The following is a 57671-nucleotide window of genomic DNA, read 5'->3' as shown; positions in this document are numbered from 1 at the left end:
GTACTCGCCGAGGGAACCGTTCGGGACGACGCCGTCGCAACCGTTGGCGATCAGCCAGGCGACGTGCTCCGCGTAGGCGTCGTGGTCGACGGAGAGGTCTTCGCGGAAGGGGAGGGTGGTGGCGACCATGATGCCGCGCCAGGGACGGTCGGTGTTCCAGGTGGTGGTCACGTCAACGACCTTTCTATAGTGTGTGACATTTTACAGAAGGGGAAAGAAGAGGAAAGAAGAAGGGAGGGCCGCGCGGGCGCCCCGTCGGCCCGGTGCACTTCGAAGGGGGCTCCCCGCCCGTCCGGAGGGCCGGGGCCTGCGGCGTCCGGTGCACGAGCGCGGTGCGGCGGATCGCCCGCGGGCCGTACGCGCTCGGGCGGCTCGGCGCAGGCGCCGGATGTCAGACGTCGGACACCGCAGGCCGGAAGGCTCCTTCACCACACGCCTAGGAGGCTTCGGGAGAGGCGTCCTCCCGATCGGTCGCCCCGTCGAGTGCGGCAAGCGTGGAGAGTCGGACCGGCGCGGCGAGCGGGCGGCGTTCCAGGGGCGGTTCGGCGCCGTCGCGCGCCGCGAGGCAGGCGACCGCCGTGCCGCACATCCGCCCCTGGCACCAGCCCATGCCGGCCCGGGTGAGGAGCTTGACGGTCCGCGCGTCCCCCGCGCCGAGTTCGGTGACCGCTTCCCGGACGCGTCCTGCGGAGACTTCCTCGCAACGGCACACGTCCGTGCCGTCGGTGAGCCAGCCGGTCCAACCGGGGCCGGGGGCGTGTGCCGCGGCCATCAGGTCGGCAAAGGTGCGCATCCGGTCCCGACGGCGGCGGAGTTCCGCGATCCGCCCCCCGACCGGGCGGCGGCCGAGGAGCCGCACGGCAATGGCCCGTCCCGCCAACTCGCCTTCTGTGCGCGCGAGTTCCGCACCTCCCACCCCTCCCGCCTCACCGGCCGCCCACAGTCCGGACACCGAGGACTCCTGAAGGGCGTCCAGTACGAGGCCCCGCGTTCCGTCGGGCAGCGGCCGGGTGGCGCAACCGACGGTCGTGGCCAGCTCGATCTGGGGCACGAGACCGTGGCCGACGGCCAGGGCGTCGCACGCGATCCGGCGCCCGGTTCCGGGCACGGGACGCCAGTCGGCGTCCAGGCGGGTGACGGTGACGCCCTCCACCCGATCGGTGCCGTGCACTTCGGTGACGGCACTGCGCAGCCGGACTCCCACCCGGTGGCGGAGCAGCGCGGCGCCGTGCAGCAGGGCCTCGGCCGCCTTGCCCGGGTTGCTCAGCAGCACCCGGGGGCTGCGGGCGTAGCGCAGATAGCCGGCGGCCTCGACCACGGCCGGCACCCGCGCCCCCGCCGCGGCGAGCGAGGAGGCGACGGCGAGCAGCAGCGGACCGCTGCCCGCCACGACGACCCGGTGACCCGGGAGGACGAGTCCGGACTTGAGCATGGCCTGCGCCCCTCCGGCACCCACGACTCCCGGCAGGGTCCAACCCGGGAAGGGAAGTTGGCGCTCGTACGCGCCGGTGGCGAGGAGCAGTGCACGTGCCCGGATCCGAACGGGCCGCTCGCCGTTCCCGTCGGCCCCGGTGACCGCGTGCACCGTCCAACTGCCGTCCTGTTCACGGACCGTGGACCACACGTGATGGCCGGCCAGATGGGCGGCGTCGCTTCCGTGGAGACGCCGACGGAGGTCGGAGTAGGCGGACCAGTCGTGGTGCAGCGCCTCCGGGCGCACCGCTCCCAGTGCGGGTGCGGGGTGGCGGTAGAACTGTCCGCCGGTCTGGGTGGACGTGTCCAGGAGGGCGACGGAGAGGCCGAGTTCGGAGGCGGTGACGGCCCCGGCGAGTCCGGCGGGTCCGGCACCCACGACCGCGAGATCGTACTCCTGGCGCTGCGCACCGGGTTCAGACGGCAAGACGGTCACGGCCGTTCCCCTCCTGTGTGGTGATCGTGTCGCCGGGGCTGGCCGGGACCAGGCAGGCGCGCCGGTTGGGTTCGCCGTTGACGGTGGCGAGGCAGTCGTAGCACTGCCCGATGCCGCAGAACGCGCCGCGCGGCCGGCCGCCGTCCCGGGTGGTGCGCCAGGCGAGGATGCCGGCGCCCCAGAGGGCGGCGGCGACGGTCTGCCCCGGCAGGGCGGTAACGCGGCGACCGTCGAAGGTGATGTCGAACGGCGGATCGGGCTGCGCGCCGACGAGCTCGGCGGGGGTGCGGGCCACGGGCCCTCCTCTCGGGACGGTGACGATGGCGTGCGGAGCGGGTTCAGACCGCCCGCTCGGTGAACCGCTCCGGCCGGAACGGATGGATGTCGAGGGGTGGTTGGGCGCCGGTCAAGCACGCCGCGACGATCCGTCCGGTCACCGGGGCGAGTCCGACGCCCGCCCCCTCGTGACCGCAGGCGTGCAGCAGGCCGGGGGCGCGCGGATCGGGTCCGATCGCGGGCAGGTGGTCCGGCAGGTACGGGCGGAAGCCGAGGTAGGTGCGGATGACCCGCACGGCGCCGAGGGCCGGGAACAGGGCGGTGGCCCCGAGGGCGAGGCGGCGCAGGACCTCGGTGGAGAGCGTGCGGTCGAAGCCGACCCGCTCCCGGCTCGCGCCGATCAGGACCGGACCCGCCGGAGTGCCCTCGACGACCGCCGAGGTCTGGAGAGCGGCGGAGCCACTGGCGACGTCCGACACGTAGTCCGCGGCGTACACCTTGTGCCGCACGACGCGCGGCAGCGGCTCGGTCACGAGGACGAAACCCCTGCGGGGCATGACGGGGAGCCGTACGCCCGCGAGTTCGGCGATCGCACCGCCCCAGGTACCGGCGGCGTTGACCACGTACGGAGCGTGGATCTCACCGGCCGGGGTCCGCACGCCGCGCACCCGTCCGGACGAGTCGGTGAGCAGGCCGGTGACCTCCTCGCCCAACCTCAGCCGGATCCGATCGCGTTCTGCGCGCAGCAGACGGGCGGCGGCGTGGGCGGGCATCACCTGGGCGTCCTGCGGGTAGTGGATGCCGCCTGCCAGACCGGGGGCGAGGTGGGGCTCCAGATCGTGGAGCCGGTCCGCCGGGACTTCCCGGGTGGTGACGCCCGCCTTCTCCTGGCGCGCCGCGAAGTCCCGCAGCGCCCGCATTCCGGGCTCGTCCGAGGCGACCACGAGGCCGCCCTTGCCCTCGTACTCGATCTGCGGCGGGAGCCGTTCGGCGAGTTCGCGCCACAAGGCGGTGGCGACCTGGGCGAGTTCGAGCTCGGGCCCCGGCTCCTTGTCGGAGACCAGGAGGTTTCCCTCACCCGCTCCCGTCGTGCCGCCGGCGACGGAACCCCGGTCGACGACGGTGACGGAGAGTCCGGTTCGGGCGGCGTAATGGGCGCAGGCCGCGCCGACCACGCCGGCGCCGACGACGATGACATCGGTGGTGTTTCTCGTGGGCACGTCAGTAATATTTCACATTGCACTCACGTTGCCAAGACCTCTCACACCCCTCCTTCGAGGAGCATCACAGCGCAACCTCGGAGGTCCCACCACCCTCCGGACACGGATGAGTAACGGAGCCCCCCACGCCTTGTCAGTGCAATTTCACATTACTATGTTACCGGTCACATTCCAGCCGACGCCGGCTGTCCGACTGCTGCACCCCGGAGTGACCACCCATGAACAAGCGCACCCACACCCTGGCCATCGCCCTGGTGACGGCCCTCGCCCTCGGCGCGACGGGCTGTTCCGACGGGCAGAAGACCGCCGGGAACCCCGAGCAGAAGAACCCGGCCACCTCCACCAACGGCACGGTCGTCGGCGGCACCCCCCAGAAGGGCGGCACCCTGACCGTCCTGTCCAACCAGGACTTCAGCCACCTCGATCCGGCCCGCAACTGGGTGATGGGCGACATGGACTTCGGCACCCGACTGCTCTACCGCACCCTGCTCACCTACAAGGCGGAGCCGGGCGCACAGGGCGGGGAGCTGATGCCCGACCTCGCCGAGGACCTCGGCACCTCCTCCAACGGGGCCAAGACCTGGACCTTCCGCCTCAAGCCGGGCCTGAAGTACGAGGACGGATCTCCCGTCACCGCCCAGGACGTCAAGTACAACGTGGAGCGGTCCTTCTCCCCCGACCTGCCCGGCGGCCCCGACTACGCGGCCCGCTACCTCGTCGGCGCCGAGGGGTACCAGGGGCCGGCGAAGGGCAAGCACCTCGACTCCGTGAAGACGCCCGACGACCGCACGATCGTCTTCGAACTCCGCAAGCCGTTCGCCGAGTTCCCCTACGCGACCGTGCTCCCCACCTTCGCGCCCGTCCCCAAGTCCCAGGACAAGGGCCCCCAGTACGACAACCGGCCCTTCTCCTCCGGTCCGTACAAGATCGAATCGTACGCCCGCGACAAGAAGCTCGTCCTCGTCCGCAACACCCACTGGGACCCGAAGAGCGACGCCGTGCGCAAGGCGTACCCCGACCGGATCGTCGTCGTCATGGGCCTCAAGGCCAATCAGATCGACGACCGGCTCATCTCGTCCAGCGGCACCGACGCCTCCTCCGTCGCCTGGACCAAGCTCCGCCCCGAATCGACCCCCAAGGTCCTCACCAAGCCCGAGGTGAAGGCGCGGCTCCTCGCCGAGTCCACCAGCTGCACCGAAATGGTGCAGATGCACACCGGGCGCGCCCCCTTCGACGACGTCCGGGTCCGCAAGGCCGTGCAGTACGCCCTGGACCGCGAAGCCGTCCTCACCGCCTCCGGCGGCCCCGCGCTCAACGACCCGGCGACCGCGCTCATGCCGGGCTCCCTCTTCGGCGGCAAGCAGCCCGACACCCTCGGGATCCCGCTCACCGGTGACGTGGAGAAGGCCAAGCAGCTCCTGGAGGAAGCGGGCAGGGCCGACGGCTTCTCGACCAGCATCACCGTCTCCAACGGCGACAAGTCGGTCGGCGAGGCCATCCAGCAGTCCCTGGGACGGGCCGGGATCAAGGTCACCATCGAGACCGTCGACCCCTCCGCCTTCTACGACACCATCGGCGACACCAAGAACCGCACGGACCTCGTCTACAGCGGCTGGTGCCCCGACTTCCCCTCCGGCTCGACCTTCCTCCCCTTCGTCTTCGACGGCCGCTACATCAAGGAGAAGGGCAACTCCGGCAACCACTCGCTCTTCCGCGACGAGGAGACCATGCAGCGGATGGACGCCATCGCCGCGATGACCGACGGCTCCCAGGCGAACAAGGCCTGGCAGGAACTGGACGGGGAGATCCTCGCGAAGGCCCCGACCATGCCCGTCGTGATCGAGCGCCAGCCCCTGCTGCTCGGCACCAACGTCGCCGGCGCCTTCGGCCACACCTCCTTCGGCGGTCAGGTCGACTACGCCACGATCGGCCTCAAGGACCCGACCAAGAGCCAGGGCTGAGGCCGACGGACCGAAGGAAGCCCACACCCCATGACCACCACCTCGACCTCCCCTCCCGCCCGGGCGGGGAGCGGTCCCTGGCAGCTCGTCCGGACCGAGCTGCGCCGCCGCACATCCGTGAAGCTCTCGCTCGCCGTGGTCGCCCTCTTCGTGTTGATGACCGTCGCCGCCCCGCTGATCAGCGCGCTGGGCGGCTGGGGACCCGAGGAGTTCGACAAGAGTGCCGTCGACCCCTATCTGGGCGGCCAACCCATCGGAGCGCTCGGCGGCGTCTCGGCGGAGCACTGGCTCGGCGTCGAACCCGTCACCGGCCGCGACCTGTTCGCCCGAGTCGTGCACGGCGCCCAGGTCTCCCTCCTCATCGCCTTCGCGGCGACGGCGATCGTGGTCGCCGTCGGCACGGCGGCCGGCATCGCCGCCGGCTACTTCGGCGGTCGCACCGACACCGTGCTCTCCCGGCTGATGGACCTCACCATGTCCTTCCCCTCCCTCATCTTCATGATCGCGATGATGTCGGTGGCCCGGGACGTCAACCGCATCGTGCTCATGACCGCCGTCATCGGCCTCTTCGGCTGGCCCGGCATCGCCCGGGTCGTCCGCGGTCAGACCCTGTCCCTCAAGCACCGCGAGTACGTCGACGCCGCCCGGGTCGGCGGTTCGGGTCCCTGGCGGATCCTCGCCCGTGACGTCCTCCCGGGGGTCGCCGGGCCGGTCATCGCCTACACGACGCTGATCATCCCGGGGATGATCGCGACCGAAGCCGCCCTGAGCTACCTGGGCGTCGGCGTCCGCCCGCCCACCCCGTCCTGGGGCCAGATGATCGCCGAGAGCGTCTCCTACTACGACACGGACCCCATGTACTTCGCCGTCCCGAGCCTCTGCCTCTTCCTCACCGTGCTCGCGTTCACCCTCCTCGGGGACGCGCTGCGGGACGTCCTCGACCCGCGGGGGAGCAGCAGGTGATCCTCTACCTCGGACGTCGGCTCCTCGGCGTGCTCGGCGTCCTCCTCGCCGTCGCCGCCGTCACCTTCACCATCTTCTACGTCCTTCCCTCCGACCCCGCCGCCGCGGCCTGCGGCAAGGCCTGCAGCACCGAACGCCTGGAGGCGATCCGCGCCCACATGGGCCTGGACGCGCCGCTGTGGCGGCAGTTCACCGACTTCGTCACCGGCATCTTCACCGGCCGCACGATGGGCAGCGGCCAGTACGCCCTGCACTGCGACTTCCCGTGCCTGGGTTACTCGTACGAGAACAGCGAGGGCGTGTGGGACCTGCTCGTCGACCGGCTCCCGGTCTCCGCCTCCCTCGCCGTCGGGGCCGCCGCGATCTGGCTGCTGCTCGGGCTCTCCGCGGGCGTCACGGCCGCACTGCACAAGGACACGCTCACCGACCGGGCCCTGATGGTCGGCGCGGTGGCCGCCGCCTCGCTGCCCGTCTACTTCACCTCGGTGCTGCTGATCTACGGGTTGATCCGGGTCACCGGGCTCCTGCCCTACCCGCAGTACGTGCCCTTCGGCGACGATCCCGTCTCCTGGGCCACCAACCTGCTGCTCCCCTGGTTGGCGCTCGCCGTCCTCTACGCGGCCATGTACGCGCGCCAGAGCCGCAGTTCGATGATCGAGTCCATGGCGGAGCCGTACATCCGGACCGCGCGGGCCAAGGGGCTGCCGCGCCGCACGGTGGTCGTCAAGCACGGACTCCGTGCGGGCATGACGCCGATCCTGACCATCTTCGGCATGGACCTCGGCGGTCTGCTCGCCGGCGCCGTCATCACGGAGTCCATCTTCGGGCTCCCGGGCATCGGACGCCTCTTCTACGGCGCCCTGTCCACCGGCGACCAGCCCGTCATCCTCGGGGTCACCCTGCTCGCCGCCACCTTCATCGTCGTCGCCAACCTGGTCGTCGACCTGTTGTACGCCGTCGTCGACCCGCGAGTGAGGTACTGATGGCCGCACCCTCCCCCCTCTTGTCGGTACGGGACCTGACGGTCACCTTCCCCACCAAGCACGGCCCCGTCCGGGCGGTCGACTCGCTCTCCTTCGACGTGCACCAGGGGCGCACCCTCGGGATCGTCGGCGAGTCCGGCTCCGGGAAGTCGGTGACCTCCCTCGCCGTGATGGGCCTGCACACCGGCGCCGAGGTCACCGGTTCCGTCACCCTGGACGGGCGCGAACTGCTCGACCTGCCCGAGCCGGAGCTCAACAGGCTGCGCGGCCGGCGGATGGCCATGATCTTCCAGGACCCGCTGTCGAGCCTCCATCCGTACTACACCGTCGGGGAGCAGATCGCCGAGCACCACCGGGTCCACTTCGGTTCCCGTCGCGCGGCCGCCCGCGCACGGGCCGTGGAGGCGCTCGGCGAGGTCGGCATCCCGGAGCCGCGGCGCCGCGCCGGTGAGTATCCGCACCAGTTCTCCGGCGGGATGCGCCAACGCGTGATGATCGCGATGGCGCTCGCCTGCGAGCCGGACCTGCTGATCGCCGACGAGCCGACGACCGCGCTGGACGTCACCGTCCAGGCCCAGATCCTGGAGCTTCTCGCCCGCCTCCAGGAGGAGCGGGGGCTCGCGGTCGTGATGATCACCCACGATCTGGGGGTGGTGGCCCGGGTGGCCCACGACGTCCTGGTGATGTACGGCGGCCGGGCCGCCGAACACGCCCCCGTGGACTCGCTCTTCGCGACGCCCGCGCACCCCTACACCCGGGGGCTGCTCGACTCGCTGCCCCGGCTCGACGACCACGACGACGCACCGCTGCGGGCGATTCCCGGCAGCCCGCCGTCGCTCCTCGACCCCGCACCGGGCTGTGCGTTCGCCCCCCGCTGCACCCGGGCCGCAGCCGGTGCCCCGGAGGAACGGACCCGGTGCACGGACGAGCGCCCGCTGCTCGGCGGCCCGGACGGGCATCCGGTCGCCTGCCACTTCCCCGCGTACGAAGGCGTTCCCTCATGACCACGACCACCACGCCGCCGCTGCTGAGCGTGCGCGACCTCACCATGACCTTCCCGGGGCGCCGGTCCCGCTCGTCTCCCGTGCGGGCCGTCGACGGCGTGTCCTTCGACGTGGCCGCGGGCGAGACCCTGGGCCTGGTGGGCGAGTCCGGCTGTGGCAAGTCCACGACCGGACGGATGATCGTTCGACTCCTGGAACCCACGGCCGGCTCCGTCTCGTACGACGGGCGTGACATCAGCCACCTGTCCCAGCGGGAGCTGAAGCCGCTCCGCCGCGATCTGCAGATGGTCTTCCAGGACCCCCACTCCTCCCTCAACCCCCGCCAGACCGTGGCCAGGATCATCTCCGACCCCCTGCTCGTCCAAGGGGCATCGGTCGCCGAGGCCCGGCGGCGGGCCTCGGAGCTGATGGAGCTGGTCGGACTGATCCCGGAGCACATCGACCGCTACCCGCACGAGTTCTCGGGCGGTCAGGCCCAACGCATCGGCATCGCCCGCTCGCTGGCCACCGGTCCCCGCCTGGTCGTCGCGGACGAGCCCGTCTCCGCACTCGACGTCTCCGTCCAGGCCCAGATCGTGAACCTGATGGAGGGGTTGCAGCGGGAGCTCGGGCTCGCCTACCTCTTCATCGCGCACGACCTCTCGGTGGTGAAGCGGGTCTGCGACCGGGTCGCCGTGATGTACCTCGGCCGGATCGTGGAGATCGGCGTCAAGGAGCGGGTGTACACGGCACCGGCGCACCCCTACACGCGGGCGCTGCTCTCCGCCGTGCCGTTGCCCGACCCGGCGGCCGAGCGGGCCCGGGAGAGGATCACGCTGCTGGGCGACCCCCCGAGCCCTGCCGCCCCGCCCCCCGGGTGCACCTTCCACCCGCGGTGCCCCAAGGCCCGGGAGATCTGCCGCACCGAGGCCCCGCTGCTGCGGGTCGTCGCCGCCGGGGAGGCCCGCGAGGCGGCCTGCCACTTCCCCGAGGGCTCCTGACCACACGTCGATGCCCCGGTCCCCGGAACTCACCGCGCGGGACCGGGGCATCGGCCCGTGCTCAGCCGGAGCGGACCGCCGCGTACAGGGCCGTGGCGACGGCGAGGTCCTCCCAGGCCATGCCGACGCTCTTGAAGAAGCGCGGCCTGACGGTCGACGGGGTGCGGCGGCCGTGCACCAGATCGGCGAGGGTCCCCGTGACGTGGTCCGCTCCGATCGCGCCCTCGGCCATCGGGACGAGCAGGTCACCGGCCTCGCGGAGGGCGGCGGACCGGGCCTCCACGTACACCTCGGCGCGGGTGACCAAGGCGGTGTCGGTCTCGCGGGCCGATGCCTCGTGCGAGCCGACCGCGACGACGGCGGCACCGGAAGCGATCAGGGTGCCGTCGAAGAGGGGGGTGCGGGCCGTGGTGCAGCACACGACCAGGTCGGCCGCGGCGACCTCGTCGGGCGTACCGGTGCGGGAGGGCACGTCGAGGCTCCGCGCATAGCCGGCGAGGGCGCGCGCGGCGACCGGATTGCGGCCGACGACGACGGTTTCGGCGACCTCGCGCACGGCCCGGACGGCCTCCAGGTGGCCGTACGCCTGGGGTCCGGTACCGAAGAGCACCAGGCGCAGCGGCCGTCCGTCCGGTGTCAGGTGGCGCACGGCGAGCGCGGAGACCGCCGGGGTGCGCAGTTCGGTCAGGGCGGCGCCGTCGAGGAGGGCGAGGGGCTGGAGGGTGGTGCCGTCGAGGAGCAGGTACGAGCCGGTGATGCGGGGCAGGCCGACGGCCGGGTTGCCGGGGGCCACCCCGGCGATCTTCACTCCGGCGTGGGCGCCGAAGGCCGCCGGCATGAGGAGGAGTTCACCGGCCGGGACGGGTACGGCGCTGCGGGACGGGGCGGCCTCGGGGTCGAACCCGGCGCGCAGGGCGTCGGCGAGGACGTCGACGGCCGCCGCCGGGGACAGCAGGCGGCTCATGGTCGGGGCGTCGATCCGGAGCAGATCGGTCGGGCCGGTCACAGGAGGAATCCCGTTCCGAGGTCGTCGTGCGGATCCAGGACGAAGCTGTGGGTGCCGGTGCGGTGGGTGGCGCCGGTGACCTCGGTGACGCCTCCGGCCAACAGCCGACCGGTGAACCCGGTGTCGGCGACCGACTCGTGGGTGAGGGTGTCTCCGGGGCCGAGGCGCCCGTCCTCGCCGAGCAGGGCGAGCCGGGCGGAGGTGCCGGAACCGCAGGGCGAGCGGTCGATCTGTCCGTCGGCGAAGACGGTGACGTTGCGCTGGCGCGGGCCGGCGGCGGTGTCGGGGAGCTCCTCGTACAGGATGACGCCGTAGACGTCGTGTTCCGGGAAGGCCGCACGGACCTCCCGTCCGACCCGGACGAGGGCCGGCAGGGAGGTCCGGGTGGTGTCGAGGCCCAGGGCGCGGGCGGGGAGGGAGGCGTAGCAGGCGCCGGAGTCGGCGAGGTCGACCTCGGTGGTGCCGAGGGACGTGGTCGTGGGGACCTTGCGGGCGAGGACGCGGGTCGGAACGTTGCGGAAGGTGACCCCGGTGGTGCGCCCGGAGGCCCGGTGGACGGTGGCGGTGACCCGCCCCGAGGGGACGTCGATGCGCACGGGGACGTCACCGTCGTCGGGCGCCGCCACGCGTCCGGTGTCGACGGCCCAGGCGCCGAGCGCCATCGTGCCGTGGCCGCAGGCGGTGGAGTAGCCGTCCTTGTGCCAGAACAGGACGCCGAAGTGGGCGCCGTCGTCGTCGGGCGGCACGACGAAGCCGCCGTACATGCCGGAGTGGCCGCGCGGCTCCTGCACCAGGAGGCGGCGCAGTTGATCGAGGGGGCCGAGACGGGGCGCGAGGGCGCGGCGCTCCGCCACGGTGTCGCCGGGGACCGCGGGCAGGCCCTCGTCGACGATCCTGAAGGGCTCGCCTGCGGTGTGGTAGTCGGTGGTGCGGACGGGGTGCGGGGTGGTGCTCACGACGTACGGCCTCCGGGCGGAGAGTGACGGGCATGCGGGTGCCGGGCCGGTCCCTCCCCCGTGGAGGGACCGGCCCGGCGGAACGGGACGGTCAGCTGCGGAGGGGGCCCTCGCAGCGGTAGCTCGACGTGCCCGCGACCTTGGTGGACCAGATGTCGATGGGTCCGAAGCTGCAGTTCATGTCGGCGAGGTTGTTCGAGGCGGCGCCGGCCCGGTCGAGGATGAAGTAGTCGACGGTCTCGGACATGTCCTTGAAGTTCTGGTCCTCACTGGCCCAGTCGGACAGGTTGGCGGTGATCCGGCCGGTGCAGATGAAGCGGCGCTTGCCGGCGTCGCCGTTCTCCACGCAGTCGGGGGTGTTGTAGGTGGCGGTGGCGAAGGAGGACTTCACGGACGCGAGCGCCGCGTCCCGGAGCTGTCCGTTGGGGGTGTAGGTGGTGTCGGGCACGTACAGCTGGTCGACCTTGGCGATCTGTGCGTCGAGGAAGCGGTCGTAGGCGCGCTGGACGTCGGTGTCGGAGCCGAGCCGGTCGCGCCACGCGTCGTACCCGGCCACGTCGTCGGCCCGCAGGTGGGTGTACATCTCGCGGAGCAGGGAGGGCCTCTCGGTCCACAGGAACTCGAAGAAGGTGCCGGCGTAGCTGTAGAAGCGGAACCCGTCGCCGTCGTAGGTGGCGTTGAGGATCTGGCGGACGTTCATGCGGGGGCCGCCGCCGGCGGTGTCGTTGATGATGCTCTTGACGAGGGACTTCCGGACGGCGATGCCGTCGTCGCGGGTGGCCCCGTCGAAGAACTCGGCGGTGCCCTCGTCCATGGCGGTGGTGCGGTCGCCCTGGTACCAGGGGCCCTCGCCGAAGAAGCCGGGGACGGCGAAGCGGCCGTTCAGGTAGTGGGTGTACTCGTGGCGGAAGAGCTCTTCGAGGGTGAGGGAGGAGTCCTGCGGGACGCGCCGCTGGTAGGTGTAGAAGGTGGCGCCGCGCTCGATGTAGATGCCGCCGTTGTTGGTTCCCATGCCGGTGAGGACGGGGTGGTAGTTCTCGTAGTCCGCGCGGGAGGCGTAGAGCACGATGTTCAGGGTGGTGTTGTCGTCCCCGGCGAGCGGCTGGTCGGTGCCGAGGACGCGGTGGTACTGCGCCTTGACCTGCTTGCTCGCGTAGTAGAGCTGGTCGACGGTGGCCCGGTCGAGTGCGGTGCGGACCTTGATGGCCCCGTTGTCGTAGGTGTAGGTGTACGGGAAGAGCTGCTTCTCGATGTCCTCCTTGCACACGCCGTACGGCTCGCAGGCCTCGTAGTAGTTGAGCCACGAGACGACCTTCGCCCACTGCTCGCTGCCCTGCCCGAAGGAGGCGACGGTGGTGTCGAGCATGCCGCCGAGGTCCGCGACGACGCCGTCCCGGAGGCCGTCGACCTGGCCGAAGCGGCCGTATTCGCCGATGGCGTCGCGGGCGACCCAGCTGTTGGCGGCGCCCTTCAGGTGGCCGTACCCGGCGAAGGCCTTGAAGGTCGCGCGGTACGCCGGGTCGGCGGCGACCGCCGTGTGGAAGGCGGCGTCCTGGTTGCCGGGGTAGATGCCGAGGTAGTTGACCGAGAGCCCGGCGAGCGCGGCGCCCGCCCAGGCCGGGTCGAGGTGGGTGGTGGTGTGGGACGGGTCCATGGTGGCCAGGACCTTCTTGATCAAGCCGAGTTGGTGCTGGCGCAGTCCGGGGGCGCTCGCCGCGTAGAGCGCTTCGCGCAGGGTGTTCGCGTTGCTCTTCGTGACGTCGAAGGTGCGGGCGGCGGCACCGAAGTCGGCGACGGCCCGGCGGACCGCGTCCACCGTGGGGGCGTCGGTGGTGTCGATCTCGTCGCGTGAGAAGTCGTGGTACGCAACGGCGTGCAGATAGGTGAACATCTCCTCCAGGTGGGAGGAGTTCCGCCCGTCGTGCGAGGCGGCCAGGCTCGATATGCGGCGGGCGACGGCCTGTACGTGGGCGTCGGACATGACCGGCGCGAGCCGGGCGTCCCAGGTCCAGATCAGGCCGGACAGACAGCCGTCGGCGGTGACGGCCGGATCTGCGAGGAAGTCGGCGAACCGCTCGGGGGCGAGGCCGGTGATGCCGTCGAGCGTGCAGGGGACACCGGTGGTGGTGACGGTGACCGCGAGGGTGCGGGCGGTGGTGCGGGCCGGGGCCCGGCCGGGGACGCGGCCCGTGGCGAGCCCGCCCGGCGCGGGAGCGGATCCGAAGGTGGCGCGCGGGGCGGAGGCGCGGTGTTCGACCTCGTCGAAGGGGTGGGCGCCCGGCTTCGCCTGCGGGGCCGGCGCACCGGGCACTGCGGCGGGGGTCGTGACCGGCGCGGTCCGGGCGTCCGCACCCGCTGGGGAAGCACCCGCCTGCCCGGCGGAGGACACGAGGGTGACGGCGATGGCGGAGGAGAGCAGGGACGAGCGCACACGTCTGGTGAGGGACAACGGAACTCCTGCTGATGGGGGGTGGGTGTGGGGATGGGTGGGCGAACTGGTCGGGTTCGCACGGCGTATGACGGGCGTTCATCAAGCCGTGCGCGGTGTAACATAGTAATGTGAAATTGCACTGACAAGCCCCCGGGCGCCCTCAGTTCCCGTGACCCATCGGCAGGCACCGCAGCGCCTCCCCTTGCCCGCACGACGCGGGGCCCGGGCGGTTGGCCCGGGCCCCGCGTTCCCTCACGCCTGCGGTGTGCCCCGTGGGGAAGGGGCAACGCCCTCGCCCCGGGATCGGCCTCCCGCTGCGGCCATCAGGGCTTCCCTGTCGACGAGCTTGACGCGGGGTCGCCCTTGGAGATCGCCCTCGGCGCGCTCGGCGGCGTCGATCGCCCGCCAACCCTCGAGGTCGACCCCGCGCGTGGGAGCGTCGTCCGTCGCGCCCCCGCCGACGGGGGCCGCGAGCAGTCCGGCTTCGAAGTCGTCGAGGAGCGCGGACACGGTCTCCTGGGCACAGGACTTGTTGGTGCCGATGAATCCCGAGGCACCGCGCTTGATCCAGCCCGCCACGTACACGCCCGGCTTCACCCGCCCCCGCTGGTGGGGCACGGTGCCGGTGGCCCCGTCGAACGGGAGTCCCGGCACGGGGCGTGCCCGGTAGCCGATCGCCCGCAGGACGAGCGAGGCCTCGATCGTCTCGGTCGCCCCCGGGCTCTCCGCGGTCCGGGGGGTGCCGCCGTCGGGGTCGGACGTCTCCCGCGCCGATCCGCCGTACGGGGGCGTGCTCCGCTCCACGACCACTCCCGTCACCCGGTCGCCGCCGACGATCCGAACCGGACGCGTCCGGAAGCGCAGGACGATGCGGCGCCGCCCCGGCACCGGGGTTCGGGCGGCGAGTCGGGCGAGCACCTCGGTCTTGGGGGTGGCGTCCGCCGGAACGTCCGCCGGCCACTCCTCGACCAGGACGTCCACATCGTCGAGGGAGGCGAGCGCGAGCAGTTCCGGGAGGGTGAACGCGGCCTCGGCCGGTCCGCGGCGCCCGAGGAGGACGACCTCGCGGATGCGGCTCGTGCGCAGCGCGGCCAACGCCGGGTCGGAGACGTCGGTACGGGCCAGGGATTCGGGGTCGGCGGTCAGCACCCGCGCCACGTCCAGCGCCACGTTGCCGTTGCCGATGACGACCGCCCGCTCACCGTCCAGCGCGTAGCGGGCGCCGCTGTGGTCGGGGTGACCGTTGTACCAGGCCACGAAGTCGGTGGCGGAGGCGCTGCCGGGCAGCCCTTCACCCTCGATGCCGAGCGGGCGGTCCGTGGCGGCGCCCACGGCGTAGAGCACGGCGTGGTGGGTGCGGACCAGGTCGGCGTGGTGGAGGTCCCGCCCGACCTCCGTGTCGAGTCGGTACGAGAAGCCGGGCTGGCCCTCGACGGCCCGGAAGAGCCGGGCGACCTGCTTGGTGTCCTGGTGGTCGGGCGCGACCCCCGCCCGCGCCAAGCCGTGGGGCGTGGGCAGCCGGTCGTAAACGGTGACGGTCACCCCGGGGTGCCGGAGCAGTTCATCGGCGGCGAACAGTCCGGCCGGCCCCGCACCGACGACGGCCACCCGCAACTCGGATCCCGAGAGGCGGCGTGGGGCGGGGACGAGGGCCATCGGGGTGCGGTCCCCGTGCGGGTGGGCTTCGTAGTAGGCGCGGTTGAGGTCGAGGAAGGGAAGCTCCGCTTCGGTGAGTCGGGTGTGCGGTTTGAGCGCGTCCACCGGACAGGCCGTCGTGCAGGCGCCGCAGTCGACGCAGGTGCGCGGATCGACGTACAGCATCTCGGTCTGCCCGAAGCCCGGTTCGCCGGGGGCGGGATGGATGCAGTTGACCGGACAGGCCAGCACGCAGGAGGCGTCGGCGCAGCACGAGCGGGTGACGACGTAGGTCATGGTTCTCCGTTCACGAGACCGGCGGGACGGCGCTCGTCAGGCGGCGTACGGGGCGGGTTCGCCGCGGTGACGGGACGGGCGGCCGTCGATGCGCAGCACCTTCCACACCTGCCGGGAGGTCTTGTTCATCAGGCCGATGTCCTCGGCGAGCATCCGCACGTCGGAGAAGAGGTCGCGCAGCATCTTCCGGCCGTCGGGGGACTTCCAGAAGATGTCCTTGATGACCCAGTGGGGCACCCCGATCGTCTCGGCGGTCTTCCGGTCGGGGACCATGATGACGTCCCCGAGCACCCGCATGATGACCGGGAAGGCCACGGACAACGCCCCCCTGCGCACCCTGCCGTAGCCCGGAACCTTGACGCGCAGGAACTCGTGGGCGAAGGAGATGTGACGGGCCTCTTCGGCGACGTGGATCTGCATCATCCGGCGCATCAACGGGTGGACGTCCTCGCCACCGCGCAGGATCGCCTTCTGGAGGTGGTCGACGGGCTCCTCGCCGGCGAGGACGCCGGTGAAGAACGATTCGGGAACCAGCGAGCCCGCGAGCGGGAGGAAACGGCTGAGGACGCGGAAGGAACGGCGGCCCCCGGGCACGTCGGCGCCCGCGCGGTTCACGAACTCCTGGAACATCTGGGTGTGGTGGCACTCCTCGGTGACCTCGTGGGTGAGGTAGCGGAACTCGGGGTTCTGGTTGCCGAGGGCGAAGAGGTAGTCCATCACCCCGCGGATGAGGACGTTCTCGAACTGCATGCCGACCTTGACGATGTTGGCGTACCGCCACAGCCCGATCCTGGTGCGCACCTCCAACGCCTGTTCCCGGTACCAGGGGTGACCGCCGAGCGGGTCGGCGGCGGGGAGCACCCAGCGGGGGTCGGCAGGATCGATCGCGAAGTCGGGGTGGTCCCAGTCGATGTCGGCGAAAGCGTCGAAGTGGATGCGCACCGATGCCTCGGACAGGGTCCGGAGCCTCTCGTGGTAGTCCTGCACGCTGGTCATCTTCGTCCTCGGTTTCTCGCGGTCGGCCGTCCGGGCGGACGGCCGAAGCGGCTTCAGACAGCCGTGGTCCGGTCCTGTGGGGGCGCGGACCGCCCGTGGGGGGCCGCGCGGTCGAAGCGGAGAGCGGGGTCCGCAACCGGGGAGCGCCGCAGGGCGCGACGGTCGCGGTAGTAGTTGTTCCGGATGCGCCACGGGTCACGGGTGCCCTGGCGCGGCATGACGGCGTCGCCCCGCGCGATGTAACCGGACGTCAGGGACTCGCCCATGACGGAGGTCTGGGAGCGGTCGCCCTCGGTCGCGACGGGGGTGACGGCGGTGAGGCCGTGCCGGTCCATGTGGTCGATGAGCCGGCTGATGTAGGCGGCGGCGAGATCGGCCTTGAGCGTCCAGGAGGCGTTGGTGTAGCCGATGATCATCGCCAGGTTGGGAACGCCGTCCAGCATGACGCCCTTGTAGAGGAGGCGGTCGCGGGTGACGACGGGGGTTCCGTCGACGGTGAGTTCCATGCCGCCGGCGAGCTGCATGCGCAGGCCCGTCGCGGTGACCACGATGTCGGCCGGGATCTCTTCGCCGGACCCGACCGTGACGCCGGTCTCGGTGAACGTCTCGATGTGGTCGGTGACCACGGAGGCCTTCCCGTTCCTGAGGGTCGTGAAGAGGTCGCCGCCGGGCACGACGCACAGTCGCTGGTCCCAGGGCTTGTACGACGGGGTGAAGTGGCGCATGTCGACATCGCCGCCGAGCCGCGCCCGGACCGCGCCGAGCAGCACCCTGCGCATCAGGCGGGGGGCCTTGCGGCACAGGGCGTACAGGCCGCGCTGCATCGCGATGTTGCGGGCGCGTCCGAGGCGGTGGACGACCCCGGCCGGAACGCGCAGCTTGCGCAGGAGCACCGAGAGGGGGTCGTTCGCGGGGAGCGCCATGACGTACGTGGGAGACCGCTGGAGCATGGTCACGTGCGCGGCTTCGGGGGCCATCGCGGGAACGAGGGTGATGGCGGTGGCACCGCTGCCGATGACCACCACGCGCTTGCCGGTGTGGTCGAGGTCCCGGGGCCAGTGCTGCGGGTGGACCAGGGTTCCCCGGAAGCGCTCCTCGCCGGGGAAGTGCGGTCGGTGGCCGCCGTCGTAGTCGTAGTAGCCGGTGGCCCCGACGAGGAACCGGGCCGTGAGGACGTGGGTCTCGCCGGTGGCTTCGTCGAGGGTCTCCACGGTCCAGCGGCCCTCGTCACCGGACCAGTCGGCCCGCACGGCCCGGCGGCCGAAGCGGATGTGGTCGGTGACGCCGTGCTCCTGCGCGGTCTCCCGGATGTAGCGGCGGATGTCCGTGCCGTCGGCGAGGACCTGGGTGCCGTGCCAGGCGCGGAAGCCGTAGCCGAAGGTGTACATGTCCGAGTCGGAGCGGATGCCGGGGTAGCGGAACAGGTCCCAGGTGCCGCCGATTCCGGAACGCCGCTCGATGATCTCGTACGTGGTCCCGGGGTTTCCGGCGCGCAGGTGACAGGCGGCGCTGATCCCGGACAGCCCCGCTCCGATGATCAGCACGTCGACGTGCCGGTTCTCCATGTCCATCCCCTCTACGGCCGGTCGTGGCGGTGCGCATTGTCCCCCAGGGGCCAATCCCGGGATCGGAATTTACCTGTATCACCGCGTCCAAGATACCGACGGTAACGTGACCTGCACCACCCCCGTGACCCCACCTCCTCCGCTGCGCGGGTACGATCCACGCCGTGGCCGAGGAGAGAGACGCACCAGAAGACCGGCGCCCTGACGGCCGCGACACCCGCTGGACCGGCCACCGCGCCGAACGTCGCGACCAGGTGCTCACTGCGGCCCTCTCCGTCATCGGCCGCGAGGGCACCACCGTCAGCGTGGCCGCGATCGGCGCCGAAGCCGGGATGCCGCGCTCCGTCGTCTACCGGATCTTCCGCAGCCGCGAGGACCTCGACGAACAGATCCGCACGCGCATCACCGCCGACCTGATGGCCTCGCTGTCCCCCGCCCTCGACCCGAAGGGCACGGTCAGGGAAGCGATCGAGCACGCCGCTGCCACCTACGTCGGTTGGGTGGCGCAGCACCCGCACCTCCACCAGTTCCTCGCCACCGGCTCACACGCGGCAGCGGGGACCCGCACCGCCGTCGCCCTCCACCTGGCAGGGGTCCTGGACGCCTACGGCCGACAGCTGCTCGGCGACGGACGCACCCCTGCGGGCTTCACCCGCAACCTGGCCTTCGGCATGGTCGGCCTGGTCGACGGGGTGGTGAACCAGTGGGCGGCGCACCCCGAGTCGAGGAGCTCCCTCGACGAACTGACCCGTTTCCTGAGCGACGCCCTGTGGGGCGTGCTCTCGAGCACCACCCCACGCATCGGAATCTCACTCGCCCCGGACCAACCGGCCGGGGCGGCCGTCGCGGAGCCGTTCCCGGCCCGGTGAGTGCGGGCGCCGCGTTCGCGCAGGCTTCCCCCGTTCGGCGACCGGTGGGCGCAGCACGCCCGGGGCACACGCCGTGCTCACCGGCCCCTTGGCGCAACGCCGATGGGCCCTTACCATGCCGAGGTTGGTGATCACCGCTGCTCCACCCGAGCACGGCGGCAGTACGGGGGAAGGCACAGTGAACCGATACAACCTGCCCGTGGGGCCCGCGGCCGCCCGCGGCCCCCGCTACCTCTTCCGCGACCCCTCCGGGCCCGCCCTGGTCGCCACGAGCCTGATCGCCACCTTGGGCCTCGTGGACGCCGCCATCGTCCTGACCGGTCCCGACGCACCCTGGCACGAGGATGGGGGGGGCCGTCCTCGGCGGCCTCCAGATCGCGGGCTGGATCTCGTTCCTGTTCTGGTTCCACCGCTGTCGCTGCAACGCCGAAGTGCTCGCACCCGGCACCCACAAGTACGCCCCGGGCTTCGCCCTCGGCGCGTGGATCATTCCGCTGGCCATGTGGTGGGTGCCGCGTCGCATCGCCCTTGACATCCGGCGCGCCGGCGGCGAGCCCCGCGACACCTGGTTGATCAACGCCTGGTGGTTCGTCTGGCTCTGCGACGGACCCGTTTCGGCCGCGGTCCACGTCCTGGTGCTCCACCACGCCGAGTACGACAACCCGGTGGACCGCGGCATCGGGGCCCTGTGCTCGATCCTGGCGATCGCGGTCATCCGCCGCATCACCTCCGGTCAGCCCGCAGGTCCCCTCCCCTATCTGAACATGACCTGAGCCGGCCCCCTACGGAGCCCCGCCCCCGACGCGCACCCCCGTGAAGGGCCACGCGGAAGGGCCGTCAGGGCCCGGCCACGCGCCCGTAGGACGCCGTGTCCCTGCACTGCGGGCATGGTGCAGTGAGCTGCCCGGGGCACGGTCCGGGGCACCCGGAACACCGCGTACGCTCGACCCGGACGACCGCGGAACGCACACGGGTAGGGAACGGAACATGGCTGAGGCGCCCGGACACGGCGAGGGGGCCGCTGAGGACGCGACGCGGACGGCGACCGTACGCCTGTTCATCGCGCTCGCCCCGCCCGACGACGCGAAGGACGAACTCGCGCAGGAACTGGGCCCCGCGTACGAGGCGCATCCCCGCATGCGGTGGAACCGGATCGAGGACTGGCACATCACCCTGGCGTTTCTCGGCGAACTTCCGGTCGAGACCGTTCCGCTCCTCCAGCCGCCACTGGCACGGATCGCGGCGGCCCGGGGCCCGGTGGAGTTGGAACTGCGGGGTGGCGGGCACTTCGACGCCCGGGTGCTGTGGAGCGGGATCGCCGGTGACCTCGACGGACTGCACGAGCTCGCCGGCACGGTCCGGGCCACCGTCAAGGACTGCGGCATTCCCTTCGAGGACAGGCCGTTGCGCCCCCATCTGACGCTCGCCAGGGCCCGCCGTGACGATCCGGACTCCGTGGTCACGGCGGCTGCCGGGCTCGCCGGCTTCACCGGCCGCCGGTGGTCGGCCGAGCGCCTCCACCTCGTCGGCAGCAATTACGGCCGCGGTCCGGGACCGATCCGTTACCGCGACATCGAGTCCTGGCCCTTCGCGCGGCATTAGCCGTGCGACGCCCCTCACGAGTACGCCCCCAGGGGGCGGGGCGAACAATTGCGTGGCCGTTCAGGGCCGTCTTCCACGATCATGACCACATGGATGATCGACCCACGCGCTGGAGCCGAGCGACCCTGTACCCCGACATGTGGGCCGACCCGGGCGAAGACCCGCGCGAGAACGGGGACGACCGCCCGGAGGGCGAGCTCGCGACCCTGCTGGACTTCCTCTCGGGATACCGCATGACCCTGCGGATGAAGTGCGAGGGCCTGACCCCGGAGCAGCTGGCACGACGGTCCGTCCCCCCGTCGACGATGTCGCTGCTCGGTCTGATCCGGCACCTCGCCGAGGTGGAACGGGACTGGATCACCTGGATCACCGGCGAACCGCTGCCGAAGGTGTACGGCGAGCACGACGCGGACTTCCACGGAGCGGTGGCCGACCGGGCCGTGGTCGACGCCTCGTACGCCGACCTGGAGCGCGAGCAGGCCGCTGCCGACGCGGCCCTCGCCCGCCATCCGGACCTGAGCGGGCGGCTCCCCGAGGACGGGATCGCGGTGCGGGAACTGATGGTGCACAGGATCGAGGAGTACGCCCGTCACTGCGGACACGCCGATCTGCTGCGCGAATGCGTCGACGGAAGGGTCGGTCAGTAGCGGGACCTGCCGTACCGCCGCCGACCGGGGGCCGTCCCGACCCGCCGGCTGAGAAGCACGCCTCGGCACCTCCTCGACTTCCACCCACCAGGGGCGTTCGCACCAGGAGGCGTTGGCATCGCATGTGGCCGACAGTCCGTGGCCTCGCACGCGCTCCGCACGAGCAACGGATCGGAAGCGCTCACCGGCCGCCCGTCGCCGCTCAGCACCACCGGCGAGGGCACGAACCGCACGGCCTTCCGGCTCGTCGGTCCGTGCCCGGAGCCGTCGGGGTCCGGGGCCGCTGGGCTCGCTCCGGCTATGCGTCGCGCCCGTGCAGCAGCAGGCCACCGACCAACAGCGCGGCCGCGGCCCACCCCGCGAGCACGCCCAGGCCGCTCCACGGACCGATGGGCAACTCTTCGAGATGGACGGTGGCTTGGACCGCGAGTCCGGCTGCCATGGGCGAGACCTGCTGGAGGTGGCGCTGCCACTCCGGATCGTTGACCACCTGGATCACGACCGGGAAGAGGTAGAGCAACCCGAGCACGATCCCGATGGCGGTCGCCGCTTCCCGCACCGCCGTCGCCACGCCGAGGCCGATCAGAGCGATCAGAACGAGGTAGACGACCGAGCCCACGGCCGCTCGCAGGGTCGGGCCGTCCCCCAAGGACAGCGGCGCATAGCCGTGCGCCTCGGTGAATCCGTTGGCGGGCAGGAGGTGACGGCCGAGGAGCAGGGAACACAGAACGGCAGCCGCCCCGGAGACCAGGACCACCGCGGTGAGGACCGTTGCCTTGGCGCTGAGGACGGCGAGGCGGTTCGGCACCGCCATGAGCGTGGTGCGGATCGTCCCGGTGCCGTACTCACCGCTGATGGCCAGCACCGCGAAGACGGCGATGGCCGCCTGCCCGACGGTGACGCCGGTCAGGGCGAGCTTCACGGCGTCCTGACCGCACCCCGCGTCCGGGCACTTCACTGCCTTGGCGGCGCCGCCGCCGACGGCCGCGGTCAGCACGACGGCGCAGAGGAGCAACCCGCCCGTTTCCCCTGCGGTGCGCAGCTTCGTCCATTCGGCGCGCAGGGCGCCGCCGAAGTGCCCCCACCACGCACCGTGCGCCGTTTCCGTGCCCGGTGTACCGCCCCGGAGGATCATGCGTCCCTCCCGCGCAGCCGCACCACGGCCAGGCCGAAGGCGAGCACGGCGTATCCGCACGGCACGGCGAGGCCGACCCACGGTGCCAACGGGTAGTAGCCGGTCGACGGCTCGTACACGCTGAGCACCTGCGCGTACCGCGGCAGGGTCTGCTGGACGGCGAAGCCCGCAGCCGGGGTCACCCGCAGCAGCCACTCCGAGGCGCCCGGGGGCAACACGCCGGAGGTGGCGAGCAGGAAGGGCAGCACGATCGACGCGACGACCAGGGCGACCGCGGTGCCGCTGCGTCGCACCAGGGCGCCGACACCGAGGGCGAGCACGGCGGCGGTCGCGCAGAGCAGGCCGGTGCCGAGCACGACGCGCACTTCGGTCGCCGCCGTGACCGGAAAGACGTGGAAGCCCCTGCCCCGTGCGCTGCTCTCCCCGACGGGAACGGTGATCGCGGCGGCCACCAGGCCGATGGCGAACGCAACGCTCCCGACCACCATCGCCTTGGCACCGAGTACCCTGCCCCGCAGGGGAGTTGCCGCCATGGTCGTGCGCAGCAGACCGCTCCGGTACTCACCGGTGATGAACACCGTGCCCACGGCGATCACCACGATCAGCCCGGCGAAGGTGCCGACGAGGAAGTTCTCGACGGAAAAGCCGACGCCCATGACGGGCCCGCCGACGACCGGTGCGATGTCACCGGCTCCGGTCACGGTGAAACCGCCGCCGTCGGTCTGGACGAAGCCGGCCCCCATGGAGTTCGTGTAACTGCCGGACGTGCCCGCGTCCCCACCCACCTGGGTGCCGCGCCACGCCCCTTGGGACCAGTCGCCGGTGAGGGCGGGGCGGCCGAAGGCCCCGACGGCCACGGCGGGGCTGAAACCCGCACCCGCGGGCGTGTCCAGCTTCGCCTCCGGTGACGTAGCGAAGAGCCCGGCCTGCACGGTGCGCGCGAGTCCGGACAACTTCGCATCGCCGATCTCGGTCCAGTGGGAGCCATCGGCCGAGGTGAAACCGGTGAGAAGGTCACCGGAGCGGACCAGGCGCAGCCAGCGCGGGGAAACCTCCCCGGAAGGTCCCGCCGTGTCGTGGACGTAGTCGTGCTGCATCCGCACGCCGTGGCCGCCGGTGGCCATGACGGCCGCGTACGGAGCCCCCTGGGCGAGGCTTTCCTTGACGATGATCCCGGCCTTCGCCCAGGGTTGGACGCCCCGGACCGTCATGCCGGCCCCCGTGTCGGTCACACCGGTCAGCGACCGCAGGGGAACGGTGAGGGCACCGTCACCAGTGAGCGTCTTGTGGACGAAGTAGAAGCTGTCGTTGACCGCCTCGCCACCGGGCCCCTGCGGATACGGGGCGGAGTCGCCGCCAGGGGCGGGGGCGGCCGTGCCGAGCAGACCGACCGCGACGGTCGCCAGGAGCGCCCCCGCCATGGCGAGGACCCAGCCGCGCACCGTGCGGAACTTCGTCCATTCGGCGCGCAGCGTCCTGAAGGACCTGCCCCGCCCGGTGCTCCTCGTGGCCGGGGGGCGGACAGGGGGAACCGGGGTCATCGCGTCCCCTCCCCCGCCGGAACTCCCCGATACTCCACCGCGTCCCGGGTCAGCTCCATGTACGCCTCCTCAAGCGTCGCCCGGTACGCGGACACCTGGGAGAACGGCACCTCGTTCCGGGCGAGCAGGGCCACGACCTCTTCGTCGGACAGGCCCGTGACGTCAAGGGTGTCGGAGCCGGTGGCGAGAACGGTGGCGCCCGCGCCGTGCAGGACCTGGGCGGCACGCGGGGGCTCGGGGGTCCGCAGGACGACCCGGCCCCCGGACGCCTCGGCGAGCAGTTCGGACACACTGGCATCCGCGACGACCCGCCCCCGGCCGATCACCACGAGGTGGTCCGCGGTGTCTTCGAGTTCGCTCATCAGATGGCTGGAGACCAGGACGGCTCGACCCTTCCGGGCCAAGGACGACAGGAAGCCGCGCATCCACACGATGCCATCGGGGTCGAGGCCGTTGAACGGCTCGTCCAACATCACGACCGGTGGGTCACCGAGTAGCGCCGCCGCGATCCCCAAGCGTTGACGCATGCCCAGGGAAAAGCCGCCGGCCTTGCGCCGGGCCGCGGGACCCAGGCCGGCCTGTTCCAGGACCTCGTCCACCCGCCGGGTCGGCAGGCCCTGCGAGCGGGCCAACCACAGCAGGTGGTTGCGGGCGGTGCGGCTCGGTTGCAACGCGGACGCGTCGAGCAGCGCCCCCAGGTGCCGAAGGGGGTGACGCAAAGTACGGTACGGCACCCCGTCGACCAGGGCCTTTCCCTCCTCGGCCGCATCGAGGCCCAGGATCACGCGCATGGTGGTGGACTTGCCCGCTCCGTTCGGTCCGACGAAGCCGGTCACCCGTCCGGACCGTACGGTGAACGTCATCCCGTCCAGGGCCAGACGCGGACCGAAGCGTTTGCGCACACCGATGACCTCGATCGTCGCTTTCGCACTCTCATCGCTCATGGGCCCACCCTGTGGGGGAGCGGGTTACAGGAACCGAACGACCACTGTCATCTCGCTGTTAGGGGTCCCCGCTTAGTCTGGCCCGGTACACGTCCTGGGGCGGCACCGAGAGGGGAGCACACGGATGACATGGGACCCACCCCGACGGCTTGCGGGCCTGACGTCCCGGCTCGGCCCCCACCGCGGCACTGCCCGCACCCGGTTCACCGCCTTGTACGTGATGCTGTTCCTGCTGTCGGGGACGACGCTCCTCGCCATCGCGGCCGTGGTGTCGTCCGGCGGATCGCGCTCCAGCCAGATCGCCCCCGACGGCAGCACCGATCAGCCCGCCACGGCCGGGCAGGTCCAGGAACGCATCGGCGAGTTGGAACGGCAACTGGCCCGGGCGCACGACACCCAGTCCCAGCGGGTCCTGATCGGTTCCGCCATCGCCCTCGGCGTCATGGCGGTGGTCTCGGTCGGCCTCGGCTGGTTCGTCGCCGGCCGGGTGCTGCGCCCGCTGAACCTGATGACCGTGGCTACCCGTCGGATCACCGCCGACAACCTGCACGAACGCCTGGCCATCAGGGGCCCCGACGACGAGGTGAAGGATCTCGCCGACACCATCGACGACCTGCTCGGCCGTCTGGAAGACTCCTTCGACGCCCAACGCCTGTTCGTCGCCAACGCCTCCCACGAGCTGCGCACCCCGCTCACCACGATGCGGGCCTCCCTGGACGTGGCCCTCGCCAAGCCGGGCCCGCTGTCCGAGACGACGGCCACGCTGGCCGCCCGGATGCGCACCGAACTCGACCGGGTCGACCGGCTGCTGGAGGGTTTGCTCGTCCTGGCTCGCAGCCGGCACGGTGACTTCACCGACTCGGCGCACCTTCCCCTCGGCCGAGTCGCACGGGACTCCCTGGCCGGACGGGCAGAGGACGTCACGGCCAAGGGCCTGGCCGTGCGCGACGATCGGATCGACGACTCCGCGTGCGTACGGGGCAGTCGGACGCTGCTGCGTCGCATGGTCGAGAACCTGGTCGACAACGCGATCACGCACAATGCCCCCGGCGGCTGGATCAGCGTCGCGGTACGGGGCGAAGGGGACGGCGCGGGCACGGTGTCCCTCGTCATCGAATCCAGCGGACCGGTCCTCGACCAGCAGCGGGTGGCGGACCTCGCACGACCCTTTCGGCGCCACGGCGCCGACCGGACCGGCAGCGACCAGGGCAGTGGTCTCGGCCTCTCCATCGTCGCGGCCATCGCCCGGGCCCACCACGGCGCCCTGGACCTGCACGCACGCCCCGACGGCGGGCTGCGCGTCACCCTCGTCCTCCCCCGTGCGGCCGGCAGGATGGCGGCGGAGGCCCCCGGCGCCGAGACGGAACCGGCACGGTGAGGGTCTTGGTGGTCGAGGACGCCCGCCCCCTCGCCGAAGTCATCGCCGAAGGGCTGCGCGACCAGGGCATGGCCGTGGACGTGGCACATGACGGGGTCGAAGCCGCGACCAAGCTCGACGTCCATGTGTACGACGTCATGGTGCTCGACCGCGACCTGCCGGGCATCCACGGCGACGTCCTCTGCCAGATGACCACCGAGCGGGAGGGGCGCGTGATGGTCCTGATGCTGACCGCCGCCGGCTCACCAGGCGACCGCGTCAGCGGCCTGGCCCTGGGAGCCGACGACTACCTCACCAAACCCTTCCACTTCCCCGAACTCGTCCTGCGCATCCGCGCCCTGGCCCGCCGTCGCCCTGCCGCCCGGTCCCGCACGCTGGGCGCAGCGGGCATCGCACTCGATCCGATGCGCCGCACCGTCAGTCGCGACGGCCATCCGCTTGACCTGTCCGTCAAGGAATTCGCGGTGCTCGAAGCCCTCCTGAATGCCAGTCCGGCCTTCCTCAGCACGGAGGACCTGCTCGAACAGGTCTGGGACGAGCACGCGGACCCGTTCACCAACACCGTCACGGTGACCATCAGTCGCCTGCGCCGCAAGCTCGGCAATCCGCCGGTCATCTCCACCACTCCCGGCGTGGGGTACCGGATCGTCGGACCGGCCGTCCCGCCCGCGTGAGCAGCCGGCAGACGCCGGCCACCCACCGGCTGGCGACTCATGCGCTCAGAACGGATCGACCGCGACATGGACAAGCTCGTGACCTGGGCCAAGAAACACATCGGTCTCACGATCAAGGCCGTCAGCCGCCCAAAGGACACCTCCGGATTCGTCATCCTGGCCCGCCGCTGGGTCGTGGAACGGACCTGGCCCCGGATGATGCGGGTCCGCCGACACCCACGCGACCACGAACGACTCGTCCAGCAGGCCGAAACCCCGATCACCTGGACCGCCATCACCCTCATGACCCGCCGGATCACCACAGCACGCAAGCTCCCTGAACGGTTTCCGCCCCTACCCCGACGAGGCCCCCACGCTCTCAGGCCCTGCCTGCACAACCGCGGCGGTGGGGGTTCCGTCCTGTTCCGGGAGCAGCTCGGGCATCGCCTCCACCAGCACCACGACGCCGGTCACCTCACCGGCCCCGGAGCGGCCGACCCACACCGGGTAGGTACCGTCCCCGGTCGTCGCGAAGGTCATGAGCTCGCCGCCGGAAGCCCCGTCCCAGGTGCGCTGCATGAACAGGGAGTCGTCGTCGATGTCCTCGTACCCGTCCAGGTCCGGCTCCCCCTGGATCAGCCCCCGCTCGAAGAGCGCGACGAGCGGCTCCCAGGCCCCGGCGTCGGCGAAGCAGCCGGTGGCACTATCAGTGCCGAAGCCGGCTATCTGCTGCTCGATGAACAGCCGGGGATCGTCGTCCGGTCCGAGGGCCATCTCCCAGGTCGCCGCGGGGGTCTCGCTGATGAGCAGGCGGATGGCCGTGGTTTCCGTGGTCGTGACCTCAGCGTTCCGCCACTCGCACTGATGGCTGAAGCGGACCCGCGCCTCGTCGAGTGCGTACTCCCCGGGCGGGACGGGGACCGTGATGTGCGGCCCGTCGCCGCGGTCGACGTCAGGGTCGGAGACGGCCAGCAGCCCGCTGGGCACACGCAGGGTGCCGACCCGGCGTGGCTCCACGACGGTCATCTCGGGGTGGTACCCGTCGGTCACACGCGCCCCGGGCCGGAACAACTCGTTGATCGGCCCGGGCTGCGCGGGGCACGGCGGACGCCAGCAGGTGGCGGGGACGTCTCCGTCACCCGGCTCTGCCGCCTCGACCACCTCAGCCGCCTCGAAGACTGGCGGCTCCATGAGCCCGTGTACCTGGGCCGAGAGCAGCGGCCACTCCCCGAAGGCGGGGCGGTCCATCCAGCGTTCGTCGTCCCGGAGTCCGGGCGAGGTGACGGAGGAACCCCCGCCCTGCCCCTGCCGCTCCTCCGTCCGTCGGCCCCTCCCGTCGGGGAGGAGGTCCACGGTGATGCGCGGGCACGCCTTGTCGAACTCCGCCATCTCCGGGCCCGTGTAGTACCAGCCGACGGAGCACCGGCGCAGCAGCCGTGACGGGTCGTCCAGCAGCCGCATGTCCAGATCGTAGGTGCGGCGGCCTTGGGCGTCGTAGACCCACAGCCCGACGTAGTGGTCCCGCCAGGAGACGAGCCGCACCTCCAGCGGAGCCTCCCGGCCCGTCTCCCGGTACACCACCACGTACGAAAGCCCGGCGGCATCCCGCTCCCGGGCCTTCTCGGCGGATATCGGCCGCCAGGGCGCACGGGCCTCCAGGTCCCACGCCTGCGCGTACCCCACCTCGACGACCATGACCGCTCCTCTTCCTGTAACCCGCCTTGGTTCTGTGCTGGGCTGCAAGGTAGCCGCTGCCTGTGACACGGCCCCACGGGGCGGGCGGGCGGCCGGCTCAGGTGCCCAGACCGTCGTGAGCTACCCCGAGTTGGGGACTGCTGCAGGATGGGGGAACGCCTGACCTGGCTTGCCGAGAAGCGGCCTGCAAAGGTGCCACCGTGCCCAAGCCGTATCCGAAGGAGCTCCGTACGTCCCGGCCGTGTATCCGGAGTAGCTGCCGGGCAGCCTTTCCCCACGATCACTGAGGCGGTGGCCTGGTGGAGAGGCGGTAACTGTGGGGTGGTTCAGCAAGTGGCTGGAGGACTCGGATGACGACGAGGAACGGTCCTGCGAGATCTATCACCTGAGCGACAACGATCTGGCCGAGGCCATAGCGGTGGCCCAGGACCACGACAAGGCCATGCCCAACTTGACCACCTGCAAGTGCGGCTACTACCCGGCCACCGGCTAGTACTCCAGCTGTAGAGCGTGATCACGTCCCTGGTCGACGCTCGTAGTGGCTGTGCGGGCACCGTGTTGACGGCATCGTTGCTAGCGGCTCCGACCTGTCGGCGAGGCGTCGAACCTGTGCGGTGGTCAAGGGGAGTGAGCGAGCGGGCGATGAGTTTTCCCGACAGCGGGAGTCCTCCTTCCGTCACCGCGATCGCGGACGATCACTCAGGGAAGGACGACCACCATGACCACCAACCGCACCCTCACCGTCCCGGGCGCACGCCTGTGCTACGAAGTCCGCGGCGCGGGACCGCTGTTGCTCGTTATGGGAGCGCCGATGGCCGCGCAGGAGTTCGCACCGCTGGCTGATGCGCTCGCGAGCGACTACACCATCGTCACCCACGACCCGCGGGGCATCTCGGGCAGCATCCTCGACGACCCTGAGCAGGACTCCACGCCCGAATTGCGGGCGGATGACGTTGTCGCTCTCCTGGACGCCCTCGGAGCCGAGTCCGCGGATGTGTTCGGCAGCAGCGGTGGTGCAGTGACGGGGCTCGCGTTGGTCGCGCGGCATCCTGGGCGGGTACGCACGCTTGTCGCGCATGAGCCTCCGCTGCTGGAGCTGCTCCCCGATGTCGCCGAGCAGCGCGCCGCAACCGACGACATCATCGAGACCTTCCACCGGGAGGGGGTGGGGGCGGCGTGGGTGAAGTTCATGGCCAACGCCGGATTCGACGTCGGCGGCAGCGCGGACGGTGCCCCCACCCCGCCGCCGGGGGAGCCGTCGGAGCAGGACCTGGCCAACAGCGCCCGTTTCTTCGCCCATGAGCTGCGGGGCACCGCCCACTACGTGCCTGACATCTCCGCGCTGACGGGCGGGGCGACCCGTCTCGTCGTCGGCGTCGGCGTTGCCTCAGCGGGCCTTCTCACGTACCCGACCTCCACGGCACTGGCCGAACTGCTCGGCACATCGCCGGTCGAGTTCCCCGGTGACCACGGCGGCTTCCTCGGGCAGCCCAAGGAGTTCGCTGAGACGCTGCGGCAGGTGCTGAGGGGCGAGGGGGCTAACGGGCCGTTCACACGCTAGTACTCCGCACAGTCCGAGTGCGGCATCTGTCGATCGTGATCCCGCTGGTGGAGTCCAGTGCGGCCACCGTTGATCATCGTGAGTTGCGCGGACCAACGATGAGACGGTGGCCGCAGGTCACAGCATGGATTCCACTCGCTGGCGGGAGGCGTTCGAGGAGGTCATGGGCCGGATCGTGGGGCGGGTCGCTCGATTCGAACCGCGGCGCCGGATCGGGCGGTTGGTGCTGGGGCCGCTGTCAGACCTGCCGGGCAAGAACTGCTGAACGATCGCGGAGTGGGCAGGAGAGGCCCGCCCGTACAGGATGCAGCACCTGCTGCACCAAACCTCCTGGAACGCCGGTGCCATCCGCCACGATGCCGCGGTGCCGGTCGTCGACGAGACCGACGACGTGAAGAAGGGCACCCATACCGTCGCCGTCCAGCGCCAGTACACCGGTACCGCAGGCAGGGTCGAGAACTCCCAGGTCGCGGTGTACCCCGTCTAAGCGGGCGAGCGCGGACACGCGGCTGTGGACCGGGAGCTACACGTCCCACGCTCCTGGACGTGCGACCCGGACCGCTGCCAGGCAGCAGGGCTCGGCAAGTACACCGTCCTCGCGACCAAACCCGAGCCGGCCCGCACGATGATCGAACGGTTCCTCGACTCCGGGCACCGTGTCGACTGGGTCGCCGGCGACAAGGTCTACGACGGCAACCCGAAGTTGCGGTCCGCCCTGGAGGAACGCGGCCAGGGGCAGGTCGAGCGGACGATCTTCCAGTGGATCACCCGGTACAACGAAGAACGCCTCCACTCCGCGCTCGACTACGTTCCGCCCGCCGAGTACGGGCAAGCCTTCTGGCGAATCCAGGAACAAACCCCGCAGTCCGTCCAAACCAAGATCACTGGATCTCTAGGGAGCTCGGGGCAGCTCAGTCGTGCCGGTGATCCGATCCATGCCCCGCTCAGCAAGTGACTTGCCAGCATGATCCGCTGAGCCGCCAGCGCCACTCTGCCGTGGACGGCTCGGACACGGGCGCTCAGTGCATCCGCCTCCCGTCACCCGTGCAGCCGACTCCGGCTGTCGACAGGGGGGCGAGCAGCTCAGCGAAGGCGTCGCCGGCGGCCGGGTGGGTGGAGAGGAGCACCGCACCCCGGGTCCCCCCGGAGGAGCTCGTCGTGCTCCACCCCTCCTCACAGCCCAACAACACCGCCCACGCATCACAAGCATCCGGATGGGCGGAGAGGAGCACCGCACCCCGGGTCCCCCCGGAGGAGCTCGTCGTGCTCCACCCCTCCTCACAGCCCAACAACACCGCCCACGCATCACAAGCATCCGGATGGGCGGGAAGGAGAGCCGCACCCGCTGCGCCGGCCGCTGCGGGGAGGCGCTGCGGAAGGGCTGCTTGCCGTTGGCTCCAGGGCGGCACCCAGGTGTCCAGCTCCTCGAGCCGGGCCGGGAAGGTCCGTCCCGCCTCCCGGACCAGCAGCGGAGCGAGGCCGGCGGCATGCGAGCGGAGGGTCGTGATGAGAACGGGGAGCCACGGCAGCAGAACGTCGTCGGGGAGGCGCCCGAAGGCGTTCGACACGGCCTCCACCACCACGTCCGCAAGACCCGGTACCGGCTCCAGGGCGTGGACGAAACCACTGAGGTAGCGCGGGTAGGAGGGCACCACCAGGGGGTTGGCGAGCAGCTCGTCACAGCGTGCGCGCAGCTCGTCGCGGGTGAGCGTGCCCAGCTGCACCTGTGCCGCCCACAGCAGCGCCGTCTTCGCGGGGTCCTGTGGATGGGACTGGGCCACGGCCAGCTCCAGCTGTGCCCTGTCACACCCCAGGGAGAGCGCCAGGCCCTCCATGCTGAACAGGAAGCCGAGCATGGCCGCCACTTGTCCGACCGTCGCGTCCTCGTCGCGGAACGCCATCGGCAGCAGGGTGCAGTAGTGGGCGTATCCGGTGCGGACGAAGGACTCGATCCAGGGCGGCAGCACCGGCTCGCTGGTGCGGTAGTACGCAAGGAGCCCGCGTGCCCGGCGCAGCACCTCAGGTGCCCCGTCGACCGTGCGCTCCCCCGCCAGGACGTCGAGGGCACGGGTGCCGAGCTCGTCGGCCAGGCGTCGACCGCCCAAGTACAGGATGGCGTCCTCCACGGCCGCGAGGGCCTCGGCGGTCGTCGCCTGCGGTGCGTACGCGCTGCGCCGCAGGCGCTGCTCCAAGACCTGTTCGAGGCTCACGCCTTCGTAGCCGAGTTCGATGAGGGCTCGCTGGTGGGTGCCGAGAGCCAGGTCCCATGACTCCTGGATCGACTGCCCACCGAGCCGCCGCTCCCCCATGACCGGCCGTGCGGCACCGTGCGGCATCAGGCGTCGCAGCATCCACAGGACGTCCGAACAGGCGCGCAGCTCCGGTCGGGAGGTCATGTCGAGCAGGGCCCGCCGCACCCCGCGCTGCTGGAGGTTCAGCCCCAGGGGCGCCAGGCGGTCGTGGACGTCACGGGCGAGGGGTGGGAGGGCTTCGTAGCCGACCTGGCCGATCCGATCGCCGCCCATCATGATCTCGACGAGGCGGTGCACGTCCCGGCGCCCGGGCACGCTGTCCTTCTCGATGCAGGTGACCGCCGCGTCCTGGAAGTCGTACGGGGTGGGCTTGGCCCGGTCCCGCATCCCTGCGAGCAGGAGGGAGGTCTCGAAGACGGCGATCGCATCGGCCGTGGAAGCGAGGTAGCCGTTGCGGCGGGCGGCGCGGACGATCTCGACCGACCAGCCGAGCAGTTCGGCCTCGTCGAGGGTGTCGAGGACCGGTGGTAGGCGGAGGAAGCCAGTGAGCCGATCGCCGGCCGGCCGGCCGGCGAGGGGGACGACGGACTTCGTCGCCGCCCTCTTCGCCGCCGTCTTCTTCCTCCCCGTCTGGCCTTCCAAGCGGTACGGCTGCACACCGGTGCGCTTCAGGTTCTTCGTCCACTGCGTTGCGGCGATCGACACGGAACCGGAGGCAAGCCCGAACTGGGCCTCGATGGCGCTGTTGCTGGAGGGAATCAGTCCGTACTGCCAGGTCGTGGCCGTGCGCGGGGAGACGTCGAAGCCGTCGCTCCCGTGCACTCCGAACTCCTCCACCCGGCTGGCCGCGTGGAAGGCTCCGCAGACGTACAGGCAATCCGCCGGATCGGTGCCGGTCGCAGTGAGGTGCTCGCGCATGCGGGTCCACATGTAGCGCTCGCGGTCCTCGTCGACGCGGACGCGGTCGCCGGCGCCCGGGGCGAGTCGCCGGAACAGGCTGCCGATGAGGAACATGACCTGGCGGTAGGTGTCGTGGTCGCTGTCACCGAGCGGGACCTCGACGTACTGGTGCCACCACTCCGACCAGTGCCGCACCTTGCCGTGGCGCAGCAGGTGCTCTTCCAGCTCGGCGAAGCGCGGTCGCAGGTCTCCGATCTCGATGCCGACCGCTTCTCCGTGGAGCGCGGCCTCGGGGCCGTCATCCTCCTGGGCCGGGGTCTCGGCCTGATCGTGGCGCGCGTCCCACTGGAAGACGTGGTCGGAGGAGCGGTCGACGAGGACCAGTTCCACCCCGGGGGTGTCGAGGGCGTAGGAGATGGCCTGGTACTCGGCCGATGCCTCGGTGATCGGGGCGACGACGGACAGGGGTGCCCAGTCGGGCGGAAAGCCGTCGATGTCACTCGCGAAGGCCTGTACGGCAACCGGAAGCCGGCAGTTGCGGAGTTCGGTCAGGAGCGGCGTCATGTCCTCGCAGAGTTCGAGGTAGACGACCTTGGGTTGTTTCTCGCGCAGTCGGCGGGCCATGGCGAGGGCGGAGGCCGGTGAGTGGTGGCAGACGGGGAAGATCTCCAGCGGCTCCGCCACGGCGCGGTCGACGTCGTCGACCATGCCGATGAGGATGCCTTCCAGGGCATCGGTACCGCTGGCGAACTCGGCCGCGGCGTGCTGCAGTTGTCCGCGCAGCTCGGCGAAGGGGGTTCCGGTCATGACAGCTTCGCGATCGCTTCGCGGCCGCCCTCGAGGAACTCGACCCAGGAACCGCCCTCTTCCTTGCCTCGCGGCTCGACGACTCCGTGCAAGTACTTGTTGAGGATGGCGAGGTCCTCCGGCTCTCGTCGGGCGAGCGTGCCGACCAGTGAGGAGGCGAGGGCGCGGGCGGTCAGGGTGCGCTCGCCGAAGAAGTTGCTGTGCAGGATCGAGTCCTCCAGGACTCCGATCTGCTCGGCGGTCGAGAGGGCGGACTCCAACTTCTCGTCGTCACTGCCGGCCGCGGCGGCGGAGGCCCTCAGGTCGGCGAAGCTCTGGAGGAGGACGTCGAGGAGCGTCGGCGGCACGTCCAGTTCGATGGCGTGGCGGCGGAGGAGTTCCTCGGTGCGGAAGCGGACGATCTCCGCCTCGCTCTTCTTGTTCGTCACGACCGGGATGCGGACGAAGTTGAAGCGGCGCTTGAGCGCGGAGGAGAGGTCGTTGACGCCGCGGTCACGGCTGTTGGCCGTGGCGATGACCGAGAACCCGGGCTTCGCGAAGACGATGTTCTCGCCGTCGGCGCCGTCGAGTTCGGGTACCGAGATGTACTTCTCGGAGAGGATCGAGATGAGCGCGTCCTGCACGTCGCTGGTGGAGCGGGTCAACTCCTCGAAGCGGCCGATGGTGCCGGTCTCCATCGCGGTCATGATCGGTGACGGAATCATCGACTCCCGGGACTGGCCCTTGGAGATGACCATCGACACGTTCCACGAGTACTTGATGTGGTCCTCGGTCGTGCCCGCGGTTCCCTGGACCACCTGGGTGGAGTTGCGGCTGATCGCGGCGGCGAGGAGCTCGGCGAGCCAGCTCTTGCCGGTGCCGGGGTCTCCGATGAGCAGCAGACCACGGTCGGAGGCGAGGGTGACGATGGAACGCTCGACGAAGCTGCGGTCGCCGAACCACTTCTGCGCCACCTCGCGGTCCAGCCCGTCGGCGCGTTCGGAGCCGAGGACGAACAGGCGGACCATCTTCGGTGACAGCCGCCAGGAGAAGGGCTTGGGGCCGTCGTCGATGGACTCGAGCCAGTCGAGTTCCTCGGCGTACTTGATCTCGGCGGGGGCGCGGAGCAGGTCGGACATGTGCGGTGCCTTTCGGTGGTGGGGTCAGGTGAGGAAGGTCTTGAGTTCGTGCACGAGCTTGTTGATGTGTCCGGAGACCACCGGGGTGCCGAGCGCCTTGAACCGCTCCCGGAACCAGGGGTTGACCTCCTGCCGTCCAGAGCTGGTCACCGAACCGACCGGAATGAAGCGGACCCCGGATCGGTGGACCGCTTCGATGCCTTCGAACAGCGGCTGCGAGCGGTCGAACTCGTAGAAGTCGGAGATCCAGACCATGACGGTGTTCTTCGGCTCGGCGATCTTCGGTCTCGCCATGGCCATCGCCACCGGTCCGTCGTTGCCGCCGCCCAGGTTGGTGCGGAGGAGCACGTCGAACGGGTCGTGCACCCACGGGGTGAGGTCGATCGCGCGGGTGTCGTACGCGATGAGGTGGACGTCCACCTTGGGCAGTCCGGCGAAGATCGAGGCGAGGATGGTGCAGTTGACCATCGAGTCGACCATGGAACCGGACTGGTCCACGACGACCACGAGCCGCTGTGGGGTGGTCCTGCGGACGGTGTGGCGGTAGTAGAGGCGGTCGACGTGGAGCCGCTCCTCCTCCGGGCTCCAGTTGGTGAGGTTCTTCCAGATGGTGCGGTCGAGGTCGAGGTTGCGGAAGACCCGCTTGGGCGGGATCGAACGGTCGAGCTCACCGACGGTGGCCTTCTCCACCTGGGTGCGGAGCACTTCGGCCACCTGGTCGACATAGCGCTTGATCAGCGCCTTGGCGTTGGCCAGGGCCACGCCGGAGAGGTTGCCCTTGTCCCGCAGGAGCTGCTCGATCAGGGACATGCTGGGGGTGAGCCGTGCGGCGAGCGCAGGGTCGGCCAGCACTTCGCGCAGGTGCATGCGGTGGACGAGGTCGGCTTCGATGGCCCCGAGTTCGGGGCCGAGGCCGCCACCGCTGCGCGCCCCGCCCGCCGCTCCCTCGGCGCGCAGACCGCCGGGTGGACGGCCGAACGAACGCTCCAACCACCCCGTGTCCGATTGCCAGCGGGCGAGTTGTCCGGCGGACACCGTGCCGGAGCCGGTGGCGAAGACGTTGAGCAACAGCTTGGACGCGAGTGCGGCGCGCCTCACTTCGGCTGCCCGGTCACGGGTACCGTCCGGCTCGGGCTCCCGGGCCATCAGGCCGTCGAACTCTTCGGCCAGCCCCGGATGGCGCTGGATGACAGAGTCCACGGAAACGGTGGGGTCGAGCAGCGCGGCCGGTAGGCCGATGTCTTCGACGACGTCGAGGCTCGCCGATTCCAGGGAGGCATGCTCCTCGGAGTCGAAGAGCCGGGCGAGGAGTCGCCAGTAGAGGACTTGGCGTCGGTTGTCGTGGGGATCGGGCCCACTGGACGCCGATGGGGCGTGCCGGGGCGACGACGTGGTGGCGGGCGGTTCGGCGGGGGCGTCGGCCCCCTTCGACGGGGCCGGTGCGGCAGAGCGGTCGGTCATCGGCGCAGCAGCCTTCCGGCCCGCTCACGCAGCACCGCGACCGAGTCCGTGGCCGCCTTCTCCGCGCGCACCCCGGCCTTGTCGGTGGTGCCTCCGGCCCACGCGCCCGCGTGGACGGCGATCGTCTTCTTCCGGACCGTCGTCTCGACGGCGAGCGGTTGCAGGACGAACTCCCCGGCGTCCCAGCGGAGCAGCCCCAGGCACGCCCCGGAAGCGGCGATCGCCTCCGGGGAGAGCGGGCTGGCGACCGGAAGGCGGTCGGTGTCGACGGGCAGCCGGTGGCCCGCGAAGACGAACGCCGTCGCTCCCTCCTCGTCTTCCGCCGTGTACCCCTCCAGCAGGACGGGCACGGCGATGCGGGCCGGATGGCGGTCCAGCGGCGCAATGACCGGATCGGTCGTGGTGGAGAGGGCGACCCGGGCCGTGGCGAAGGGGTCGGCCGGTCCTCCTGCCCGGGCGCGTTCGTCGTCCCAGATCAGGTCGCCCTCGGAGGTGACGGGCATGGCGTCGAGCTCCATCGAGGAGCCCTCGCTCACTGCGGCCAGCAGCGACATTCGGGGCCGGAGCAGCTGCCAGAGGCCGGCACCGACGACGGTGTCCGGCTTGGGAGCGGACACCGCGGCCCGGACCAGCCTCGCTGGTGTGCCGTCCGCGGGTTCGAACACGGCGTGGACCTGGGCCTGTACGGCGGTGGCGTGCTCCTGCACGTCCACGCCGAGCGGCAGCAGACGACCGGTCACGGTGGAGGTGTGGGGGGCTCGGGTCGCTGCGGGCAGCGTCAGCAACAGGGCGCGCGCCCACAGGTCGGCCCAGCGACGGGCCGGGACGCGCTCCAGGGCTGCGCCCGGGCAGGAGGCGGCGAGTTCGGCCGAGAAGCCGTCGAGCAGCGTCGCCTGCCGGCGCAGTCGGGGGTCCGGGAGCATCGCGGAAACCACGGGTGCGGCACCGCCGACGAGTTCGTGGTCGATGCCCCGCCAGCCGGCGCGGGCGAGGTCGCACAACCAGGCCCGGGCCGCGGCGAGGACGTTCGCGGCGGGCTCCTCCCCGCTGCTGCCCTGCGCCGGCGCTTCGGGCGCCGGGCGACCGGTGACGTCTCCGATGCGGACCGTCAGGGCGTCGTGGACGGATCCCATGAGTGCGGAGCGGGCCGCCGCAAGCGCCACGAAGTGGTCTTCGCCCGCGGCACCGACAGCAGCCTTGTCCGCGGCCTCGGCGACGAGGCCGGCGAGCGGGCTGCCGACGAACGCGGCCCGGAACGCGGCAAGGCCTTCCGCTTGGGCGGGCTGTGGGCGGAGCAGTCCTCCCACGAGCGCCGCGTCGAACCCGTCGACGGCTTCGAGCGCCTCGTGCAGTCCGTCGAGGGGGTCATCGAGGAGATCCATGCGCATCAGGCCACCGCCCTCGTCGGCGGGAACCACTGCATCTCGGTCAACGGTGCCGTGGTCGGCTCCAGTTCGAGATAGGCGAGGTGCCTCAGGAACCTGTTGAAGACCGGGGCGGCGGCCGAGGCGTCCCCCTGGGCGGGGCGCGTGGCGGTCATGGCCGAGAGCAGCGTCGGGGCGTCGGCCTCCCGCTCGACCGCGTCCACCTTCAGATAGCGGGCGACGCGCTCCGCGCCGTACTGGAGGACGGCCTCGGTGACGAGGGCACGGAGGTGGTTGCAGAACGCTCCGCGGGCACCCCCGCAGGGACGGTTGTTGTTGGTGCTGCAGGCGAACGCGTACGTCCCGGCGGCGATCGAGGACACGTACACGCGCCCTATGTCGGACCCGCTGGACACCACGCCCTGCAGGCGTCCGTCCGCCAGTTCGACGAACGGCACCTTGGCCAGTTTCCGTGGCCGCGCGGGCAGTACCACCCGCGCCGCACTCGACTTCTCCCAGACCGACAACACACTTCTCCCATGCACGCCAAAGGGGACGCTCACGCCGGAGCGGCGGAACAACGACGAACCTAACGGGGCCCACTGACATCGCCTCTGGACGTCTCCCTCAGAGGGCTTCTGGCGGTACGTCACGGCCCTGCACCGGAGAAGTCCGCGGGGAGCGGAACACGGCTGGGGAGGCGTGCGCGGAGGGGTCGGGTGCACGACGGACAGGAGGGCGCGGCGAGGCGCGGGAGGGGTTCGCCGGGCGTCCCGGCGCGCCGGCTCCGACCGGCCGGCGCATCCCCGGGGCGCCCGGTCCGCCTACCGCTCCCGCGCCCTTCCACACCGTCCTACGAGGGGGCCGCGGAGGATCCGGCCCCCGGTTCCGTCACCGAACCGCCGGTCGCCCGGCCCGGCGCCGCACGCGGGTCCGTTCCTCCGTGGTGAGGCCGCGGAGCGTCCACAGTCCGTGGAGCGCCAGCAGCGGTTTGGCGACCAGCCACTCACCGGGCCGGTAGTCGTCCGCGCGCACGAGCCTCTCGGCGAGATCGGGGCGCTGCCGCCACAAGTACGCGCGTGCCTTGAGCGCATGGGCCGGTTGTGAGGCGATCTTGATGCGGTCGACGTCCTCGATCAGGGGGATCACCCGGGTGACGTTCTCCCATGTCGTCCTGCTGCGTTCTTCGAGGAGCACCGTGCCGTGGAACGCCAGGACGGCCCTCGCGTACTGGGCCATCAGTCGGGCCTCGGGGACGTCACCGCCGACCGCGCCGCCGCTGAAGACCAGGCGCGCGTCTCGCGTGCGGCCGGCGGCAAGGGAGCGGATGCCAGCGCGGACGCGCCAGCGGTTGACGAGGTTGGCCCGGTCCCGGGGGTTCCGGTACCCCAAGACGACCACCGCCTCGACGGGGCCCTCGGCGTGCCCGACGAGGGTGCGGGACCAACGCCGGTTGAGCCACTCGCCCCACGCCAGGGCCGCCGCCCCCGCCACCGCCAACCCGGTCCTCCGTCGCATGCCGTGACCCTAGGGCACCGCGCGGCCGCAGGGGACGGCGGCGGTTTCGCGGTCGTGTGCGGCCGGCCCGGGGCGTGCTGCGGGAGCTTCCGCGCAGCACGCCCCCGCCGGCCTGCGGCCCCTACGGGCGGGTGTAGCTGCGGATGCGGTAGCGGAGCTCCGACGTGGAGCGGAGCCAGCCGGTGTCCGCGGTGATCTGCCACGCCGGCTCGATGGTCGGGGCGTGGGTGTCCCCGGTCACCGGAGTGTCGACCTCGGTCACCGAGAGCGTCCTCGCGTACGGCAGGGCCGCGCGGTACACCTCGCCACCCCCGATCACCCAGGCCGTTGCCGCCCCCCCGGCGGGGACGGGCGACCCGGAGACCAGGGCCAGCGCGGCATCGATGGATCCGGCGCGCTCCGCGCCCTCGGCCGCCCACCGGGGGTCGCGCGTCACCACGACGTTGCGCCTGCCGGGCAACGGACGGAACCGCGCCGGCAACGAGTCCCAGGTCCTGCGCCCCATGATCACCGGCTGCCCGAGGGTCGTGGCCTTGAAGTGCGCCATGTCTTCGGGGAGGCGCCACGGGATGCCGTTGTCCGCGCCGATCACGCCGCTGGTGCTCTGCGCCCAGATCAGTCCGATGTGCACGTGCTCGTCCGCCCCGCCGTTCATACCGCGACCGGAGCCTTGATCGCCGGGTGGTGCCGGTAGTCCAGCACCTCCACGTCGGCACGGGCGTAGTCGAACATCGAATCGGCCTTCCTGAGGCGCAGCTCGGGGAAGTCGAACGGGGTGCGCGAGAGCTGCTCGGTGACCTGGGTGACGTGGTTGTCGTAGATGTGGCAGTCGCCACCGGTCCAAATGAAATCGCCCGGCTCCAGGCCCGTCTGCTGCGCCACCATGTGGGTGAGCAGGGCGTAGCTGGCGATGTTGAAGGGGACGCCCAGGAACAGATCGGCGCTGCGCTGGTACAGCTGGCAGGAGAGCTTGCCGTCGGCGACGTAGAACTGGAAGAAGGCGTGGCACGGGGCGAGGGTCATCCGGTCCAGCTCGGCGACGTTCCAGGCGGAGACGATCATCCTGCGGGAATCCGGGTCGCGCCGCAGGGTGTCGAGGACCTGGCTGATCTGGTCGATGTGCTGCCCGTCGGGCGTGGGCCAGGAGCGCCACTGCACCCCGTAGACCGGGCCGAGCTCGCCCTTCTCGTCGGCCCACTCGTCCCAGATGGTGACGCCGTTCTCCCGCAGCCAGCCGACGTTCGAGTCGCCGCGCAGGAACCACAGCAGCTCGTACACGATCGACTTGAGGTGCACCTTCTTGGTGGTGACCAGCGGGAACCCCTGTGAGAGGTCGTAGCGGAGTTGGTGTCCGAAGACACTCCGGGTGCCCGTGCCCGTCCGGTCCGCCTTGGCCGTACCGGAGGTGAGCACCAGTCTCAACAGGTCTTCGTACTGAGTATCCGCCACGGGGATCGATTCTACTGCCGCCCGCCGGGCGTGCTCGACACGCCCGGCCGCTGGGGTCCTTCCCCGGCGCGGCACCGACAGGACGGACGGAAAGCCGCCGCCGGTCGGGCCGGATCTCCTCCGCGCGTGCGGCGGGCGCTGCGTCGCTGCCCGTCGCGGTCCGGGCGCGCCTCAGGTCGCGAGGGGCCGCAGGGCTCCGTCCGAGCGGAGGGCGTCCAGGGTCGGATACCCGTCGACGGCGAGGATGAGGTCGGCTTCGGCGAGCAGGGAGCGGAGGGCGTGGACGACGCCGTCCTCGCCGCCGAGGGCGAGCCCGTAGGCGTACGGGCGGCCGATGTCGACCGCCGTGGCCCCGAGGGCGAGGGCCTTGACGACGTCGGCGCCGGTGCGGACGCCGGAGTCGAAGAGCCCGGGCAGGCCTTCGGCGGCGGCGCCTCCGGGGAGCGCATCGAGGGCGGGCAGTCCGCGCGCTCGCGGGACGAAGGTGCGGGCCCGCCGGGTTTCCGACGCCCGGGAAATGAGCAGGACCACGGCTCCGCAAGGTGTGATCATTCAGGGATGACGCGCACCTTCGAAGACCTCGTCGCGGAAGCCTCCGGGGCTCCGGTCGACGGCTGGGACTTTTCGTGGCTCGACGGCCGGGCCAGCGAGGAGCGGCCGTCGTGGGGGTACCACCGGCTCCTCGCGGAACGGCTCGCCACCGCGTCGGCGGGGCTGGACGTCCAGACGGGCGGTGGGGAGGTGCTGGACACGGTTCCGGTACTGCCGCCCACGATGGCGGCGACCGAATCGTGGCCCCCGAACGTCGCACGGGCCACCGAGCGGCTCCACCCCCGGGGGGTGGTCGTCGTCGCCGACCCCGACGAGCCGCCGCTGCCCTTCGGCGACTCCGCGTTCGACCTCGTCACCAGTCGTCATCCGGCCACCGTGTGGTGGACGGAGATCGCCCGGGTCCTGCGCCCGGGCGGCAGCTACCTCGCCCAGCACGTGGGTCCCTCCAGCATGTGGGAACTGGTCGAGTGGTTCCTCGGGCCGCAGCCCGAGGCGGCCCGGGCCCGTCACCCCGACGACGAGGCCGCCGCGGCGCGCGCCGCCGGGCTCGACGTGGTGGACGTGCGCGCCGAACGGCTGCGCGTGGAGTTCCACGACGTCGGCGCGGTCGTCTGGTTCTTGCGCAAGGTCATCTGGATCGTGCCGGGGTTCACGGTCGACGCACAGCTGCCCCGGTTGCGCCAGCTGGACGCGCGGATCCGTGCGGAGGGACCGTTCGTGGCCCACTCCGCACGGACCCTGATCGAGGCCCGGAAGCCCGCCGCACGGGTGTAGGGCCGGCCCGACACGCCGGCGGGGCGCCGCCGGAGCCCGCGGTGCGCCGCCGGAGCCCGCGGTGCGCCGCACGGTGACGGCCGCACAGGCCCGTCCCCCGTGGGGGCTTCTGCAGGAGCCGCGGGGAGAACGGTCGGCGCCGGTTCACCCCGCTCCGGGATCGCTCCGGGATCGCTCCGGCGATGGCCCGTTCGGGTGTCACCGGTGTTCCCGTGCGATGACCACGACCTCGTCCTGCGGATGCCAGTACCGGACCTGTGCCTTGGGCGGGTTGAGGTGGAGGCCGTGGTCCGGGCCGGTCGCCGGACGGGAGCGGTATCCGATGGCGCGGGCGCCCCGTCGGGCGGCCGACTCCACGACGGTGGCGAAGGAGGCGGTGCGTCCGGTCGTCACGTAGTGCCCCGCGGGGTGGAGGTGGAGGGCATTGCCGCCGGGGGCGAGGAGCTCCTCGAACACGGTGGCGAGATGGGGGCTCTGCGAGATCTGGGTCATGAGGAGCCCGACGAGCCGGCCGCTGACCACGTAGTCGGCTCGGCGGCCGTGGGGACTGAGCAGCCGGTTGCGGTCGTCGGCCATTTCGATGACGACCGGTACGGGGCGACCGGCCTCCCGTTCCGTGGCCCGCAGGTGGAGGAGGGTGACGAGCGTCTGGTCGTCCGGATCTGCGTGGCCCGGTCGGTGGTCGGGGCCGAGCACGATCACCGAGTCGTATCCGGTGGGGTCCAGCGCGTCCGTCGTCTCGTGCGAGGTGGGTTCGCCGGACCGGTGGCGCACCGCCATGCGGGCGCCGGCTGCTTCGGTGGCCCCCCGGATGCGGGTGAGGGCATCCGCGTCCGACCCGGCCACGACGTCGAGGGTGGAGCCGAGCGGCGTGTGGAGCGCCAGTCGGTCGACGATCCGGTGGGCCCGGCGGTTCCAGCCCAGGAGGAGGACGCGTTCGGGTCCTGCAGGGGATTCGGGCGGCGCCTGGACGAGTGCCGTCGGATCGTACGGGGTGGGGGTGGAGGACAGTCGGGTCGACCGTTCGTCCTCGGCGATCACGAGGAGCGCGTCGTCGGCGAGCAACCGCACGCGACCCGGGGGGTTGAGCGCGACGGTTCCGTCCCGGTGGACGATGCCGACGGCCGTGGACACGGGGCAGGCGCGGTCGGCCTGTTCGAAGGTCAGACCGGACAGGCCCGGATCCCGCAGGGTGTGGAACTCGTGCCCGGCGAAGTCGAGGAGTTCCTGGTGGACGAGGGAGAGTCCGGGACGTCGTGCGCAGTCGACGAGGAGCCGTGCTGCGAGGTCGTCGGTGCCGAGGACGGTCGCCAGGGGGCCGCCGGCCAGCCGGGCTGCGGTGAGGTAGTGGTCGTCGCGCACGGCGGCGACGACGCGTACGGGGTGCCCTTCCCCCACGGCGGCCGACAGGGACAGCAGGGTCTTCACGACCTCGACGTCGGCGCGGGGGTCGTCATGGGGCAGGACGAGGACGCTGTCCGCGGTCCCGGGACTCACCCGGGCGAGCGCAACGGGGTCGGTGGGACGGCCGCTGCGGCAGATGACCCGCGTGCGGCCCGTGGTGCCGACGGCGGCGTGGAGGTCCTCCTCCATGGAGGCCTTGTCACGGTCCGCGAGCAGCGTGACGACGCGGCGGCGCCCGTCGGTGTGGGCGGCCACCAGTTCGGAGACGACGGTGGGGACCTGTTCGGACCAACCGAGGACGACGGTGTGCCCGCTCTCCAGGACCCTGGCGTGTCCCCGTCCGAGGGCGATGACGCGGTCGGTGAGGCCGGCGGTGATCAAACTGACCAGCGTGGAGACGTAGAACAGTGCGATGAGGGCGAGGAGCACGGAGAGGGCGACGCGCAACGGCGGGCCCACTTCGCCGCCGAGGCGGAGGGTCTGTCCGGTGTTGCGCCACACCGCCGCGACCCTGTCGCCGAGGGAGGCGGGGGCCCGCTGGTCGGTCCAGGCCAGGAGCGTGCTGACGGGGACGACGACCGCCAGGCAGACGAGGGCCAGCCAGGCGCAGAGCGCGGGCGTGCCGCGGGTGAGCGTGGTGTCGAACCAGTAGCGGAAGCGCGCCCGGACCGAGGGGGGACGGTACGCGGGCCGGTCGGGTGCTTCTCCGATCCGAACGGGGCCGCCCTCCTGCACCGCGCCCCGCTGCCCGGGAACCACCCTTTTGCCTTCTTTTTGCACAGGGGCAGCGTCCCGTCCCGTCCTGGACGGCGGGGCGGGATCGGGGCACATTCATCCCTTCGTGATCCGTGGGGAGGGGGCAGGGGGGCACGGGCGATCAGGCGTGCGGATCGACCGGGCCTCCGCGCGGCCCCGCCGGACGGAAGCGCACGGGACGGTTGAGTGCGCTGGTGCGCACGGCAGTTGAGTACGGGTGCTCATGTCCGTGCGGCCCGGTTCCCGGAGGATGGTCCCCTCAGCGTTCCACCACGGATCCAGGGAGACCCCCGTGCTCAGCCGCCTCGCCGCCCGCGTCGTCCCGTTCTTCGGCCGACTGACCGTCACCAAGGACCCCGGGGTCCGCGTCGAGCCGGGCAGCATCCTGGTCGTGAACCACACTTCCCTGGCCGATCCGGCGCTGGTGCTCGCCGCGCTCCGCAAGGAACTCGCGGTCGAGCCCGTGCTGCTGGCGACTTCGGGACTGTGGCGGGTGCCCCTCCTCGGACGGGTCCTGACCCGCGAAGGTCACGTGCCCGTCCACCGCCGGTCGTCCCGTGCCGCGACCGCCCTCGACCACGCGGCGGTCGCGCTCGCCTCGGGCCGGCACGTGATGATGTACGCCGAGGGACGCATCCCGCCGCGTCGGGACGCGTCCGAGAACCCGCCGGAGGTCTTCCGCACCGGGCTCGCCCGGCTGGCCCGGGACACGGGGGCGCCCGTCGTGCCGATCGGCCAGGCCGGGGCCCGGCGGATCACCTCGGGCGGACGGGTGAAGCAGATCGCAGGAGTGCTCACCGCGCCCATCCGCAGGCCGGGGCTGCACGTCCACATCGGGGCGCCGCTGCGACTGCCCGAGGAGGTGACCGCCGCGACGGAACTCGCCCACGGGGCCGTGATGGCGGCCTGGCGGACGGCGGCGGGTGCCCTCGGCGAGCCGGCAGCCCTGGTCAGAACACCGACAGCCCGGTGATGGTGGTGAAGCGGTCGAGGGCGGTGACACCCGCCACCGAGTTCCCCCGGCTGTCCAGTCCGGGGCTCCACACGCACAGGGTGCAGCGCCCGGGAACGACGGCGACGACCGCCCCGCCGACGCCGCTCTTGCCCGGGAGACCGACGCGGTAGGCGAAGTCACCCGCCGCGTCGTAGGTGCCGCAGGTGAGCATGACGGCGTTGACCTGCTTGGCCTGGCTGCGACTCAACAGACGGCTGCCGTCGGCGCGGAGACCGTGCCGGGCGAGGAAGCCGGTGGCGAGGGCGAGATCGGCGCAGGACGCCTCCAGCGAGCACTGGCGGAAGTACTCCCGGAGCAGGTCGGAGACGGGCCCGGTGATGTTGCCGTAGGAGGCCATGAAGTGGGCCAGGGCCGCGTTGCGGTCGCCGTGGGCGGCCTCGGAGTCGGCGACGCCGTCGTCGAAGGCGAGGTCCGGGTTGCCGCTCTCCGCGCGCAGGAAGGCGAGCAGGCTTCCGGAGGCGTCGCCGGTGAGGCGGTGCAGTCGGTCGGTGACGACGAGGGCGCCCGCGTTGATGAACGGGTTCCGCGGAATGCCGTTTTCGTACTCCAATTGCACGAGGGAGTTGAAGGGGTCACCCGAAGGCTCCCGCCCCACGTGGGCCCAGAGTGCGTCCCCCTCCCCCGCAAGGGCGAGCGCGAGGGTGAAGACCTTGGTGACGGACTGCGTGGAGAAGGGGCGCCGCCAGTCCCCCACCCCGTAGACGGTGCCGTCGAGTTCGGCGACCGCCATGCCGAAGTCACGGGGATCGCCCGCGGCGAGGGCGGGGATGTAATCGGCCGGGGTTCCCCGGTCCGTGAGCTCGGTGACCTCCTCGAGGATGCGGTCGAGCACGGGCTGGAACGAGGTGTTCGTGGTCACGCGCCGCCCCGCGCTCCGCGGTGGGCGGCTTCGGCGGCTTCGGCGGCCAAGCCGAGGTCACCGCCGGCCGGCGCGGCGAACCAGCGCGCCACCTCGGCGTCCGTCACCTCGGGGAGGGTGGCCGGGGTCCAGCGGGGATTGCGGTCCTTGTCGACGACCTGGGCGCGAATGCCCTCGACCAGGTCGAGGCTGTTCAGGGCGGCGCAGGAGACCCGGTACTCCAGGTCGAGGGCCTCTTCCAGGGTGGCGAGGACCCGGGAACGGCGCAGGGCGGTCAAGGTGACCTTGAGGGCCGTCGGAGACTTGGCGAGGAGGATCTCGGCCGTCTCCTTGGCGGCGGGCACGCCGGCGTCGAAGAGGCGCTCGACGATCTCTTCCACGGTCGGGGCGGTGTAGCAGGCGTCGATCCACTCCCGTTGCTCGGCGAGGACGCCCGGCGGGGGTGAGGCGGCATGACGGGTGAGGGCCAGGTCCGCCGGAAGGTCCTTGAGGTCGTGGATCAGCGCGGGCAGTTCGGCGGTGGGCACGAAGCGGTCGGCCAGGCCGGTGAGCACCGCATCGGCGGCACCGATCTGGCCACCGGTGAGGGCGAGGTGGGTGCCGAGCTCGCCGGGGGCACGACCGAGGAGGTGCGTACCGCCGACGTCGGGGACGAATCCGATGCCCGTCTCGGGCATGGCGACCCGGGAACGCTCGGTGACCACGCGGACGGAGCCGTGCGCGGAGACGCCCACGCCGCCGCCCATGACGATGCCGTCCATGAGCGCGACATAGGGCTTGGGGTAGTGGGAGATGCGGGCGTTGAGGCGGTACTCGTCCTGCCAGAAGGCTGCGGAGGCGGAGCCTCCGGCGCGGGCGTCGTCGTGGATGGCCCGGATGTCGCCACCCGCGCAGAGTCCGCGTTCCCCCGCGCCCTCGATGACCACCGTGGTGACGGCCGGATCGTGCTCCCACCGTGACAGCGCGTCGTCGACGGCGAGGACCATGGCATGGGTGAGCGCGTTGATGGCCCGGGGCCGGTTCAGGGTGATGAACCCGGCTCGGCCCTCCGTCCGGAGGAGTACGTCGGGGCTTCCGGTCGGCACGATCACTCGGTCCCTTCGGGTGGCACGGCTCACTGTCCGGGCCACCGTACCGGGGCGTTCTCGGCGGACCGAGGGCCGGGCGGTCGGACGGGCGCTGCGGGAGCGAAGGGGGAACGGGGCGTGGGAAGTGGGGGCGGGAAGGACCCATCCGCTTCTCGCGGATCCTGATTGCACGGTGCACGGCCCGGTTGCGACCGCTACTCCGCATCCTCACGCGAGTCCTTCCCGTCCCTTCCATGGAACCACCGGTCGGACGGGGCCGCGAGCGCCGGGGCGGTCCCGGTGGGGGCCGCCGGGACGGTTCCGGCGGCGGTGACCGCCGGGGTGACCGCCGGGGGTGGTGCACGACGGTTCCCCGCCGTGCACGGGGCACGGCCACGAGGTCGTCGGGCACCGCCCCCGTCCGGTGCCTCCGGGTGCTCAGGCCGGGAGCAGGTCCTGTGGAACGCGCACTTGCCGGGGGGCGGAGAGACGCAGTTCCACGATGCCCCGGACGGTCGGCCACTCCTCGTCCAGGATCGAGTAGAAGGCGGTGTCGCGGACACAGCCGTCGAAGCCGCGGGAATGGGCGCGACGGACCCCTTCGCAGGTCGCTCCGAGGCGTTCGATGGCGATCCTGGAGCGGGTGTTGCGGGCGTCGGCACGCAGGGTGACGCGGCGGACGCCCCAGGTCTCGAAGGCGTGCCGGAGCATCAGGTACTTGGCCTCGGTGTTGATGCCCGTTCCCCGGGCGTCGCCGGCGATCCAGGTGTTGCCGATCTCGGCCGCATCCGGGACCGCCGTCAGGGGATCTCCGTGGGGCAGGCCGGGAACGGGCGGCCAGATCAGCGGCCCCCGCCAGTAGTCGAGTTCGAGGAAGCGGGTCGAGCCGATGACTCGCTCGTCAGCCGTACTGACCAGCGCGAAGGGTAGGCAGCGGCCTGCCGCTTGGTCGGCGAGGGCACGGGCGATGTAGTCGAGGGCCGATTCGAGGCCGTCGGGTACGGGGGTGAAGGCGTAGGCCGATCGGTCCACCCCGCCGGCCCGGGCAAGGGCGTCGGCGTGCCGCATCGCCAGCGGCTCCAGGCGCACGGAGCGCCCGGTCAGGAGAACAGGTACTGGCACGGAACCTCGGGTCTTTCACGGGCAGGGACGACCACCGTCGCAGGGAGTCCGCGACGGCAGCAGGAGGGGGTTCTCGCCGGGTGTCGAAAGCGTCGTGAGAATGACGAAACAGCAGGTGAAACGGTTCGTCACCGGATGCGAGGAGCATCAGTATGCAGCCACAACCGCTCCGAGAACAGAACCCCGGGAGAACCCGCGCCCACGCGGGGATGAAGCCTGCCGCGCACCCGTTATGACCCGTCTCACGGGGCGGACGGGGCCGCCCGCCAGTCGGACGGCCCCCTGCCTCAGACGCAGGTGGGATGGCCCCAGCCGTCGGTGTTCTTCGCGATGGTCTCGCCCTTGTCGTAGGCACGTCCGCAGCGGCAGCGCCCCGGGAACTTCGCCTTGAGCGTGCCGCCGGACGGGCGACCCCTCCGGCCCGCACCGCCCCCCGCGCTGCCGGAACCCGCACGGGGCGCAGAGGAGCGCGAACGGGGCGCGGAAGCGCGCGTGGCAGGCTCCGCCGGGGGCAGATCGGTGCCGCCCGCGGAGCCGATGGGCTGCTGGGTGCGGGCGCTGTGGCTGGCCGCGCGATCGGCGGCGTCGTTGAGGGGGTCCCCGTCGACCTGGTGCGCCGGGGTGTAGACGAACTGGACGTCCCGGTCGCTGAGCAGCCCGTCGATCCGTACCACCAGGTCCTTGTTGGCGACGGGGGTGCCGGCGGCGGTCTTCCAGCCCTTCCGGCGCCAGCCGGGGAGCCAGGTGGTGACGGCCTTCATGGCGTACTGCGAGTCCATGCGGACCTCGGCGGGCACGGCCGGGTCGAGGACCTCCAGGAGGCGCTCCAGGGCGGTGAGTTCGGCCACGTTGTTGGTCGCCCTGCCGAGGGGGCCCGCTTCCCAGCGGTCGACCGTCCCGTCGGAACGGCCGATGACCCATGCCCAGGCCGCGGGGCCGGGGTTTCCCTTCGACGCGCCGTCGCACGCCGCGATGATCTTTTCCGTCATTCCACGATCCTGGCACGGCGCGGAGGCCACCGGTCCGCCCCGGCCCCGCTCGGCCGCCCCGGCCCCGCTCGGCCGGCCCGGAACGCCCGGGGCGCGGAGCCCGGCGGGGCAGCACGCGCGCCCGGCCCCGTCAGAAGGCGCCGTAGTTGACCTGCCAGGTGGGCAGGCCCATCCTGCGCCAGAGGGCCACGACGCGATCGCGGTCGTCCAGGGAGACGCGGACCGCGTAGCGGTGGCGCACGTGGGCGTCGAAGAGCTCCGCCTTCACGAGGTCGTCGCCCCGACCGTCGCCGGAGGCCCGCATCCACAGTTCGTCGTAGGGCACCTCATGGCGGGCGAGCCATTCCTCGGTGAGGGCGCGGTGGTCCTCGCTGCGCCCGGAGAGGAGCACGATCCGGTCCCGCTCGGCGCTCCGGAAGGCCCGCAGGGCGTCGCGCACGGAGTCGTTCAGCAGATCGCGGTCACAGCGGCCGAAGTCGTACGGACCGCGGTCGACGCGCAGCGCGAGGGTGCCGTCGATGTCGCACATGACGGCGGAGGGGAGCTCCGGGTCGGGCACGTACGGCTCGACGGCCGGGAGGTCGTTCATCCAGTCCGCGGTGAGCCGCCAGCCGCCCCGGGTGGCCTTGGCGTGTGCGGCGGCGAGCAGGCGGATGACCTCCTCGCCGACGGGGCGGTCGCGGGTGGCGTCACGACGCACGCACTCGTCGACGGGCACGTCGGTGAAGTCGTGGACGACGAAGGCGGCGAGGCCGGCCACGGCCGCCTTGAGCCGCTTGGGGACGTGCGGGGTCAGGTGGGTGTTGTCGACGACGACGTCGAAGCCGCCGGCCACGGCCGCGCGGACGGCGGCGTCCTGGACGTCGAGCACGGTCTGCTCGTGGCGGTGCGAGCGGGCGGGATCGGCACCGGGGCTGCGGTCCGTCGCGGGGAGGTCGAGCATGGCACGCAGGTCATCCAGGTTGACGCGGCGCACCCGCCCCTCGGCTGCCGCCTGGAGGGCGCGGGCGGCAGTCGTCTTCCCCGAGGCCGGCAGCCCGGTCATGACGTGAACGACGGGCACGGTCAGTTCTCCTTGTCGTGGGCGAAGGGGTCGTTGGCTTCGGGGCGCACCTGTCGCCAGGAGAGGAGTTCGGTGGGGCGCCCGTCGAGACGGAGGAAGAGGGCGGCACGCAGTCCGCGATCGGGGAGGCCCGCGGCGGCACGGGCGAAGGCGCCCCGGTGTCCGGCGTGGTGGGAGAGCGTGGCGAACGCCTCGTCGACGGCCCGCTCGCGGTCCGCGGCGGCCGTCTCCAGCCGGGCGATGACCTCGCGCACCCAGGCGTCGAACTCGTCCGGGACCTGTTCGAGGAGCGCATCGAGGGGTTTGCCCCCGGAGGCTTCGACCTCGGCCACCGAGCAGCCGAGCCCGGAGGCCAGCTCACCGGCCGGATGCGCGGCGAAGCGCTGGATGCCGTGACTGCGCCAGATGTCCCGCTCGGTCACGCCGGTGATCACCTTGTGGAGCCGGACGTACTCGCCGAGCTTCGCCTTGGCGCGCAGGCCGGAGGCGAAGCGCAGGACGAAGCCCTCGGCGTCGGTGCCGGTGGCCGGACGGCCTCCGGGCAGGGTGCTGGACTCGGTGAGGGCGACGAGTTCGTCGACCTCCATGCCGGGCCAGGAGCGGACGACGGCGCCGAGGGGCCGCCATGCTCCGGCGGCGTCGGCGAGCGGGAGTTCGGTGCCGTCGGGCCGGAAGGCGGCGAGCAGGACGAGGTCGCGGCGGTCGCCGTAGTTCACGACGATGCGGTTGCCCGGGTAGAGCGCCTCGGCGAGGTAGGTGACGCCGCGGACCAGTCCCGTGGTGTCGGCGGCGTCGAGGCGGCGCTGGGCCCAGGTGGCCTGGCCGCTGGTGAAGGACCCCTTCGAGGCGGCGTGCCAGCGGCCCGCGTAGTGGAAGACCACGGCGAGGCTGCCGTCGACCTTGTCGTACACCTCGAAGGGCTCGTCGGGCAGCGGGGGCGCGTAGGAGCGTCCGGCGGCGTGCTCGGAGAGGTTGAAGAACTTGGGGAGGGGAAGCGCGACGACCCGTCCGGTGACGTCGTCGAGGACGAGGCCGCGGCAGCGCGTGGTGACCCGGTTCCAGTGCTGGGCGTACTGGCACGCCCGCGTGTACGTGTAGATCGACAGCGGCAGCTCGGGGTGGCGCTTGCGGGCGACGTGACCGTCCGCGAGGGCCGCGGCGAGCTCGTCGGGCGGCATCAGGTCGTGCAGAGTCAGGGGCGCCTGGCCCATGGGGTCCCTCCCGGGTGTTCGATGATCCATTCTCGGGTCGGTGCGGCCGGGAAGCACAGCGTTTTTCCGGCGCGGGGTGTCGTCGGCGGCGCCCCGCGCCGGCTCCCGATCCCGGGCGTGTCGGTGGTTCCCCGTAGACTCGCGTCGCCCGTCGGTGACGGAACCGGCGCAGTCGAAGGAAGCGAGCCCCATGAACCACGCGGACGGCACGGCACCGATCTACGCCGAGCTCATACGGGAACGGGGGGATGTTCCCGGTGACGTCCGCCAGGTCGCCGAGGAAGTCCTGCGGGACCTGAGCCGTGTGATCCAGATGCCTCCGCAGGGGATCCCGGGGCCGCAGGACTCCGTCGCACATCCCGGCGCCCCGCACCCGGGTGCCGGTGGTCCGATGGGCGTGGGCGGGCCCGCTGGCATGGTCGGCCAGGCCGGCGCCGTCGTCCCGCACCGGCCGATGAACTGACGGGCTCCGCTCGGTCCGGGATCCGGAGCCCCGTCCGTCTGCGGCGGGACCGCGGCCACCGGAACCCGAGCATCGACATCCGTGTCAGTGGCGCGTGCCACGCTGGCCGCAGGAACGACCCGACCCTCATGGGGGGGCGGGCGCGCAGGCTGACGTAGGGACGACCGCATGGCCGAAGTGTTGCTCTTCCACCACTCGCTCGGGTTGACGGAGGGCGTGGGCGCGTTCGCCGACGGACTGCGGCGGGCCGGGCACGTCGTGCACCTGCCCGACCTCTACGGAGGGCGGACCTTCCCGGACCTGGAGACGGCCGCCGGCTTCGTCCGGGAGGTCGGCTTCGACGTGCTCGTGGCGCGGGGCGAGCGGGCCGCCGAGGGGCTGCCCACGGGGATCGTGTACGCCGGCTTCTCGCTCGGCGTGCTGCCCGCACAGAAGTTGGCGCAGTCCCGGCCCGGCGCCGCCGGTGCGCTGCTGTTCGGTGCGTGTGTCCCGCCCCTGACCTTCGGCGCGGCCTGGCCGCAGGACGTACCGGCGCAGGTGCACGCGATGGACGCCGACCCGTACTTCGTCGGCGACGGCGACCTGGAGGCGGCGCGCGAGCTGGTGGCCGGTGCCGTGGACCGGGAACTGTTCTTGTACCCGGGGAGCGCGCACCTCTTCGCGGAGCTCGGTGCACCGGAGTACGCGCCGGAGGCGGCTGCGCTGTGCATCGAACGGGTGCTGTGCTTCCTGGCCGCCGTGACGGGCTGAGCGCAGCCGACCGGGGTCGGCCGATCGGCTGACCCCGGTGTCAACCGATCCGCCGGGGGAAGGGGGTCGGACGGCCGACCGCACGGGGTGGACACGGATGGAGGATCGAGGCGGGGCCGCCTCGGGACGGCCCCCGCGTGGTCATCGCAGCGAGGAGTCCGACATGCCGCAGTTCCGCCGTCCGCCCCGTGCCGCGGGGCCGCTCCTGCCCTGTGCGGTGATCGTGCTGCTGCTCACCGGCTGCTCCGGAGGAACGGTTCCGGCCGACCGACCGCCGGCGCCCGCCGCATCCGCACCCAGGGTCGGAGCCGTCCCCGACGGATCGACCGCCCCCGGTCCTCCGGGCACCGTGACGCCGACGCCGGACGGCACGGCCACGTCGGAGACCCTGCTCGTCACCGACTTCGGCGCCCGTACCGTCACCTTCGTCGACTCCGCTCGGGGCGCCGTCGGCTCCGTGGAGGTCGGCACCGCCCCGTACGGACTGGCCGTCGGCGGGGACGGACGGGCCTGGGTGGCGACCGCCGAGGGGGTGGCGGTCGTGGACACGGTGCACCGCGAGCGGCTCGCACTGATCCCGTACCGGAGCGACAGCGGGCCGGTGGCCACGGGCGAGTACCGGGGCGGAGGCATGGGCATCGCGCTCTCCCCGGACGGTCGGCGGGTGTACGTGGGGGTCAACGTGCCCGGCGGGAACGGTGCCCTGGAGGTGATCGACACGGCGGCGCTGGAGGTCACGGACACCGTCCCGGTCGGCAGGCGCCCGTTCGACGTCGACGCCTCACCGGACGGTACCGAGGTGTACGTGACGAACCACGACTCCTTCGACGTCACGGTCGTCACCGCAGCGACCCTGGAGCCGCGCCGGGTGGAGGTCGCCCCCTACGGCACGGAGGGCGGGCTGGGCTCCTGGCTCAAGCCCCACTACGCGGCGGTGCGCCCCTCGGACGGGAAGGTGCTGCTGCCCTTCGAGGGGGAGCGGCTCGCGGTGGTCGATCCCCGGACGGGCCGGACGACGGTCGAGCCGATGACCGCGGACACGCACCAGCACGGCACCGCCGTGACCTCCGACGGGAGGCTGCTGGTGGTGGGCACCGGGCCGATCGACCCGGCCGTGGACGAAGGGCCCTCGCTGACGGTCCGCGGGCCGGACGGCACCGAGCGGGTCCATCCCTTGGAGGGCCCGCACGAGAACGTTGCGGTGTCCCGGGACGGTCGGACCGCCTATGTGACGGGAGGCTTCACCCGGGACGGTTACTGGGACGGCCTGACCGTCGTCGATCTCGGCACGGGCGGGACGCGGCGCCTCCCGGCGGGCTCCCGGCCGCTCGGGATCGTCGTCCTCTGAACCGGCGCCGACGGAGCGGGTCGACGGGTTGCCGACGAAGTGACCGACCCGGCGGGTGGTCATGCGTGCTGTTCCGCCTTCCGCCTCCTCGATGCCCCGGCAACGCGATCCGCGGTCCTGCGAGCGGAACCCCGACGGTTGCTCAGAGGCCCACGATCAGCTGAATGCAGACGATCTTGACCAGGATCGCGAGGGCGAACAGGGTCGCGTAGCCGGTGTTGACCCTGCTGTCGGAGACCCGGCTGTTGGCGTACGCGGTGATGGCCGGGTTCCCGACGTAGCCGGCGAGCAGTCCCATCGTGCGGGGTCGGCTCTGGCCGAGCAGACGGGCGACGAGGAGCACGGAGGCGTAGCTCAGGACGGCCGCGGCGAGGAGCACGGCCAGCAGTTTCAGACCGAAGAGGGAGAAGGCGTCGCGGCGGAAGGCGTACCCCGAGCTGAGGCCGACGCAGGCGAGGAAGACCAGCAGGCCGATCTGGCGGAGCGTGAGGTTGGCGCGGGTGGGCAGGACCCACACGAGGGGGCCGGTGCGCCGCAGCCGACCGAGGACCATCGCCATCACGAGGGGCCCGGCGGCGGTGCCGAGGGACAGCGTGGTGGAGCCGATGGTCAGCGAGGGGATGCCGAGGAGGAAGCCGGCGGCGAGGCCGAGGCCCATGCTGACGGCGCTGACCTCGCTGACCTTCGCCTCGGTGTCACCGAGGAAGGCGGTCACCTCCGCGGTGCGTTCCCGTGGCATGACGACGCGGATCCGGTCGTCGAGCTGCAGCAGCAGGTCCTCGTGGGCCAGGAGGTCCTGGTCGCCCCGGCGGACCCGGGTGGCCTTCGCTCCGTAGCGGTCGCCGAGGGCGATCTCGGCGACGGTACGGCCGGCGAGGTCGGGGTTGGTGAGGAGGATCCGGCGGTAGTCCACGACGTCACGGCGGTCGAGGAGGTGGATCGGGGCCGGTTCGCCGAGTGCGGTGGTCCCCGCGGCGACGGCCCCGGGACCGCCGACGAGGACGACCTGGTCGCCGGGGGCGAGGGCGTCGAGGTCGCGGACGACCCCGGGCGTGCCGCCCGCCGGCCGGTGGACGCTGGCGAGGAGCTGGCCCTCGGCCGCTCCGGGGAGCCCGGACCAGTGGACCGCCCGGGTGACGTCGACGGTGCGGGTGACGAGCTCTTCGGGGAGTCCGCTGCCGGGGTCGCGGCGCCCGGGCCAGTTCCGTACGGCGGCGACCGCGGCGACGAAGAGGATGGTGAGGACGACCGCGAGGGGGTAGCCGATCGCATAGCCGGTGGCGGGTTCGGTGGGATCGGCGGAGGAGGCCTGGGCGGCGGCGAGGCCGGGGGTGGTGGTGCCGATGCCGGCGTATCCACCCGCGAGGTAGGGGCCGCCGATGCCGAGGACCGTGCCGCCGAGGAAGCCGACGGCGAGGGCGGTGACGACGAGGGCGACGACGGCCCCGGTCATCACGGCCAGTTGGGGGCGGAGCTCGCGGAAGAAGGCCGGCCCTGCTTCGAGGCCGACGGTGTACACGTACAGGGCGAGACCGAGGACCGGGAGGCCGGCGGGGACGGCCGGACCGATGTCGGGATCGAGGGCGCCGAGCAGCAGGCCGACGAAGAGCACGCCGGCGGCGCCGAGCTTGACGGGACCGAAGCGGACCATGCCGAAGAGCGATCCGGCCGCAATGACGATAAAAAGGGTGAACCACGGATAGTCAGCGAAAAATTGCCACATGGGCTTACTGAGCCACATTGGATGGCCTCTTGCACGCTCATAGGGAAGGGCGGACAGCGTGACGCGACCGAGGATTCTCGTGGTGGGCGCAGGATTCGCCGGAGTGGGCTGCGTGCGCCGGCTCGAGCGGCGACTTGCCGAGCGGGAGGCGCAGATCACCCTGCTCTCGCCGTTCTCCTACCAGCTGTACCTGCCCCTGCTCCCCCAGGTGGCGGCGGGGGTCCTGACCCCGCAGTCGGTGGCGCTGTCGCTGCGGCGCAGTCAGCGGCACCGGACCCGGATCGTGCCGGGTGGCGCGGTCGGCATCGACACCGCGGCGAAGGTCTGCGTGGCGCGGACGATCTCCGGCGAGTACGTGACCGAGCCGTACGACCACCTGGTCCTGGCGCCCGGCAGCGTGACCCGCAGCTTCGACATCCCGGGGCTCGCCGAACACGCGCGCGGGATGAAGACGCTCGCCGAGGCCGTCTACATCCGTGACCACGTGATCGCCCAACTGGACCTGGCGGACGCCAGCAACGACGACGAGGAGCGGGCCGCGCGGCTGCGGTTCGTGGTGGTCGGCGGCGGTTACGCGGGAACCGAGACGGCGGCGTGCCTCCAACTCCTGACCCACAACGCGGTGAAGCGCTACCCCCGGCTCGACCCCGGCCTCATCAAGTGGCACCTGGTGGACATCGCGCCGAAGCTGATGCCCGAACTGGGCGACAAACTGGGCGCCGCCGCCATGGACATCCTGACCAGGCGCGGCATCGAGGTGTCGCTCGGCGTCTCGGTGGGCTCGGTCGACGACGAGGCGGTGACGCTCACCGACGGGCGGGTGCTGCCGAGCCGGACGCTGATCTGGACGGCCGGCGTGGCCGCGAGCCCGCTGATCGGCACGCTCGGGGCGGAGACGCTGCGGGGCCGGCTCGTCGTCTCCGCCGAGATGGACGTACCGGGCCTGGACGGGGTGTGGGCGCTGGGTGACGCGGCGGCGGTCCCCGACCTCGCCAAGGGAGAGGAGGGGGCGATCTGCCCGCCGACCGCCCAGCACGCGATGCGGCAGGGCAAGGCCCTCGCCGACAACCTGGTCGCAACGCTGCGCCACGAGGAGATCCGTCCGTACACGCACAAGGACCTCGGGCTGGTGGTGGATCTGGGCGGGATGGACGGGGTGTCGAAGCCACTGGGCCTGGAACTGCACGGAGCCCCGGCACAGGCCGTGGCCCGCGGCTACCACTGGGCGGCGCTGCGGACGAACGTGGCCAAGACCCGGGTGATGACGAACTGGCTGCTCAACGCCGTCGCCGGCGACGACTACGTGCGGACCGGGTTCTTGGCCTCGAAGGCCGGGACGCTGCGGGACTTCGAGTACACGGACGCCTATCTGACGCCGGAACAGGTCCGCAGTCACACCGCCTCGTTCCGCGGGGCGGTCGGGTAGGGCGGCGGGAGCCCGCGGTGCCGGGACCGTTGCCGGCCGGCACCGCGGGCTCCCGGGCGGGCGCGTCCGTCAC

General features: G+C 71.9%; 50 protein-coding genes and 3 pseudogenes (1 of these 53 running past the window's edge). 22 read left to right on the top strand and 31 right to left on the bottom strand.

Annotated features, from left to right (window positions below; translation table 11 throughout):
- The 4 genes from ACFW22_RS27505 to ACFW22_RS27490 all read right to left on the bottom strand — a co-directional run.
- The coding region annotated (locus ACFW22_RS27505; protein WP_386409463.1) for a dihydrodipicolinate synthase family protein crosses the window boundary (this coding region is incomplete at its 3' end): on the bottom strand, positions 1-129 show 129 of its 185 nt. 56 nt of the annotated region lie to the left of the window's left edge.
- 307 nt (positions 130-436) lie between these two features.
- Positions 437-1909, bottom strand: coding sequence for an FAD-dependent oxidoreductase (locus ACFW22_RS27500; protein ID WP_386409455.1), 1473 nt, complete (start codon positions 1907-1909; stop codon positions 437-439).
- The gene (locus ACFW22_RS27495; RefSeq protein ID WP_386409453.1) at positions 1890-2204 is read right to left on the bottom strand and encodes a (2Fe-2S)-binding protein; all 315 of its coding nucleotides are present in this window, start codon (positions 2202-2204) and stop codon (positions 1890-1892) included. Before ACFW22_RS27495 ends, ACFW22_RS27500 begins: the two co-directional genes overlap by 20 nt.
- A gap of 43 nt (positions 2205-2247) precedes the next feature.
- Positions 2248-3405 (bottom strand): NAD(P)/FAD-dependent oxidoreductase, encoded by a 1158-nt coding sequence (locus ACFW22_RS27490; protein WP_386409451.1) that lies wholly within the window; start codon positions 3403-3405, stop codon positions 2248-2250.
- A 218-nt stretch (positions 3406-3623) separates the two neighbouring features.
- Here ACFW22_RS27490 and ACFW22_RS27485 point away from each other — a divergent pair, with 218 nt between their 5' ends.
- From ACFW22_RS27485 to ACFW22_RS27465, 5 genes are read left to right on the top strand one after another with little or no spacing between them, the layout of a single operon-like run.
- A complete protein-coding gene (locus ACFW22_RS27485; protein WP_386409449.1) occupies positions 3624-5366 on the top strand; it encodes an ABC transporter substrate-binding protein in 1743 nt (580 codons plus the stop codon).
- A 30-nt stretch (positions 5367-5396) separates the two neighbouring features.
- Positions 5397-6329 (top strand): ABC transporter permease, encoded by a 933-nt coding sequence (locus tag ACFW22_RS27480; RefSeq protein WP_386409447.1) that lies wholly within the window; start codon positions 5397-5399, stop codon positions 6327-6329.
- Positions 6326-7312: an ABC transporter permease gene (locus ACFW22_RS27475; protein WP_386409445.1), complete on the top strand. Its 987-nt coding sequence runs from the start codon at positions 6326-6328 to the stop codon at positions 7310-7312. The genes ACFW22_RS27480 and ACFW22_RS27475 overlap by 4 nt, the downstream gene beginning before the upstream one ends.
- Positions 7312-8316 (top strand): ABC transporter ATP-binding protein, encoded by a 1005-nt coding sequence (locus ACFW22_RS27470; protein WP_386409443.1) that lies wholly within the window; start codon positions 7312-7314, stop codon positions 8314-8316. Before ACFW22_RS27475 ends, ACFW22_RS27470 begins: the two co-directional genes overlap by 1 nt.
- Positions 8313-9296, top strand: coding sequence for an ABC transporter ATP-binding protein (locus ACFW22_RS27465; protein WP_386409441.1), 984 nt, complete (start codon positions 8313-8315; stop codon positions 9294-9296). The genes ACFW22_RS27470 and ACFW22_RS27465 overlap by 4 nt, the downstream gene beginning before the upstream one ends.
- A gap of 61 nt (positions 9297-9357) precedes the next feature.
- On the opposite strand, the gene ACFW22_RS27460 is transcribed toward ACFW22_RS27465, so the two are convergent.
- The 6 genes from ACFW22_RS27460 to ACFW22_RS27435 all read right to left on the bottom strand — a co-directional run bounded on the left by ACFW22_RS27460 (position 9358) and on the right by ACFW22_RS27435 (position 18182).
- Positions 9358-10260, bottom strand: coding sequence for an ornithine cyclodeaminase family protein (locus ACFW22_RS27460; protein ID WP_386409461.1), 903 nt, complete (start codon positions 10258-10260; stop codon positions 9358-9360).
- Between the two features lie 38 nt (positions 10261-10298).
- On the bottom strand, positions 10299-11258 hold the full coding sequence (locus ACFW22_RS27455) for a proline racemase family protein (protein ID WP_386409439.1): 960 nt from the start codon (positions 11256-11258) through the stop codon (positions 10299-10301).
- A gap of 91 nt (positions 11259-11349) precedes the next feature.
- A complete protein-coding gene (locus tag ACFW22_RS27450; protein ID WP_386409437.1) occupies positions 11350-13707 on the bottom strand; it encodes a collagenase in 2358 nt (785 codons plus the stop codon).
- A 234-nt stretch (positions 13708-13941) separates the two neighbouring features.
- On the bottom strand, positions 13942-15621 hold the full coding sequence (locus ACFW22_RS27445; protein WP_386409435.1) for an FAD-dependent oxidoreductase: 1680 nt from the start codon (positions 15619-15621) through the stop codon (positions 13942-13944).
- A 36-nt stretch (positions 15622-15657) separates the two neighbouring features.
- Positions 15658-16617 (bottom strand): diiron oxygenase, encoded by a 960-nt coding sequence (locus ACFW22_RS27440; RefSeq protein WP_386409433.1) that lies wholly within the window; start codon positions 16615-16617, stop codon positions 15658-15660.
- A 53-nt stretch (positions 16618-16670) separates the two neighbouring features.
- Positions 16671-18182, bottom strand: coding sequence for a flavin-containing monooxygenase (locus ACFW22_RS27435; RefSeq protein ID WP_386409431.1), 1512 nt, complete (start codon positions 18180-18182; stop codon positions 16671-16673).
- A gap of 164 nt (positions 18183-18346) precedes the next feature.
- Here ACFW22_RS27435 and ACFW22_RS27430 point away from each other — a divergent pair, with 164 nt between their 5' ends.
- From ACFW22_RS27430 to ACFW22_RS27415, 4 genes are all read left to right on the top strand, one after another.
- Positions 18347-19051 carry a TetR/AcrR family transcriptional regulator gene (locus ACFW22_RS27430; protein ID WP_386409429.1) on the top strand — a complete coding sequence of 235 codons (705 nt, stop codon included), beginning with the start codon at positions 18347-18349 and terminating at the stop codon, positions 19049-19051.
- A gap of 344 nt (positions 19052-19395) precedes the next feature.
- The gene (locus ACFW22_RS27425) at positions 19396-19824 is read left to right on the top strand and encodes a DUF4328 domain-containing protein (protein ID WP_386409427.1); all 429 of its coding nucleotides are present in this window, start codon (positions 19396-19398) and stop codon (positions 19822-19824) included.
- Positions 19825-20038: 214 nt separating this feature from the next.
- Positions 20039-20653, top strand: coding sequence for an RNA 2',3'-cyclic phosphodiesterase (gene thpR, locus ACFW22_RS27420; RefSeq protein WP_386409425.1), 615 nt, complete (start codon positions 20039-20041; stop codon positions 20651-20653).
- Positions 20654-20742: 89 nt separating this feature from the next.
- Entirely contained in the window at positions 20743-21300 is a 558-nt protein-coding gene (locus ACFW22_RS27415) for a DUF664 domain-containing protein (protein WP_386409423.1), read from the top strand.
- A gap of 298 nt (positions 21301-21598) precedes the next feature.
- On the opposite strand, the gene ACFW22_RS27410 is transcribed toward ACFW22_RS27415, so the two are convergent.
- From ACFW22_RS27410 to ACFW22_RS27400, 3 genes are read right to left on the bottom strand one after another with little or no spacing between them, the layout of a single operon-like run.
- A complete protein-coding gene (locus ACFW22_RS27410; RefSeq protein ID WP_386409421.1) occupies positions 21599-22435 on the bottom strand; it encodes an ABC transporter permease subunit in 837 nt (278 codons plus the stop codon).
- Positions 22432-23976 (bottom strand): hypothetical protein, encoded by a 1545-nt coding sequence (locus tag ACFW22_RS27405; protein WP_386409419.1) that lies wholly within the window; start codon positions 23974-23976, stop codon positions 22432-22434. Before ACFW22_RS27405 ends, ACFW22_RS27410 begins: the two co-directional genes overlap by 4 nt.
- A complete protein-coding gene (locus ACFW22_RS27400; protein ID WP_386409417.1) occupies positions 23973-24920 on the bottom strand; it encodes an ABC transporter ATP-binding protein in 948 nt (315 codons plus the stop codon). The genes ACFW22_RS27405 and ACFW22_RS27400 overlap by 4 nt, the downstream gene beginning before the upstream one ends.
- Positions 24921-25044: 124 nt before the next feature.
- Here ACFW22_RS27400 and ACFW22_RS27395 point away from each other — a divergent pair, with 124 nt between their 5' ends.
- From ACFW22_RS27395 to ACFW22_RS27385, 3 genes and pseudogenes are all read left to right on the top strand, one after another.
- Positions 25045-26298, top strand: a complete 1254-nt coding sequence (locus tag ACFW22_RS27395; RefSeq protein ID WP_386409415.1) for a sensor histidine kinase — start codon at positions 25045-25047, stop codon at positions 26296-26298.
- Complete coding sequence (locus ACFW22_RS27390) at positions 26295-26972, top strand: response regulator transcription factor (RefSeq protein ID WP_386409413.1); 678 nt, start codon at positions 26295-26297, stop codon at positions 26970-26972. The genes ACFW22_RS27395 and ACFW22_RS27390 overlap by 4 nt, the downstream gene beginning before the upstream one ends.
- 72 nt (positions 26973-27044) lie before the next feature.
- A pseudogene (locus ACFW22_RS27385) lies at positions 27045-27272 on the top strand (IS5/IS1182 family transposase); the annotation flags it as partial.
- A gap of 33 nt (positions 27273-27305) precedes the next feature.
- Here the strand turns inward: ACFW22_RS27385 and ACFW22_RS27380 are convergent.
- Positions 27306-28646: a DUF4241 domain-containing protein gene (locus ACFW22_RS27380; protein WP_386409411.1), complete on the bottom strand. Its 1341-nt coding sequence runs from the start codon at positions 28644-28646 to the stop codon at positions 27306-27308.
- Between the two features lie 316 nt (positions 28647-28962).
- Here ACFW22_RS27380 and ACFW22_RS27375 point away from each other — a divergent pair, with 316 nt between their 5' ends.
- From ACFW22_RS27375 to ACFW22_RS27360, 4 genes and pseudogenes are all read left to right on the top strand, one after another.
- The gene (locus ACFW22_RS27375) at positions 28963-29139 is read left to right on the top strand and encodes a hypothetical protein (protein WP_386409409.1); all 177 of its coding nucleotides are present in this window, start codon (positions 28963-28965) and stop codon (positions 29137-29139) included.
- A 225-nt stretch (positions 29140-29364) separates the two neighbouring features.
- Entirely contained in the window at positions 29365-30207 is an 843-nt protein-coding gene (locus ACFW22_RS27370) for an alpha/beta fold hydrolase (RefSeq protein WP_386409407.1), read from the top strand.
- Between the two features lie 163 nt (positions 30208-30370).
- Positions 30371-30949: pseudogene (locus ACFW22_RS27365) on the top strand (transposase); the annotation flags it as partial.
- A complete protein-coding gene (locus ACFW22_RS27360; RefSeq protein WP_386409459.1) occupies positions 30923-31162 on the top strand; it encodes an integrase core domain-containing protein in 240 nt (79 codons plus the stop codon). The pseudogene ACFW22_RS27365 and the gene ACFW22_RS27360, both read left to right, overlap by 27 nt.
- A gap of 64 nt (positions 31163-31226) precedes the next feature.
- Here the strand turns inward: ACFW22_RS27360 and ACFW22_RS27355 are convergent, their stop codons facing one another.
- From ACFW22_RS27355 to ACFW22_RS27315, 9 genes and pseudogenes are all read right to left on the bottom strand, one after another.
- A complete protein-coding gene (locus ACFW22_RS27355) occupies positions 31227-34166 on the bottom strand; it encodes a hypothetical protein (RefSeq protein WP_386409405.1) in 2940 nt (979 codons plus the stop codon).
- Positions 34163-35284, bottom strand: a complete 1122-nt coding sequence (locus ACFW22_RS27350) for an AAA family ATPase (protein ID WP_386409403.1) — start codon at positions 35282-35284, stop codon at positions 34163-34165. The genes ACFW22_RS27355 and ACFW22_RS27350 overlap by 4 nt, the downstream gene beginning before the upstream one ends.
- Positions 35285-35308: 24 nt before the next feature.
- Positions 35309-36745: a VWA domain-containing protein gene (locus tag ACFW22_RS27345; protein WP_386409401.1), complete on the bottom strand. Its 1437-nt coding sequence runs from the start codon at positions 36743-36745 to the stop codon at positions 35309-35311.
- The gene (locus ACFW22_RS27340; RefSeq protein ID WP_386409399.1) at positions 36742-38133 is read right to left on the bottom strand and encodes a hypothetical protein; all 1392 of its coding nucleotides are present in this window, start codon (positions 38131-38133) and stop codon (positions 36742-36744) included. Before ACFW22_RS27340 ends, ACFW22_RS27345 begins: the two co-directional genes overlap by 4 nt.
- A complete protein-coding gene (locus ACFW22_RS27335) occupies positions 38133-38636 on the bottom strand; it encodes a hypothetical protein (protein WP_386409397.1) in 504 nt (167 codons plus the stop codon). The genes ACFW22_RS27340 and ACFW22_RS27335 overlap by 1 nt, the downstream gene beginning before the upstream one ends.
- A 364-nt stretch (positions 38637-39000) precedes the next feature.
- Entirely contained in the window at positions 39001-39627 is a 627-nt protein-coding gene (locus ACFW22_RS27330) for a YdcF family protein (protein ID WP_386409395.1), read from the bottom strand.
- Positions 39628-39748: 121 nt separating this feature from the next.
- Complete coding sequence (locus ACFW22_RS27325; protein ID WP_386409457.1) at positions 39749-40258, bottom strand: dihydrofolate reductase; 510 nt, start codon at positions 40256-40258, stop codon at positions 39749-39751.
- A gap of 20 nt (positions 40259-40278) precedes the next feature.
- Positions 40279-41076: a thymidylate synthase gene (locus tag ACFW22_RS27320; RefSeq protein ID WP_386409393.1), complete on the bottom strand. Its 798-nt coding sequence runs from the start codon at positions 41074-41076 to the stop codon at positions 40279-40281.
- A gap of 171 nt (positions 41077-41247) precedes the next feature.
- Positions 41248-41541: pseudogene (locus tag ACFW22_RS27315) on the bottom strand (alpha-hydroxy-acid oxidizing protein); the annotation flags it as partial.
- A 93-nt stretch (positions 41542-41634) separates the two neighbouring features.
- Here ACFW22_RS27315 and ACFW22_RS27310 point away from each other — a divergent pair.
- Positions 41635-42402 (top strand): class I SAM-dependent methyltransferase, encoded by a 768-nt coding sequence (locus ACFW22_RS27310; RefSeq protein ID WP_386409391.1) that lies wholly within the window; start codon positions 41635-41637, stop codon positions 42400-42402.
- A gap of 198 nt (positions 42403-42600) precedes the next feature.
- Here the strand turns inward: ACFW22_RS27310 and ACFW22_RS27305 are convergent, their stop codons facing one another.
- A complete protein-coding gene (locus ACFW22_RS27305) occupies positions 42601-44565 on the bottom strand; it encodes an NAD-binding lipoprotein (RefSeq protein WP_386409389.1) in 1965 nt (654 codons plus the stop codon).
- 289 nt (positions 44566-44854) lie between these two features.
- Here ACFW22_RS27305 and ACFW22_RS27300 point away from each other — a divergent pair, with 289 nt between their 5' ends.
- Positions 44855-45535: a lysophospholipid acyltransferase family protein gene (locus ACFW22_RS27300; protein ID WP_386409387.1), complete on the top strand. Its 681-nt coding sequence runs from the start codon at positions 44855-44857 to the stop codon at positions 45533-45535.
- Here the strand turns inward: ACFW22_RS27300 and ACFW22_RS27295 are convergent.
- The 6 genes from ACFW22_RS27295 to ACFW22_RS27270 all read right to left on the bottom strand — a co-directional run bounded on the left by ACFW22_RS27295 (position 45513) and on the right by ACFW22_RS27270 (position 51888).
- Entirely contained in the window at positions 45513-46436 is a 924-nt protein-coding gene (locus ACFW22_RS27295) for a glutaminase (protein ID WP_386409385.1), read from the bottom strand. The genes ACFW22_RS27300 and ACFW22_RS27295 overlap by 23 nt on opposite strands.
- On the bottom strand, positions 46433-47527 hold the full coding sequence (locus ACFW22_RS27290; RefSeq protein ID WP_386409383.1) for an enoyl-CoA hydratase/isomerase family protein: 1095 nt from the start codon (positions 47525-47527) through the stop codon (positions 46433-46435). The genes ACFW22_RS27295 and ACFW22_RS27290 overlap by 4 nt, the downstream gene beginning before the upstream one ends.
- 414 nt (positions 47528-47941) lie before the next feature.
- A complete protein-coding gene (locus ACFW22_RS27285) occupies positions 47942-48625 on the bottom strand; it encodes a GNAT family N-acetyltransferase (protein ID WP_386409381.1) in 684 nt (227 codons plus the stop codon).
- Positions 48626-48912: 287 nt separating this feature from the next.
- Positions 48913-49614: a ribonuclease H gene (locus tag ACFW22_RS27280; RefSeq protein ID WP_386409379.1), complete on the bottom strand. Its 702-nt coding sequence runs from the start codon at positions 49612-49614 to the stop codon at positions 48913-48915.
- Positions 49615-49744: 130 nt separating this feature from the next.
- Positions 49745-50677, bottom strand: a complete 933-nt coding sequence (locus tag ACFW22_RS27275; protein WP_386409377.1) for an AAA family ATPase — start codon at positions 50675-50677, stop codon at positions 49745-49747.
- Between the two features lie 2 nt (positions 50678-50679).
- Positions 50680-51888: an RNA ligase gene (locus ACFW22_RS27270; RefSeq protein ID WP_386409375.1), complete on the bottom strand. Its 1209-nt coding sequence runs from the start codon at positions 51886-51888 to the stop codon at positions 50680-50682.
- Between the two features lie 190 nt (positions 51889-52078).
- On the opposite strand from ACFW22_RS27270, the gene ACFW22_RS27265 reads away from it, so the two are divergent.
- The 3 genes from ACFW22_RS27265 to ACFW22_RS27255 all read left to right on the top strand — a co-directional run bounded on the left by ACFW22_RS27265 (position 52079) and on the right by ACFW22_RS27255 (position 54449).
- Complete coding sequence (locus ACFW22_RS27265; protein WP_386409373.1) at positions 52079-52351, top strand: hypothetical protein; 273 nt, start codon at positions 52079-52081, stop codon at positions 52349-52351.
- A gap of 168 nt (positions 52352-52519) precedes the next feature.
- The gene (locus ACFW22_RS27260) at positions 52520-53101 is read left to right on the top strand and encodes a dienelactone hydrolase family protein (RefSeq protein ID WP_386409371.1); all 582 of its coding nucleotides are present in this window, start codon (positions 52520-52522) and stop codon (positions 53099-53101) included.
- Positions 53102-53264: 163 nt separating this feature from the next.
- Complete coding sequence (locus ACFW22_RS27255; protein WP_386409369.1) at positions 53265-54449, top strand: YncE family protein; 1185 nt, start codon at positions 53265-53267, stop codon at positions 54447-54449.
- A 142-nt stretch (positions 54450-54591) separates the two neighbouring features.
- On the opposite strand, the gene ACFW22_RS27250 is transcribed toward ACFW22_RS27255, so the two are convergent.
- Positions 54592-56172 (bottom strand): aspartate:alanine exchanger family transporter, encoded by a 1581-nt coding sequence (locus tag ACFW22_RS27250; protein ID WP_386409367.1) that lies wholly within the window; start codon positions 56170-56172, stop codon positions 54592-54594.
- Positions 56173-56230: 58 nt separating this feature from the next.
- Here ACFW22_RS27250 and ACFW22_RS27245 point away from each other — a divergent pair, with 58 nt between their 5' ends.
- Positions 56231-57598, top strand: a complete 1368-nt coding sequence (locus tag ACFW22_RS27245) for an NAD(P)/FAD-dependent oxidoreductase (RefSeq protein ID WP_386409365.1) — start codon at positions 56231-56233, stop codon at positions 57596-57598.
- Positions 57599-57671 lie beyond the last annotated feature (73 nt).

It is taken from the genome of Streptomyces sp. NPDC058872 (genome assembly GCF_042743065.1).
Lineage (GTDB): Bacteria > Actinomycetota > Actinomycetes > Streptomycetales > Streptomycetaceae > Streptomyces.
The sequence above is the reverse complement of the archived record's forward strand: the minus strand, read 5'-3'. Positions and strand labels throughout refer to the sequence as shown.

Excerpts from the sequence above, each read along its gene's own strand:
- ACFW22_RS27485 (WP_386409449.1), top strand. The coding sequence starts at position 3,624 with ATGAACAAGCGCACCCACACCCTGGCCATCGCCCTGGTGACGGCCCTC.
- ACFW22_RS27480 (WP_386409447.1), top strand. The coding sequence starts at position 5,397 with ATGACCACCACCTCGACCTCCCCTCCCGCCCGGGCGGGGAGCGGTCCC.
- ACFW22_RS27470 (WP_386409443.1), top strand. The coding sequence starts at position 7,312 with ATGGCCGCACCCTCCCCCCTCTTGTCGGTACGGGACCTGACGGTCACC.
- ACFW22_RS27465 (WP_386409441.1), top strand. The coding sequence starts at position 8,313 with ATGACCACGACCACCACGCCGCCGCTGCTGAGCGTGCGCGACCTCACC.
- ACFW22_RS27460 (WP_386409461.1), bottom strand. The coding sequence starts at position 10,260 with ATGAGCCGCCTGCTGTCCCCGGCGGCGGCCGTCGACGTCCTCGCCGAC.
- ACFW22_RS27445 (WP_386409435.1), bottom strand. The coding sequence starts at position 15,621 with ATGACCTACGTCGTCACCCGCTCGTGCTGCGCCGACGCCTCCTGCGTG.
- ACFW22_RS27440 (WP_386409433.1), bottom strand. The coding sequence starts at position 16,617 with ATGACCAGCGTGCAGGACTACCACGAGAGGCTCCGGACCCTGTCCGAG.
- ACFW22_RS27435 (WP_386409431.1), bottom strand. The coding sequence starts at position 18,182 with ATGGAGAACCGGCACGTCGACGTGCTGATCATCGGAGCGGGGCTGTCC.
- ACFW22_RS27425 (WP_386409427.1), top strand. The coding sequence starts at position 19,396 with ATGGGGGGGGCCGTCCTCGGCGGCCTCCAGATCGCGGGCTGGATCTCG.
- thpR (WP_386409425.1), top strand. The coding sequence starts at position 20,039 with ATGGCTGAGGCGCCCGGACACGGCGAGGGGGCCGCTGAGGACGCGACG.
- ACFW22_RS27415 (WP_386409423.1), top strand. The coding sequence starts at position 20,743 with ATGGATGATCGACCCACGCGCTGGAGCCGAGCGACCCTGTACCCCGAC.
- ACFW22_RS27410 (WP_386409421.1), bottom strand. The coding sequence starts at position 22,435 with ATGATCCTCCGGGGCGGTACACCGGGCACGGAAACGGCGCACGGTGCG.
- ACFW22_RS27405 (WP_386409419.1), bottom strand. The coding sequence starts at position 23,976 with ATGACCCCGGTTCCCCCTGTCCGCCCCCCGGCCACGAGGAGCACCGGG.
- ACFW22_RS27400 (WP_386409417.1), bottom strand. The coding sequence starts at position 24,920 with ATGAGCGATGAGAGTGCGAAAGCGACGATCGAGGTCATCGGTGTGCGC.
- ACFW22_RS27395 (WP_386409415.1), top strand. The coding sequence starts at position 25,045 with ATGACATGGGACCCACCCCGACGGCTTGCGGGCCTGACGTCCCGGCTC.
- ACFW22_RS27380 (WP_386409411.1), bottom strand. The coding sequence starts at position 28,646 with ATGGTCGTCGAGGTGGGGTACGCGCAGGCGTGGGACCTGGAGGCCCGT.
- ACFW22_RS27370 (WP_386409407.1), top strand. The coding sequence starts at position 29,365 with ATGACCACCAACCGCACCCTCACCGTCCCGGGCGCACGCCTGTGCTAC.
- ACFW22_RS27355 (WP_386409405.1), bottom strand. The coding sequence starts at position 34,166 with ATGACCGGAACCCCCTTCGCCGAGCTGCGCGGACAACTGCAGCACGCC.
- ACFW22_RS27350 (WP_386409403.1), bottom strand. The coding sequence starts at position 35,284 with ATGTCCGACCTGCTCCGCGCCCCCGCCGAGATCAAGTACGCCGAGGAA.
- ACFW22_RS27345 (WP_386409401.1), bottom strand. The coding sequence starts at position 36,745 with ATGACCGACCGCTCTGCCGCACCGGCCCCGTCGAAGGGGGCCGACGCC.
- ACFW22_RS27340 (WP_386409399.1), bottom strand. The coding sequence starts at position 38,133 with ATGCGCATGGATCTCCTCGATGACCCCCTCGACGGACTGCACGAGGCG.
- ACFW22_RS27330 (WP_386409395.1), bottom strand. The coding sequence starts at position 39,627 with ATGCGACGGAGGACCGGGTTGGCGGTGGCGGGGGCGGCGGCCCTGGCG.
- ACFW22_RS27310 (WP_386409391.1), top strand. The coding sequence starts at position 41,635 with ATGACGCGCACCTTCGAAGACCTCGTCGCGGAAGCCTCCGGGGCTCCG.
- ACFW22_RS27280 (WP_386409379.1), bottom strand. The coding sequence starts at position 49,614 with ATGACGGAAAAGATCATCGCGGCGTGCGACGGCGCGTCGAAGGGAAAC.
- ACFW22_RS27270 (WP_386409375.1), bottom strand. The coding sequence starts at position 51,888 with ATGGGCCAGGCGCCCCTGACTCTGCACGACCTGATGCCGCCCGACGAG.
- ACFW22_RS27265 (WP_386409373.1), top strand. The coding sequence starts at position 52,079 with ATGAACCACGCGGACGGCACGGCACCGATCTACGCCGAGCTCATACGG.
- ACFW22_RS27260 (WP_386409371.1), top strand. The coding sequence starts at position 52,520 with ATGGCCGAAGTGTTGCTCTTCCACCACTCGCTCGGGTTGACGGAGGGC.
- ACFW22_RS27255 (WP_386409369.1), top strand. The coding sequence starts at position 53,265 with ATGCCGCAGTTCCGCCGTCCGCCCCGTGCCGCGGGGCCGCTCCTGCCC.
- ACFW22_RS27250 (WP_386409367.1), bottom strand. The coding sequence starts at position 56,172 with ATGTGGCAATTTTTCGCTGACTATCCGTGGTTCACCCTTTTTATCGTC.